This window comes from Micromonospora sp. MH33 (genome assembly GCF_003013775.1).
Taxonomy (GTDB): domain Bacteria; phylum Actinomycetota; class Actinomycetes; order Mycobacteriales; family Micromonosporaceae; genus Micromonospora; species Micromonospora fulviviridis.
On the sequence record NZ_MUYZ01000024.1, the window covers coordinates 1 to 43,296 of the forward strand.

Here is a 43,296-nt window from a genome sequence, read left to right on the forward strand (position 1 = left end):
ACTCGATTCCTTGGACATGGAGCGTCGCCGGGAGGGTACGCCTCCCGACGCTCATCCACAGGTTTCGAGCATTGCTCGTTCCAGACGGAATGCGGTGCTGTCAACGCCATGTGCGCGGTCACTGACGAGGAGGTGTCGTTCGTCCTCACCACTGGCGAGACGAACCTGATCGAGGCATGGGACACTCGCGACGGTTCGCAGGTCCGTGAGATGGCCGGACACTACGCCCCTGTCGCGGCGGTCTGCCCGCTCACCATCGACGGTGAGGTGCTGGTCGCCTCAGCCGGCGACGACCAGGTCGTCAGGATCTGGGACCCCCACACCGGCACCGTCCGGAGGGTGCTGCTCGGGCATGTCACTCGCGCCTGGGTGACCGCGCTGGCCACCGTCGACTGGCCAGGCTTCGAGGCACTCGCCTCGGCCGACAAGAGCGGCACGGTGATGCTGTGGACCGGTGGAGATACCCCCCTCTGGACCCAGCAAGGCCATCAGGACTCGGTCAACGCGCTGTGCGGCGTGACGGTCGCGGGTCGACCAGCGCTGGTGTCGGCCAGCGCGGACCATGCGATCCGGATGTGGGACGCCGAGCGGGGTCAGCCGTTGCGGTGGTTCACTGGACACTGCGGCCCGGTCACCGGGCTCAGCCTGGTCAAGGTCGGCGGCCGAGCCATGCTCGCCTCGACGAGCCGGGATCGAACGGTGCGGATCTGGGAGCTAACGACGGGCCGCCTGGTACGGACGATTCCCGTCTACCATCCGGCGCTCGCCTGCTGCACCGTCGGCGACACCCTACTGGTGGGCCTGGACCAGGGGATGCTGGCTCTCACCATCACCGGCTGACGCAGGCGGCCGCCACGGCGACGTCCGCCACTGGGATGCCGGCCGGGGCCGCCGCAGACGGCATCGCGGGATTCGGGGCTGAGCTGCCGACGCAACGGGGCGTACCCGGACGGCGAAAGCGCCGAACTCGATGATCTACCAGACGCTCAACGAGGAAGGCTTTGGTGGGCCGCCTGGGACTCGAACCCAGAACCTATGGATTGCCGGCGAGCCGGCCGGATCGAGTGCGGTACGAGGTCATCCGGGCTGCTGGCGTGGTTCTCGGCCCGGTTCGGCTGGCACCGTTGCTGTACTTCGCTGCTGTACTGCTGGCGTCAAGCGAGGCGCTGGATGCGGACCTTCGGGCGCTCGTTCTTGAGGTGTCCGTGCTTGTGCTGGCGGACCTGCTCGTTCCAGACCTCCTGGTCGTAATCCGGGTTCGGCGGGATCCACTTGTGGGAGCCGTCGCTGTAATGGAACTTCTCGTCGCCGGGTCGCAGGATGCTCATCGAGTCCAGCCGAGGAACCGGTGGTGCAGGTGGCCGGCGGGGACGTGAGCCAGGTCCTGCGCGGCGTCAACGAGCTGGGCGGCCAGGTAGAGGGCGAGCGACACCGGGGCACAGTCGTACTCCGCTCGCAGCTCCCGCCGCCGGGTCTGGCAGGGCCAGTCAGCACCACAACCGCCGCAGGTCCAAATCGGTGTGACTGGGAGGTGACTCGTCATCTCGGCGTCTCCCGCGCGGCCGGCTGGTCCACTGACTGGGCACCTTGCTGGTCGACCTCTGAAGGCCAGTGGCCTCGGTTGATCGGGATCCGATGCGTAGTGCTACAAGGCAGCTCGCTTCCGCATCGGCAGACCTGCCGCCATCGCTCCCACGACCAGACCGGCCGGTGCCGTCTCGCCAGAGTGAGCGCGACTGCCACCAAGTACTCCTCGTACGAGACACGAGACACCGGGTCTCCCCTCGGGTGTGGATCAACGTCCGGGACATACCAGCCGCGAGCTGGCTTTCGCCGCAACGCCAGAGTCCATGTCACCGTAACGACGTAGGACTGTAGATACAATAAGATGTAGAACTGTTGGACACGTAGCGTCACGTCCGTGATCGACCCGAGTGCGGATCGTGCCGTGTTCCGGCAGCTCGCAGACCTCCTGCGAGACCGGATCACGTCTGGAGACCTCGCGCCTGGGGCTTCACTTCCAAGCGAGCTGCGGTTGGCTCAGGAGTACGGACTGAGCCGCACGAGCGTCCGACAAGCGGTAGCACTTCTCCGGTCGGAAGGGCTCGTGATCGTGGAACCGCCGCGCGGCACGTTCGTCCGCGCCGTCGAACCGACCGAAACGGTGACTCTCCTCAAGGGCGACACCGCCACCGCTCGGATGCCTACCCCTGTGGAGCGGCGCGAGCTGGAGATGGGCGAGGGTATCCCGGTCATCGTGATCTTTCGCGCCGATGGCTCCCGCGAGCTGTATGCCGCCGACCGCATCCGCGTCGGCCGCTGACGCAACCTCGGCGAACCCCTGTCTGACCTCTCAGCTACGCGGTGTCGACTACCTGACACTTGTACGGCTCTGGGCTGACGAGGGCTCGGTCGGGAGCGGTAACCTCCGCCAATGATCCGACCATTCGACCTGTGGGGACAGCGAGGCTGGTGCAGCCAGGAGGTCGTAGGCGAGTCCAACTACGCCAAGGAGATCCGAGCGGCACTCGGCGCGGACTTCAAGTCGTACGGGTCCGAGGTAGAGAAGGACGTGTACCTCATCCCGGAGCCCACCAACCGCTTCGACCCGAACGCCGTCAAGGTCGTCTATGGTGGGCAAACTCTCGGGTACCTGCCCAAAGACCAAGCCAAGGCTTACTCGCCGGTCCTCACGGCGCTCGTCAACGAAGGTTGGACTCCCCAAGTCCGAGCCCGCATCTGGGGACGGGAAGAAGAAGAGTGGGACGGGCGCCGCCGACCCCAGTTCGTGGGATCGGTGACTCTCGACCTCACTGAACCGCACATGATCGTTCCAGCGAACATGCCGCCGGCCGACCTGCATGTGATGCTTCCCCACGGACGCGTCGTCCAAGTGACGGGCGAAGAGAAGTACATGACTCACTTGGCTCAGTTGCTGAGCCCGCAGGGCGAGTGCTGGATCTATGCAACATTGCACCAGGTTGAGCAGCAACGGGCTCGATCGACGCGAACGCTGGTAGAGGTTCGAGTCAACGGCGAACCTGCTGGCACCCTGAGCCCCGCGACATCAGCCGAGATGTTGCCGGTGCTCGCCCACCTCTCGGAACTTGGCATGTTGACGGCCGCCCGTGCAGTCCTGAAGGGCAACCGCGTTAAGGCCGACGTCACGCTGAACGTGTGCAAGGCCAGCTCGCTGACTGATGCGTGGTTGGATGCGCCGCCGGCGACTGAAGGAGCCTGGCCGGCACAACAGGCGGCCGCGGAGAGCCCCGGGCACGATGTTGCCCCAGTGCAGCAATGGCGGTTCGTGGTTCCACCGGGATGGCCGCCCCCGCCCGCAGGTTGGGTCCCGCCCCAGGGCTGGCGGCCCGATCCGTCGTGGCCTCCTGCGCCTGATGACTGGCAGTTCTGGGTACGAGCCTGAGAGGCCTCCCTCCGCCTACCCCTCAGTTCACCAACTACAGGTAAGCAGGGGCCTCCGCGTCTGCTTGTCGCTTCCACTACGCCCTGTTAGCTGGGGAAACGCGGGCACCAATGGTCGTCGCTGGTTGGCAGTAGTCAGGCTGCGACGGCCTGGCGACGGCCTGGAGCTCATGCGACCAGGCCCATGGCCATAGAGCGGTATCATGTGCTGTGGGTGCTGCCCTGTACTCGATTCCCGACGCCCCGCAAGGGGTGGCTGGTGTCTACCGGCCGTCCACGTCTCATGAAGATCGCGAAGTTCACAGCAGTCTCATTGCTTGTGCTGGCGCTGCTAGTGGTCGCAGCTATCTCCGGAGGGGTGGGAGCGATGGTCTGTAACCTGATGGTTGATCTTGCCGCAGCTGTGATGGCCGGGAGTCGGGTAGAGGGCAGCACCTCGTCGTCACCTACGTGCCGCTCTCCCTGCCGGTGACCCACGTTTGTAAGTTCGGGGCGCGTCGTCTGGCGGCGTCCCGGACCGTCTCCCGCCCTCGGCCGACCGTCCGTGCGACCCCGGTCGTCTATATCCGGGCCGGTTGCTGTCATCGCTGCTGTCGACGCCGTAGCGTGGCCAGTTGGCCGCCGAGCGTTCAGACCTATTGCATGCCATGCTGCTCGACAACAACGCGCGTGAGAGCCGAGGACGAATGGCGGAGCTTCTCCTCAGCCGACCGCATAATTCAGGTGCCCTGCTTAGGCGAATCTGGGTGAGGGTTGACGGGCTACGAGTCGCTGGGCTGCGGCCGGGTCAGTCGGCCAGGGTCAGCCTCGACGGGGGCGATCATGTCGTCCAGGCAACCCTGGACTGGATCCGCAGCGAACCCCTCGCCCTTCAACTTGACGCTGATGAGACCACATCCCTGGAAGTATCTTGCCCGACGCGTGCCTACTTGCAGACCTGGTCCAGGCCCTCACGAGCCCTGGACCTGCGGCGCATGTGACCTCGTCTGTGTGAAGGAATGATCAAGGACTCCCGCGCAGGAATTTCAGAGCGGCTGAGCTGCCAGAACAGTCCACCGGCGTCCATGGGAGTCCGACCACGGACGCGCCGGTCGTCACCCAGTTAGTCACCCATCCCTGGTGGTGGCTGTCCTCTAACCTGCCAAGCATGACGGCGACAACCGTGGCGGCGTGGCTGGGACTTGTGGTCAGCATCCTCAGCCTCTGGCTTGGCGTGGTTCGTACTTGGTTGAAGGATCGAGCGGCTACTCCCCGGGTACAGCTCGATCTGATTCTCGCTCAGCTGAAGTCAGGTCCGACCAACGAAGTTCGACTCCTGGTCACGAACCAGGGGCCGGCCACTATGAAGCAGGTCGACGTTCAGGTATTCGACGAAGACGGAAACTCTCTGGAGCTGGCTGAGCCCGATATCTCCGCCTTATGGCCCAAGATGCCGGTAGGGGAGCTGCAGCCCAACCAGTCGCTGTATCTGACGTTCAATCGGTCGCTCTCGACCCGGGACGCTCGACAGGCGCTCGTGCGATGGCATGATCGACGCCGCAGCCAGCAGTCATCCATGATCCCGCTCTCCTACAACCGGATCTGACGCTGGGTCGAACACTGTCAGCTTGGGAAACGGGTTGATAGCCGGCGGGTGCACACAGCGTGTTCGGGTGGGGGCTGCAAAGGTGCCGCTACAGACCTATGTTGACCGACACGTCGGGCACCCATCGGGCACGAACGCTGAGCGTGTCCCACATAGGACAGCCGGCTTCAGGCGACCGCGCAGATAGGCTAGCCGAGCGCAGCATCGCGTCGCCGGAGGCAGAGGGAACGTGACGAACTACCTGAAGCGGTTTTGGACCGTAGCTGTGTCACTCGCCGGCATCGTGGGCCTCTACCTCGGGGCCGCACAGGTGAAGCTTCTGCTGGCATTTTGGCTGGTTATCGGGCTGTCTGCCGTAATTGCCCTTTTCTGGACAGGCGGCAAGACGCTACTGGAAGTGCTTACCCGCGTGCGCAACTATCCCCGCCTGCTGGAACGTGCAGCCCAACTACAAACAGAGGTAGAGGCGCTTACCGGCGCAATCGAAGCCACCAAGGAGGAGAGTAGGACGGCGGCGGAGGCTGCAATTGCAGAAGGCCGCGCTCAAATGCTTGGAGCAATACTATCGTCCACATCTGAGCCGCCCGCAATCTCGATCCTCGGCAATCATAAAGGCACTTTTGTGCTAATTGCTAAATATGAACATTCGCGACCCGAACCACAAGCACGCTTCCACGTGATCAGCAGCGAAACAGGGGAGGTTAAGGGATCGGTGGAGGTGGTACATGTAGACGATTCAAGGAGGAGCGTTTATCTGCGATGTGTCGATCCTCAATCACCTGAATTTTGGCAGCATTTGAGAAGCAGGGTAGATTACGACGCTTCGCCGCCCATCGGCGTCGAACTAGCTCGCTACGAACTGTCGGACGCCTCAACATCCGACAGGTCGTTTAACTCGCTGGTGCGGGCCAGTAGCTTGGGGGTTCAGGGATGAGCGAGATTGTGGGCAAGGTGGCCCGGATCATTAATGAGCATGAGCTAGCCATCAACGTCGGCGGAGATAAGGGCATCGCCGTAGGTGACAAGGTCGCCCTATATCGAACGATCGATGTGAAGGACCCCGACAGCGGCGAGATCCTCGGATCGGTGGATGTAAGAAAGCTCCGACTCGAAGTTGTCATCGTGGAACCGAAGTTTTGCGTGGCGGCGATAACCGAACGACAAACAGGGTCCGGAAGCAACATCTTTCTGCAGTCCTTGCTCCCGTTGAAGAGGATTTCGTCAACGCCAGTCAAGGTCGGGTCACCGTCAGAGGTTCATGTCGCTGTAGGTGACGTCGCAATCTTCGAAAAGTAGTGCCCCATTCGGGTTTTGCCATCCCGTCTGCCGCCGACCCGCCCGTTTGGGGAGCGGGCCGCCGCCCGGTCCGCCACGTCAAGCGGACCTTGACGGCTCGTACGGACGCTGGCGGGCCGGGCGGCGGTCTGCTCGGCTCGCCCGGGTCGTCGGCTGGCGGGATGGCCCTGCGCAACCACCCAAGGACCGCAACGTGCGGACGGAGCCCCGGCCATCCTGGAGTCGTTGCGCCCCCGCCGGAGGCGCAGTGACCGCGACCGGTTCGTCGCCGCGACACGCCGCGCGGACCCGGCGTGCCCTTCCCTGCGCCGCGTCGCTCCGGCGCGGCGCGGCCGGCTGCCGGCCCGCGAACCTCAACCACTCTCGGCGCTACCGTCTGCGGCGGCCCTCCGGGCTTCCCGCTCTCCGCGCCTGCCGCCGGGGCGTGTTGCGTGGCCGACGTGGAGCGACAGCGGAGCGTCGGACGCGCGCCCAGGCGGCGGCGCGTGCGGCCCGTTGCGGGCCGCCTTGATAGACGTACAGAAAGTCCTCCCACACCGGCCGGCAGCCGGGCTGTTCCGTCAGGGCATGCTGGTCGCGTGCACATCCCTTGGCGGACCAGCGCTCACGTGTTCGCGCAGATTCTGCGACGGCACGGCGTCGAGCAGGACGCTGTGATCGATGTCGAGGCGGCATGGGGTGGGTTCGTTGAGTTCCTGCAACTGGACATCGACGGCCTCGATTCGGCTCCGGACTCCGATGCTGATGGCTTCATCGTCCAGTGGGGCCGACGGTCCTGGAGTGACAACCGCGTGATTCTGACCTTCACCCGGCAGCTGGCCATCGCTGATGTCGTTGACCATGACGATCCCAACTGGCAGCCCGAACTATGGCAGCTCGACTTGGAGATGGCCTTCGACGATGAGGTCGATCTGATCGGCCTTGAAAGCCTCGACGTCCATGACACGGGGTTCAGGTTCCCTCCCATCGGGCCGCGGCGCGCCGCAGCGCTGACGGATACCTGGGCGGAGACGCAGCGGCATGCCCCTGTCCGGGCAGCTTGGATCGCGACACCAGCTAGTAGCGGCTTGTCTTTCGAGTGCGTCTGCTGACGCTCAGAACCTTAGGGCCGAGCGGGCTCGTCAAACAGCGAAGCGGAGTCACGGCAGGTTGACGTGTCGGCACTCGGTGCTACTCTGGCGCTCGTCGAGGACGCCAGCGCGGCCTTCCTGCTGGATCGCTGGACTTGACGTCGGAGATGCTGAGCGGCCTTTCTGCCGCTGATGCGGGTCACGTCCCGCCGGCTCTCGATCGCACCGGCCGCTGCGCCGGTCCTCTGAATCCGTAAGCGGCCCAGCACGGCCTTCCCTGCCGTCCACGGTGGCCCGGATTCGCCCATCTCCACGGGTGGGGCAGCCTGCGGCAACCCGCCGGATGCCGATATCCCAGGCTCCCTACCCGTGCCGGCCCTTGATCACCGAGTCCACGAGCGCGAAGGGACATGACCCATCGGCGGGAAGTGGCGCGACCACGATTCCGCCCTCCGGCGTCAGCCGCCCTCTCGGCGGTGCCAGGAGACACGACGAACACCACCAGCGGACATCCGTCCACGGCTGGTGGTGCTTCGTCTCCCGTCCCTGCCACCCCCTGATGAGGAGACAGTCGTGTCCACCGCCCCGCTCACCCTGTACCGGCCCGGTCTCGCCGTCGGCCGGGACGCTCAGGTCCTGCACCGCGCCGCCTCGCCGGAGTTCTCCGGCTGGCTGGAGCACACCCGCCCCGCCGGCGGCTGCTCCCGCCCGATCCGTCTTACCGGCACGATCGCCACCGTCGACCGGAACACCGGCCGCATCACCGGCCGGCTCCACACCGACGAGCTGCCCGACCGCACGCTCTACAAGGCGTGCGGCAACCGCCGCGAATCAGTGTGCCCGGACTGCGCCTGGGCCTACCGGGGCGACGCCTACCAACTCGTCTGTCGCGGTCTGACCGGCGGCAAGGGAGTCCCCACCTCGGTCGGCCGCCACCCGGTCGTCTTCGCCACCTTCACCGCCCCCTCCTTCGGCCCCGTCCACCACCGCCACGTCCCACGCCACACCTGCCGCAACCGGCAACGCTGCGACTGCCGCCCCGCACCCTGCCGCGCCCGCAGCAACGCCAGCACATGCCCCCACGGGCAGCCCGCGGCATGCTTCGCCCGCCACGACGCCGACGACCCGCGGCTCGGGCAGCCGTTGTGCCTCGACTGCTACGACCACGACCACCAGGTCGTCTGGAACTACTTCTCCGGCGAGCTGTGGCGGCGCACCAAGCAGGCCGCCGACCGCCACCTGGCCGCGCGCTGCCGCCGACGCGGCATCCCGAAGGTCGGCATCGTCACCGCCTCCGGCAAGGCCCGCTGGGTGCCGCCCGTGCGCGTGTCGCACGGAAAGGTCGCCGAGATGCAACGCCGGGGGGCCGTGCACTTCCACGTCCTGCTGCGCCTCGACGGCGTCGACCCCGACGACCCGGACGCTCTCGTGCCGCCACCGTCCGGCATCACCATTGACGACCTGGAGGCCGCCGTCCACGCCGCCGCCCGGCAGATCACCGTCACCACACCCCCGCACCCCGACCAGCCCGACGGCTGGCTGATCGCCTGGGGCGAGCAGGTCGACGTGCGGCGTATCAACACCGCTGGCGGTGAGCTGACCGACGGCAAGGTGGCGGCCTACTTGGCGAAGTACGCCACCAAGGCCACCGAAGCCACCGGCCACTCCTTCACCCGGTTCACCCCGGCCACGATCGACGACTACGCCGATCCCGAAGGCGACCACCTCGCCCGCCTCATCGACGCCTGCTGGCACCTCGGCCGCCCCACCCACACCGACACCAGCAGCGGCGCCGCAACCGCCGACGACCGTCAAGACAGCCTTGACACCAAACCCAACATCTACGGCGGCTTGCGCCGCTGGGCCCACATGCTCGGCTTCGGCGGCCACTTCCTCACCAAAGCCCGCCGCTACTCCGTCACCTTCGCCCTGCTCCGCGACACCCGCGCCACCTACCGGCGGGAGGAGGACGACGTACCGGCCGACACGATCACCGTCGGCACCCTCACCTACATCGGGTCCGGCTGGCTCACCGAAGGCGACGCCCTGCTCGCCAACACCGCCGCCCGACAGCGACGCGAGAGCAGACGCATCGGCCGGGAGGAACTCGCCCACGAAGCCTGGCTCACCGGAGCCGCCGCATGACCCACGACCTCCGCCCCCGCTGGTACTCACCCGCCGAGGTCGCCGTGCTGCTCGGCTTCGGCATCTCCAAGGTCAAGATGAAGATCGCCACCGGCGAACTGCGCTCCATCAAGGACGGCAAGTACCGCCGCATCCTCCCCGAATGGGTCGACGACTACATCCGCGAACAGGTCGAACGCCAGGAGGCCGCCTGATGCCCGCACGCGCACGCGCCAACGGCGAAGGATCGATCTTTCCGTACCGCAACGGCTTCGCCGCGTACGTCTGGGTCGAGAAGCCGGACGGCAAGCGGGGTCGGAAGTGGGTTTACGGCAAGACTCGCGAGGAGGTCCACGACAAGTGGATCAAGCTGCACGGTCAGGCGAAGGCCGGTCCTGTGGCGACCCGCTCCCCGACAGTAGGGGAGTACGCCGGCTACTGGCTGCGCGAGATCGTCAAGCCGAACCTGGCCCCCGGCAGCTACGTCACCTACGAGGTGGTGGTCCGGCTTTACCTCGTGCCTGGGCTGGGCCGGAAGCGCCTCGACAAGCTCCGGGTCAGCGACGTGCAGACCTGGATCAACGAGGTGGGCCGGACCTGCCAGTGCTGCGCACAGAGCAAGGACGAGCGGCGCAAGCCCGCCCAGCGTCGCTGCTGTGCCCTTGGCCGCTGCTGCCGGGATCTGCCCTCCGCAACCAGCGTCACCCACCTGCGAACCGTGCTCCGAACGCTGCTGTCCCAGGCGATCACCGAAGGGCTGATCACCCGCAACGTCGCGTCGCTGGTGAAGCTGCCCCCCGGTGCGGAAGCGCAAGCGGAAGGCGTGGACGAGCGACGAGGCCCGGCGCTTCCTGGAGTCGGCCCGCGCCGACGACGACCCGCTCTATGCCGCGTACGTCCTGGTGCTGGTGCTCGGGCTCCGCAAGGGCGAGATGCTGGGGCTCACCTGGGCGGACGTTGACCTCGACGCGGGAGAGTTGACCATCGATCGGCAGCTCCAGCGGGTCGGTGCCGAGCCGCACCGGGAGACGAAGACCGCCGCCTCGGACGCCACCCTGCCGCTGCCGGACATCTGCACCGTGGCCCTCAGCCGTCGCCGTGTCGCGCAGGCCGCTGCCCGGGATGCGGCCGGCCCCGCCTGGCAGCCGTCGGACCTCATCTTCACCACCCGCTACGGCCGGCCGGTCGAGCCACGCAACTTCAACCGCTTCTGGGACCGTCGCTGCGACACGGCCGGCGTCCGGCGGATCACCGTCAGGGACGCCCGGCGGACCTGTGCCTCGCTCCTGGCCGACCTGGACGTGCATCCGCGGGTGGCAATGCAGATCCTTCGGCACGCACAGTTCGCCATCACCATGGAGATCTACACGGTGGTCTCCTCGGCGGCCACCCGCGACGCCCTCAAGCGGCTCGGCAGCGCACTGGACCGGTGAGCGCTACTGCTGTACTTCGCTGCTGTACCGGCCGAATAACGGCAACAGCGGCCCCGCTAAGGGCCGCTGAGCTGCGGAGGAGTGGGCCGCCAGGGACTCGAACCCTGAACCTAAGGATTAAAAGTCCTCAGCTCTGCCATTGAGCTAACGGCCCGTCGGGCCATCAGGCTACCCGATCCTCCGCCGTGAAGTTGAGGTCCGCCTTGGCCACGAGGACGTCTGAGCCCCGGCCGCGCACCCGACCGCCGCCCGCTGTCGGGGTGGCTGAGTCGAAGGCTCGGTGTGCCGCTCCTGCCACCTGCGTCATTCGCGCCCTTCCTGACGCAAGAAGGTCAGTTGTCGTGTTGGTGGCCGTTGGCGGCGCACTTGTTGCGGATGCGGGTCAGGTGCTGGGTCATGCGGGTGGCGGCAGGGTGGCCGGGGTGCTGCCGGCGGTGCGTGGCGATGGTGTCGGTGAGCAGGGCTCGGGCGGCGTGGCAGTGGCCGAGGTCGTGCAGGACGAGGGCGGTCGTGGCGCGGATGGCGAGGGTTCGCGGACTCTGCGGGCCGCTGGTGTGGGTGAGGTGTTCGCCGAGTTGCCGGTAGAGGTGGTAGGCGCGTTGGTGGTGCCCGGCGCGCCGTTGGGCGGCGGCGTGCAGGTGCAGGGCCCGCAGGCTGTCGGGGTGGGTGGGTCCGTGCGGGTGGAGCGCGCTTCGGTGGGCGTAGGCGGCCCAGGTGGCGGCCTCGGCGACGCGCCCGTGGCGTAGGTGCAGTTCGGCGAGGAGGGCCGCGGCATCGGCGTGCAGGGGGTGGGCTGGTGCGCTGGTCGGGTCGACGCCGGTGAGGATCTGGTGCAGGAGTTGCCGGGCGCGCAGCGGTTCGCGTCGAGCGATGTCGCGGGCGGTGGTGAGGCGTCGGGCCCGGTTGTTGCCGGCGTGGTCGGGTGGGATGGCGGGTCGCCAGGTGAGGGTGAGGTCGCTGGCGGTGGCGCCGACGGTCACGCGGGCGAGGACTCGGTGGGCGTGGACGGCGGCTAGGCACGGCGGTAGGGGCGCGCCGGTGGTGGGCAGGATTCGGGTGGCGTGGCGGAGGATGACCCGGCCGACGGCGTCGGCGATGGCTACGGCGTCGAGGGGCTGTCTGCGGCATCCGGGTTGGCAGTGGTAGGTCGCCGGGGTGTCGAGCAGGGCGGTGTGGTCCATCGGGCGGCGGCACGTGCCGCAGTGCAGCAGCCCTGGCGCCAGGGGGATCTCCGGGCCGCCGCTGAGGTCTCGGTTCTGTGGCGGGGGTGGGTGGTGGCTCGGGTGACCCATTTCTGCACGAGGCGGGGGTCGAGGTTCAGCTGGCGGGCGACGGTGGTGACGGCGCCGTACGCCTTGAGGGTGCGGGTGTCGGCGACGCGTTGCACGGCGGCGTCGATGAGTTCGCGCGGGTAGGTGCGGGGGAAGGCCATCAGAGGGGATTCCGTCGGGGAGCGCTGAGGGCGGGGGCTAGGAGTTCAGGTTCTGCCACCGGTGGCCGGCGGGGTGGGCCGCGTTGGTGGGGATGGCGCCGTGGTGCGCGGCGTTGCGGCGCATGGGTTGCAGGGTGGGTCCGTCGGGCAGAGTGACCGCCGGTAGGGGCGTGTAGCCGTGGCGGGTGTACAGGGTCTGGGCGGTGGTGGTGATGTCGGTCCAGGCGGTCAGGTCGATGCGGTCGAGTCGGGTGCGGTGGTGGGTGAGCATCGCCGTGCCGAGGCCGCGCCGCTGGGCGGTGGGCGCGACGGCGAGGAACGCCAGGTGGTAGTGCGGTTCGGTGGGTCGGTGGGCGGTGAGGAGCTGGTCGAGGGTCTCGAAGCGTTCGGTGTGTTCGCCTGCGGCGTCGGTGAGCCGGCGGTGGTAGTTGGTCGGTGGGGGGATGGCCGGTAGCGGTGGAAGCCGACGGTGGCGGCGTTGAGGTCGTCGGTGAGGTGGATGTCGCCGTAGAACATGGCGTGCTCGACCCAGATCGCGGCCACCTGGGTGAGCACGTGGCGTCGCCGGCGGGGTGGCTCGGGGACCAGCCAGGCGGCGAGGGGGTCGGGGTGCAGGGCGTCGGCGATGAGCGCGGCGACGTGGTCCTTGTCGGCCCAGCGGGCGGCGCGGACACGGGCGGCGGCCTCCATGAGGGTCCCTTTCGGTTTTGCACGAGCGGGTGACGGGTGGGGTGGTCTCAGGGTGTGTGGCTGGTGCTGGTGCGGGTGTGGGCGGTGAACAGCAGGTAGTCCTCGACCTGGCCGGTGGGGCTGCGCTCGTCCTGCGGTGGGGGGAAGTGGGCGCGTTCGTAGGCGAGGATCTCGCCGGTGGTGGGGTTCAGGATGAGCAGGCTGCGTACGGTGCCGTGGTCGCTGGTGGCGCTGATGCCGACGCCGACGCGTCCGGCCCGGTCACGGACGGCGCCGTGGTAGGTGAGCCGATCGGTGTGGCGCAGGAGGGTGAGGATCGCGGTGCGGGCGTCGCGGTTGGGGGTACGCCAGCGGGTGAGGCCGGCGACGGCGTCCAGGACCGCCGGCGCGCCGAGGAACGGCGGGGCGATGCTGGTGATCTGCGCGGTGAGGGCGGCCGGGGTGGCGGCGATCGGGCCGATCGGGCCGTCGAGGTTGCCGGGCAGGTAGGTGTCGTCGGTGGTGGGCTGCGGGCCGGGCGGGTAGCGCAGGCTGGTCTCGCGGCCGGAGCCGTCGTCGGCGCGCCAGTGCCGCTGCTCGAACAGCACGACGTGGGAGGTCGCATGCCCGCCCTGGACGCTCGTGTCGGCGGCCCACTGCCGTAGCCGCACGAACGCGAACCGGCCCGGTACGTCGCAGCCCGCCTCGGCGGCGACCGCAGGGAGCACCTGCGCGGCGGGCTGCGGCGCGGGCAGCACGGTCGGCGGCGTCGCGGCGGTCCGGGCGGCGAGGACCCGCAACTGCGCTGCGGTCAGCGGGGCGGGGATCTCGCACGGGGCGGTGCGCGGGTGTGTCGGTGGGGTGACGGGTGGGCTGCTGGTGTCGGGTGTTGCGGTGCGGGTGGTCGCCCACCCGGGGGCGAGGGCGGCAGTGGCGAGTAGGCCGAGCACGGCCAGCGCCGCGGCGGTCCTGACAGCAGGGCGTGGGCGGCGGCTGGGCGCGGCCGGAGGCGTCGTGGGCAGGTGGGGTGGGTGGGTCACGGTCGGTTGGCTCCGGGAGTGTGCTCGGGTCAGCGGTAGGTGGCGGTGGCGAGGTCACCGACGGCTGCGTCGACGGCGGCGGTGATGTCGCGTACCGGTCGGTGGTGCTGGGCGGCGATGGCGCGCAGGTGCGCGGTCAGCGTGCTGGTGTCCTCGCCGAGGTAGAGGTGCTCGGTGAGGCCGAGGACGGCGACGAGGCCGGCGAGGGCGGCGGTGTGGTTGTCGGGCTGGTCCCGGCCGGCGGCGAGGTAGCGCAGGCGGGCGCGGGCAACGACCGCCCACTTGGTGTCGGTGGCGAGGTAGGTCTCGCTGCGGGCGAGGCCGGCGAGGCGGCGGCGGGTGGCGCGGTGCAGGATCCCGCCGGCGTGCAGGCCGGCGCGGGTGCGTTCGTACAGGTCGTCGGCGAACCAGCCCAGCCATCCCCGCACCGTCGGGACCGAGTCGGCGTAGCGCAGCGAGGTGAGGGCGGTGTCGGCGATCACGTCACCGACCGGCCGGTCGACGTGCGGCAGGATCCGCTGACTGTCCGCCGGCCCGGCGTCGCCGGTGGTGTCGGTGAGGGCGATCCGCCCGGCCAGGAACAAGTCGATCAGGACCGCGCCGGCCAACCCGAGCGCGAGAGCCCGCCGGTGGATGTGGGGTTGGCCGGTGTCGTCGTTGTGGCCGAGCAGGAACAGCTCGTCGCGCAACGGCAGCAGCGGAATCGTGCTCATCGCGGCGGCTCCGGCGGCAGTCCGGCCATCTGCTGCCGCAGCCGGGCGTGCACCCCCGCGTAGGCGGCGGCCGGGGCCGGCAGCAGCGCCTTGTCCACGGCGGCCAGCACCGTGTAGTTGGGGTCGCACACGTTGCCGATCGGCGCCCGGCCAGCCTGCGACACGAGTTGGTAGGCATCGAGCTCGTCCAGCCCGGTCATGGCGCTGGCCCAGGCGACCAGGTCACGGTGGGCGATGCGGTAGGCGTCCTCCAGCGGCCGGGCGCAGCCGACCGACATCACCTCACCGTCGGTCTCCAGGCGCGGCCACACCGTGGGGACGCCCTTGATGACCTCGATCGCCAGGGTGGTGGTCGTGGCGATCTCCACCCCGACCCCGCAGGCCTCGCCCTCGCCCTGGCGGGCGTGTCCGTCACCGAGAGCGAGCATCGCCCCGTGCACGTTCACCCCCAGGTACAGGGTCGATCCGGCGCGCAGCCGCGGGGTGTCCAGATTCCCGCCGTGGCTGTCGGGGACGATCGTGGAGCGGGCCTCGAACCCGCCGGGAGCGACCCCCATCGTGCCGATCATCGGCTCCAGCGGCAGGTCGACGGTGTGGTCGCTGCCGGTGGCGTGGAAGCGGACCGTGCCGGCCTGCCGGTCGATGTCGTACACCCACACCCGCTCCGGCAGCGGCGGCTGCAGCGTCGCGGTGTGCGACGTGCCGGTCAGCGCCCCGAAGTGCGGGAACGTCGACGACACACCCCAGTCCCGGGCCGGGACGATCGACGCGAGATGCACCGCGAGGGTGTCGCCGGGCTCGGCGTCCTCGACGAAGAACGGCCCCGACACCGGATTCAGGTGCCGCATCGCGCACACCCGCGACGGCAAGTCCGCCGGCCCCCGCACCCGCCCGCCGAAGCAGTCCTCCGTGTCCACCCGCAGCACGTCACCGGAACGGACGTGAGCCACCGGCATCCGCCCACCGAAGGTGTACGCCAGTTCGTCGCGCGCCGGCCGGTAGGTGATCACGTTCATGCCGGTCACACCCGCTCCACGTGGCGGGCCTGCGGCTGCGCCGGCGCCAGTCCCGACAGGGCGGGCCGGCGGCCGGACAGATACCGGCCGGCGAGCACGACCATGCCCAGGGCCAGCCAGGCCAGGCCCAGGCGCTGCGCGGCGATGTTCGCGTTCATCACCACACAGGCGAGGATCGCGAACCCGATCCCCGGCATAACCAGGTGCGCCCACCAGTTCCCGCTCCGCCGCCGGATCAGGTGGTGCACGACCACGGAGACGTGCAGGACCAGGAAGGCCACCATCGCCCCGAAGTTGATCAGCGACGACAGCAGCGTGATCCCGTCCGCCCGCGTCGCCATGTACAGGCCCAGCGCGAGGGACACCGCCCCGGTGAGCAGGGTCGCGTTGATCGGCACGTTGCGGCGTACCGACACCTTCGCCAGAAAGCCCGGGAGCTGCCGGTCGCGGGCCATCGCGTACAGCAGCCGCGACGTCGCCACCTGCGCGACCATCGAGTTCGGCAGACCCCACGCGACCGCCGTCGCCACCGCGCACAGCGTCGCCAGCCAGCCGCCACCGGCCACCGCGGCGGCGTCATAGAAGGCCGTGCCGTTCGGATCACCCTGCGCCAGGAGCGCGCCCGGGTCAGGCAGGAGCATCGCGGCCAGCCACGTCTGGGCGATGAACAACACCCCCGCCAGGACGAGAACGGCGGCCATCGCCCGGCCGATCTGCCGAGAACCGCCCCTGGTCTCCTCGGCCAGCATGCTGATCCCGTCGAAGCCCAGAAAGCTGAGCACGGCGATCGACACCGCCCCCGCGACCACCGACCAGGTGAAGGTGTCGGCGTTGTAGAACGCGTCCCAGCTGAACCGGCCCCTGCCCGACGCGAGAGCCCAGCCAGCGACGGCCAAGAAGATCGCCAGGACGATCAGCTCACCGACGAGCATCACCCGGGTCACCATCGCCGTCATGCGGATGCCCACCGAGTTGACGACCGTGTTCACCGCGACGAACCCCAGCAGCCACAGCCACACCGGCACCGCCGGCACGGTCGCGTGCATCGCCACCGACGCCACCAGGTACAGCAGGCCCGGCACCAGCACGTAGTCCAGCAGGATCACCCAGCCGGCCAGGAAACCGACCGGCGCGCTGATCCCCCGACCCGCGTAGTTGTAGACGCTGCCGCTCATCGGGAACGCCTGCACCATCTGCGTGTACGAGAACGCGGTGAAGACCAGGGCCACCACACCGACCGCGTACGCCAGGGCCACCATGCCGCCCGAGCCGGCGTACACGCTGCCGAAGATCGCCATCGGCGCGATCGGCACCATGTACACCAGCCCGTACGCGACCAGGTCCCGGAACCGCAGCCTCCGGGCCAACTCCTGGCGATAGCCGTAACGGGCGAGTTGATCCTGCTCGTACATTCGACGCCTCCTCCTGCGACTGCACTGGGATGCGGGCGCATGTGGATGACTACCTCCCGGAGCTCACACGCCCGCAGGTCCTTGCGCCCAGGTGGTCCGTCTTGCACCTCGGGCAGCACGGGACCGAATGAACGATTACGTGATCACGGCGGGCGGGACAGCCCACGGTGAGGGGCCACCGTGAGACCCCACCGTGAGGTGTCCCGGTCAGCACCTCCACCGCCAGGGTTGACATTGGTATCCGTCGAAATGGCTTCGGCGGCCAAAGCGTGGGGAGGTGAACCCGTGCGCGTGTCAGCGATGACGTCGGAACCGGCACCGTGGGAGTGGGAGTTCGACTGGCACCTGACGAACCGCTGCAACTTCTTCTGCGAGTACTGCCATCCGCAGATCCGTTACGTGTTGAACAAGAAGCACTTGAACGAGCCCGACGCCGACCTAGTGGTTCGGCGCTTCGAGGACCTCGGCCGCACGAGTCTCGTGCACATGTCGGGCGGAGAGCCGCTCCTGTTTCCCGGCTTCGTGGAGCTATGCGCCGGGCTGACCCGCCGCAACTGGATCAGCATCAACACCAACCTGGCGTCGCCCGAGCTGGTCACCCGTTTCGCCAACGAGGTGGACCCGACCCGGGTGGCGAAGATCGTGGCAGCCCTGCACGTGCCGGAACGCGACCGCCTCGGTCTGCCGATTACGCAGTACGCCGAGTCGTTCCGGATCCTGCGTGGGGCCGGCTTCGACGTGGTGGCGCTGTACGTGCTCTTTCCGCCGCTGCTCTCCCGGCTCCGCGACGACTTGACGTCGCTGGCGGCTCTCGGAGTGGATCCGTTGCGGGCGAAGGTGTTCAAGGGCGTCTACGAAGGTCGTCGGTACCCGGAGGCGTACACCGACGCGGAGCGTGCGCTGATCCTGGAGAACTCTGGCGAGTACACCTTCAACCGGCCGTACCTCGACGGCATGCTCGCCTTCCGCGGCCAGCCCTGCACCGCAGGGATGACCTCGTTCAAGGTGACGGTCACCGGCGAAGTCCGGCGGTGCGCTTCCGTGCCTACCAGCTACGGCAACCTCTACGACGGCACCTTCCGGCCCGCCTCCGTACCGGAGCCCTGCCCGGCGAAGCGGGTCCTGGTCCTGTCGCAGTGCATGGCGTACCTCGTCGATCCGCCGCTGCCCGTGCCCGCCGTCCCAGCCCCGCCGCGCCGGTGAGAAGAGGAGAAAGCGCCATGCAGGTCATCACCAGCCTCGGGGCGGAACACCCCGACCGGGCACCGTTCGACGTCGCGGAGCGCAAGGGCATCGGCCACCCCGACAGCCTAGCGGACCTGGTCGCCGACAGTTTCTCCCGCCGTTACTCCGCAAGCTGCCAGGAGCGCTTCGGTGCGGTGCCGAACCACTGGGTCGACAAGGTCACGCTGGTGGGCGCGGCCGCCGACGTCCGCTTCGGTGGGTACGACATCCGCAAGCCGGTCGACTGCTATCTCTTCGGCAAGGTGACGGAGCGGATCGACGGCACGGACGTGGGTGCCGCCCAACTGTTCGACGACACGGTTCGGGCTGTCCTCACGAGCGCCCTGGACGACCCAGCGGTCCTCGGGCACCTCCGCATCCACGTCAACAACACCGCCGGCACCGGGACGGACCACCACAGGGACTTCTACGAACCCCGGATGGCCGCCGCGATCAATCAGGTGCTCGCCAGTGAGTCCGTCGCCAACGACACCGTCATGTGCGCAGGCACGAGCCTTCGTGGCCTCGCGGCGCAGACGGCGGTGCGGCTGGAGACGCTGTTGACCAGCTCCGCCTTCCGTACCCGCTATCAGACCGGCACCGACGTCAAGGTCATGGTGGTCCGCGACCGTGGCCAACTGGACGTGACCGCCGCGGTGCCTTTCCATCCCGCGAACGTTCAGGCCTGGTCGGAGTATCGGACGGCGCTGGACGCCATCCGCGACGAGATCGAGGGTGAGCTCAAGCGAGTGCTCGACGAGACGCCGATCGCGGCCGGCGCGCGGCTGTCGCTGAACACCAAGGACGTGCCCGGCCGTGGCTATCTCGCCCCCTTCGGCACCTCACTGGGCAAGGGAGACTGCGGCGCGGTCGGGCGCGGGAACCGTTACAACGGGGCGATCGAGCCCCTGCGCCCGGCGAGCGGTGAGGCACCCGCAGGTAAGAACCCGCTTCACCACGTGGGCAAGATCTACACGGCCGTGGCCGACGAACTGGCGCGACGCATCATGACGGAGCTCGGGACGTACGCCGAGGTCGTCATCGCGGCACGTAACGGTGACCAGCTCGACGATCCGGCGTACGTGCTCATCCGATCCGAGGCACCCATCGGGGTCGCCGGCGAGGCGCTGGCCCGGGCAACGATGCGGACGGCGCCGGGATACATCCAGCGGTTCCTGAAGACCGACCCGGTGAGCCGCTTCCGCGCGCAGGAGCAGGTCTGATGCCGGCGACGTTGGACGAGGTCCATCTCCGTCATCTCCGCGAGCTGTGTGCACGCCCGGCCATGATCGACGACGAGGGTCTCCGCCTCGGAGACACGTACGTGATGTTCTTCGCCGAGTCCGCCCTGATGGCCGAGCACGCCGCCGCCCTGCTCGGAGGTCAACACAAAGCCCAAGTGCTGGAGATCGGTCTCGGCTTGGGCGTCTTCGCCCAGCAGATCGCGCCGCTGCGGCCCGCCCGTTACACCGCCGTCGAACCGCATCCAAAGGTCGTGGACCTGGTCGCGCCGAGAGTCCGCGAGCAGCTGTCCTGCCCCGTCGTGGTTGTCGTCGAACCATGGCAGGTGCTCGATCTTGAGCCGGAGAGCATCGACGCGGTCATGTACGACACCTGGCCGCCCGACGGGCACGCCGACGCCGATTTCGCCAGCTTCGTGGAACGGGTAGCGATCCCCGTCCTGCGGCCCGGAGGTCGCTTCAGCTTCTTCCACAGCGGCACACAGTTGCCCAAGTCGCGCGCCGAAGTGCTGGACCACTTCTTCGCGGACTGGAGCGCAACGAACGTAACCATCCCTGCGAATCAACTGCCGAGCGGCTGGACGAAGCCGACGGGTGACTTCCTCGTGCCGTGCGCCCGGAAGGGGGTCCAATGATGCGAGTGACCGGCGAAGACGTCCCGGACCGCTTCCGCCAGGACGGCTACCTCGCCATCGAGGGATTCCTGGAGCGCGAGACGTTGTCCCAGCTGCGCGCCGCCGCCGACCTGGCATTCGAGCAGGTCATCGGCCAGACCCTGTCCCTGCGGACGACGCATCCTCGCCTCACCTGGTGGCGCCTGCCGCATGGCCGACCATACGTCTTCAAGATCAAGCCTGTCGTCGATCTCGCACCGGCCTTCGCGGGCATAGCGGCAAGCGAAGATCTTGGATTCCTCGCCTCGTCTATGCTCGCCGCCAAGGCGACATTGATGGAGGACAAGGTCACCTACAAGGCGGCACTCGCCGATCCCGCCGCTTGGGCCGACCTGCCGGTTCTCGGCGAGGACGTCCGCAAACACTCGGATGCCTCGTACTTCGCGGCGCGAGGCTACAGCCGGGTGATCACGGTGGCGCTGTGTCTCGACGACTGCCCCGCAGCCGCAGGAGCGCTGCAGGTCTGGCCCGGTAGTCACCGACGTCCTGTGCGACACGAACCGACACCAAACCAGGGGCCGGTCGTCCCGGACGATGACGCGCCTGACGATCAGGCGGTGACGCTGGAGGCGTCAGCCGGATCGCTGCTCGCCTGGGATGCCGCGCTCGTGCACGCCAGCGGGCCGAACAACACCGACAGACCGCGGCGACTGCTGGTTCTCGGCTACTCGGCGAGCGGCTCATGACCCCCGCGCCGGACCCGCCGGACCGAGCGACCGGCGGCACCTCGCAGCCTCCGAACAGCGCCTTTGACCCCCCGTACACCCAACCGCATCCGTACTTCAGTCAGTGGGGTGAGGACCGTTGGCTCGTCGAACACCTGGCCGTTCCGGCGCAGGGAGTCTTCGTCGATATCGGGGCAGGCGACGGAGTACGGGGTAGCAACACCCTCTACTTCGAGAGGCGGGGATGGACGGGGTTGTGCGTCGATCCTGATCCACGGAACCGCGCGCCCCTGAACAGACGCCACTGCGTGGTACGCCACTGCGCCATCTCGAACACCGCTGGCAAGCAGACCTTCAGCCAGTACGACGCCAAGCCCTCCTGGTCCGGCCTTGGTGACCGGGGCCACGGCTACACCGTGGGCACCGTCTCCTGTCTCCGGCTCGGAGACCTGCTCCACGACCTCGGAATCGAGCGGGTAGACCTCCTTAACATCGATGTCGAAGGCACAGAGCTGGACGTCTGGTCGTCCTTCGACCCGGCCGAGCATCGCCCTGGGATCGTCATCATCGAGTACGACTCCCGACACCCGGGCCGCAGTGAGGAGCGGATCATCCGAGCTCTCGGGACTGATCGCTTCGAGCTCATACATCGAACTCCAGCCAACCTCGTCCTCCGTGGGCTGGATCCGGTGAGCCAGCGACGGTGGCGCCATGCGAGTTGACGATCTCCTCAAAGCGCTCGCCACTGCGATCCGGCCAAAGGTGGCCGGTGAGAGGGCGGTGGTGTTCTGCTCCCACAGCGCCGACAAGCTGCACTGGCGACATCTGCTGGCGGCTGCGGGCACAGCCGACGTCCTGGTCCTGGCCTTCGATGGCAATCTCCTCGCCGCCTTGCCCAGCCCGCCCGGCCCCCGCAGCGCCGCCCAACTGCTCGCGGACCGGCATGCTCTCCTCGCTACCCTCGCGACAGACTCGCCGCTGAGCGCACTCGTGAATCGCTTCGATCCCGACAGGCGAGCAGCGCTTCTCGTCACCGATCCTCTCGACCCGCCGGTGACAGGCAGCCGGCCGCGCATCGGCGCCAAGCACCCGAGTTGGAGCCTTTTCGAACACAAAAGCGTGGGGGATGTGCTGTGGGACTCGATCGGCCTGCCGCGCGCCGAATCAGTGGTGTACGACGAGCCAGCATCGCTGTGGCAGCCTGTCCTTGCGCCGGGGGCCGGAATCGTCTCCGCCAGGCAGACGTGCGGGGCCGAGCCCTCGGCCGGCGGTGGGGACATCCGATGGTCGAGCGCGGGCATACCCAGTCCGCAGGCGGAGTCGCCAGGGCGACGGCGGATCCGAGTAATGCCGATGATCCCTGGTGTGCCCTGCCGCCTGCACGGTCTGGTTCTCGTCGAGTCGACCGTCGCGTTCACCCCACTGGAGCTTCTGGTGCCGCGTAGGCCCGCCGACGGGACCTTTCTCTGCGCGGGCACCGCACCCATGCCCGTGGCCCAACAGCGTGGATTGATCGAGCTGACCCGGTGGACGGGCGAGGCTCTGCGCGGCCGGCTGGGCTACCGCGGAGGGTTCTCCGTTGACGGGATTCTCACCCAGAGCGGGTTCCGCCCCACCGACCTCAACACCAGGGTGACCTCGGCCTTCGAGACAGCACCTCCACCTCTGCGGGTCGCCGTCCACGCGAGCGCGCTCCTCGCCAGAGAGGGCCTGCGCGGCGTCGACGCGGCCGGACCCGGGCTGGCGGAGAACGTGCATCGCGCCCTGAACGACGCCGCCGACCTCAACCTGCTCACAGTGATAAGACAACCCACCCCGGTGGCGAGGCGCCATGTTCGCTGGCGCGATCGAGGGCTCGAACCGTGCCGGCCCGACGAGGCGCACGGCTCGGTCGAGGTCATCAACGGACCGCGGGGGACCGCCCTTCGGGCCCAACTAGCGCGGAAGCACCTGCCCATAGGCGTGTCGCCGCAGGAAAGCGTCGTGGTAGCTCTCCGCGCGGCTGACGAACTCCTCGGCACCGGGATCGGCGACCTGCAACCGCCACCCGCCGGACGCAGCGCCGCCCCCACACGGAGAAGCGGCGCCACGTAGCCGTTACGAGAGCCGGTCGATCGCGCTCCTGATCCTCGTGGCAGTACGGCTCCGGCCGAGCACCTCCAACGACTCGAACAGGGGCAGCCCGACGGTGCGGCCGGTCACGGCAACCCGGACCGGCGCCTGCGCCTTACCCAGCTTCAGCCCGCGAGCTGCCCCCAACTCCTCGACCGTGCGCTTGAGCGACTCGGTATCCCATTCCACCTTCTCGAAGGCGGTAGCCACCTCGGTGAGTAGCGCCAGGGCCTCCCCGCTCATGGCCTTCGTCCAGGCCGCCTCGTCGATCGACGGGAACGGCAGGAACAGGAAGTCGACCATTGCGACGATCTCGCTGAGCACCGCGACTCGGGTCTGCGCCAGCGGCGCGACAGCGGCGAAGGCCACCTCGTCGTAGTCCTCAGCCCGCCACGGGGCATACTCACCGCGCAGCCACGGCTGACACGCCGAGATGAACTGCTCCGTGCTCAACGAGCGGAGGTAATCGCCGTTGAAGGCCCGCAGCTTCTTGACGTCAAAGAACGCCGGCGAGGGATTGACGTCGGCCATCCGGAACTCCGTCACGATGTCGTCCCAGGGGAGGATCTCCCGGTCACCGGAGGGGGCCCAGCCGAGCAGCATCAGGTAGTTGCGCATCGCATCGGGTAGGTATCCCTCGGCGCGGAAGTCCTCCAGCGCGACCCGATCTCGGCGCTTGGACAGTTTCTGCCGCTTCTCGTTGACGAGGATCGGCGCGTGGGCCCACACCGGCGGCTCGTGCCCGAGCGCCACCCACAGCAGCTGCTGCTTAGGGGTGTTCGGCAAGTGCTCCTCAGCGCGGATGACATGGGTGATGCCCATGACCATGTCATCGACGACATTCGCGAGCAGAAACACCGGAGATCCGTCACCCCGTGCGATGACGAAGTCCTCAATCGTAGCGTTGTCGAACGTGGGCTCGCCGCGCACCAGATCCCGCACGACTGTCTGGCCCACGTCCGGCGTCCGGAAGCGCACCGCGCTGCCGGGAGCCGCAGCCAGCCCGCGGTCCCGGCAGTAACCGTCATACCCCTTGTGTTCGCTGCCGGTTCGCTCCACGACCTGCGTACGCACGCAGTCGCAGTAATAGGCCTGCCCTGCCGTGAGCAGCTTCGCGATGGCGTCACGGTGGTGCTGGACATAGGCGGACTGAAACAGAGGTCCCTCGTACTCATCAGGGCCGGCGCCGAGCCACGCCATGGCATCGATGATGCCCTGCACCCACTCTGGCCTACTGCGTTCGGCGTCCGTGTCCTCGATCCGCAGCACCATCGTGCCGCCGGACTGCTTGGCCAGCACCCAGTTGTAGAGCAGCGAGCGGGCGTTACCCACGTGGAACATGCCCGTCGGCGATGGGGCAAATCGAACGCGCACGGAGGAGTTTGCCGATGCCATGCACGCAGCGTACCGATTGGAGGCGGTCGCTTAACCGCATATCCCGGTCAGAAGTTACGCGTTCACGCGCACTAGGTTGGAGCGCCGGTCGGCCTTTCGGTCAGAGGATCTGCCAGCGACGCAGCTCGGCGCCCTTCTCGTTGCGAAGGCCGTCAAGCCGGCGATGCACCTCGGCGGCTGCCGATGTCCCGGGTCGGGACTTGCGCGCGTTAGTGGCGATCATCTGGAGTTCCCGCAATCTGCAGAGCTCTTCAAAACCCGACCAGGTGGTGGCCTCCCACCCGTAGCTGGCGGTGAAGTCCGCGAACGCCTCCCGGCCGCCGCCGAATCGGCGGCAGTGAACCGCGACGGTGGCGATGTCCCACTCTCGCGGGCCGATCGCTATACCGTCCCAGTCAGCCAGGACCGGGGTGCCGTCCAACCGTCGGAGAGCGTTGCGGGTTTGGGGATCGGATTGGATCAGGCTGTCTCCCAGCGGGAACGCCATCGATGACCAGGCCGCCCCGAGATCCTCGAGCCGGCTCAGCAACAGGTCGCGGTCCCGATCGTCGATGAGGTGGGCACTGTCCACCGATCGGCGGACGCTCTCGGCTGGTTGGAGCCTCGGCAGCTCCACTGGCGGCATCGGGAAGCCGTGCAGTTCCCGCAGGAGCTGCCCGAGTTCAGCGGTAGTGACGGGGTTGTCGTCCGCCGGGTTCAAACGCTGCCAAACCGTGACAGCGTGCCCGTCGACCACGAGTGGTTGAGCCGGCACGTGGGAGCACAGACCCACGGTCGGGAAGCCCTTTGCCGACAGCCAGTCGACTACTGCCACCACCGTCCGGGAGCGGTCGAACCCGAACTCCAACGGCGCGATTTTGACGACCACGTCACCCACGGCGTACACAGCATTCGTGTGATGCCGGAGCAACTGCGCGTCGGCAGCAGAGCAACCCAATCCCTGACACACCTTGGCGAGCAGCGGACGCGTTCGTGCCTCGACGAACATGTGGCCCCTAGGGTTCGCGCACAGCAGTTCCGGCTGCCAGGGTACGGCTCCGCTCGCGGCACACCCGCACGTACTCCGCCAACTCCATCACCTCCCTGCCCTGTGCGGGTTGCGGAATCGCCGCTACGACCTGAGCCGCCTTGGACAGGATGATCTCTGTACGCTGCAGCTCGGGCAGCCCGGAGACGGCGGCGCGTGCGGCCACTGCCGCCTCCGCGAATCGCAGGTCGCGCACGAGGCAGAGGGCACGGTCCAGGGAGATAAGAGCAGGATCAATCGGCACCCTCGGCCGGGAACCGTACAGGCCCAGGGCCTCGTCCTGGGTCCGGTACGCCTCTTTCGTATCGCCCAGCCATGTCCTTGCTCCGGACAGGTAGAACAGCAATCGCTTGGCGGGAAAGCGGAACGCCGCATCGCTGTCGTCGTCACCCGCCTCGTCGAACATGCGGTGGGCCTGCTCGATCGCCGCTCTCGCCTGGTCAACAGCCCCGAGGCGGGCCAACGCCCTCGCACGTCCTGCGGCTGCCAGCGCGCCGGACGGTGACGCCGAAGCGGTGATGGCGAGCGCCTGGTCCGCCATCACCACCGTCTGGTGCGGGTCACCGAAGTAGTAGGGCAGCATCGCCGCCTGGGCGCGTGCCAACACCTGGAGCCGCAGGTCCGCGCTGTCGTCCGCGGCGTGGATTGCAGTCCGGTACCACAAGCGCGCCTCACCGGCGTTGCCCAGTCGCATGAGCGCGTCGGCGCACATCGTCGCCAGCAGAGCCGCAGCGCCCGACAGACGGGCCTGAACCATTGCGGGTTGCCGCCGACGCGACAGGACCTGCACCTCGGCACACTCGGCCGCAAGGCTCGACAGCATGACCGTCGGCGGCGTCGAGGGGTAGACCCGCATGTGCTCGCTCGTCGACTCTTCGACCAACTCGAGGTGCCGAGGCGAGACGGTGGACGATGACAGCGCCTCGTCCAGCTCCTCGCGCAGGCGAGCGAGACCGCCCATGTCGGTAGGTGGACGCTCACTCATCACCTGGAGTGAGCGCTGAGCGCTCGTGGGTACGTGCCTGCGTACTGACTGAACCTCTCCAACGGCTGGCACATCCTGCTCACGGCCGAGACCCATGGTGGCTCGCGGAATGTTCAGGCCGAGGGCGACCCGCTCCAGCACCTCGTAGGCCGTGACTTGCCGCGCCCCCTTGGCGATTTCGGCGGCGCGGTTGGCGGAGACATCGACCAGAGCGGCGATCGCCCCGTAGGACACACCGCGAGCGTGCAGGAACCTGAAGATCACCGCAACGTCGCGCCGTTGCAGGAACTCCCTGATTGGTAGCCCTTCCCAGGTGCCCGACGTCCACCAAGCCGGGTCGATCCGGGCAACCATGATCACCTCCAGCGTGTGACCCGGCCAGCAGTAACTGGCCCCGGGGCGGGTGGGCGGCTTGTGGCTCAACCAAGCTACCCGTTGTCTCGCAAAGACTCCATAGCGTTAGGGCTAACCCGATTTGCGTGGAACAGCTCCAGGCCGAGGCATCAGCCCACTGGCTTCGGCGGTGGCCCTGGGCGCGGACATCCAGTCCATTGCGAATGGATTCCGTCCTGATACACGGACGTGGCCACAGACGAACCCACACGTCTGGCCCGCCAGCGATGGCCTGGATGGTGAGCATGACCGAAGGCCTGCGTGCCGAGTTCGACGTCATACGGAGGGACGGCCGCCAACGGCGTCACCTGGACCCGCAGCCCGCAAGGCCGCACCAGCCCAGCCGATCTGCTTCGCGAACTGGCCCAGCTCACGATGGGCCAGGTGGAGCGTGAGTGGAACTGGTGGCAGGACGGCCGCGCCCAGCAGGAACACGAGCGGCGATGGGCAGTACACGATGATCGACACGAGAAAGCCAAAGGAGTGCGACACAGCCGTTGCCCTCATCGCCGACCTGAAGGCCCTCGCTGATCGCGACGGAGACCCCGAGACGTTCCGGCAGCGGATACGGCTGTTGCGCGAGCCGCACGCGCGCAAACCGAGCTTGCTGGACCGGCTCGACCGGGCCGACCTCGGCTGAATTCGGGGACAGACGACTCAACTGCGGGCCCCACAGCGCATGGAGTGAGCGGTAGCATCGCGCGTCGGAGCGTACCCGTGCGGTGACAGAGGGAGCGACGATCGGTCATGTCCTTCGTGCCTCCCCCGCCGACGAGCCGGCACTGGACCGTCACCGCCGTCGCCACCGCGGTCGCAACACCGGCGTTGGTATGGGGCGTCGACCGGTCGTACCGGTCCACGGAGCGGTGCCTGTCGGCCCACGGATCATCGATCGGCGATTCGGACGCCGATATTCCCGACGCGTGCTCGGACATCAGCGCGCTCCTAGCCCTGTTGGTACTGCTCGCCGGTGCCTACGTCGTGGCGACGGCGATCACCGGGTTGTGTGTGGGGGTGGCCGAGGGACGCCGCCAGCTCGGCTTCGGCCACCGACGCTGGCTCGCAGTGAGCGTCGTCGCTGTCGCGGCCCCGTGGGCGCTGGCCGCCTACGCCGCCGGCTACGGCATCGGCCGGCTGCTATGGCCTCCTGCCGTCGACACCTCGTGGGCGGACGGTCGTGACGCCGCGCGTCGTACCCTCGAATTCCTCGCCCTGGGCGGACAGCCCGGCTCCGTGCCCACGCCGGGATTCCTCACCGAGGAACCGGTTCACCTGGACGCCCGGCTGCACTACGCGCGGCACTACGGCACGACGGTGACCTACCAGCAGACCTCCGCGCTGGCGTTCGGGTCGGCGGCCTTCGTCACCGGCGCCCTGCTCGCCAACGCCGTCGGCAACAGCAGTGCCCGCTCCCGAGCCGAACGCCTGGCCCGCCCGCAGTGGCGCGAGCACCAACCGACCCGGATGGTGCTCACTCCCACCAGAACCTGGTGCCACTCCTTCGGGCGATGGCTGTCGTTCGACCACGCCGCCGTCAGGGAATACCACCTGGACGCGCACGGCGTGGTGCTCCTCTTCGCCGACAGCGAGCCGCTGCGCCTGACCGGGCCGGCCGCCTGGCTGCACGCGGTCCTCTTCGCGTACTTCCGCTTCGGCGCCCAAGCACTGACCACAGCGACCTTCCTCCTACCGATCCGCGCCACGCAGTCACCGGCCCCATCTGCCGTGACCTCACCCTCGACCCGCAGGTGAAACATGGACAATAACGAACAGAGGACCACCCGCTTGGCGGTTCTCATCGATGCCGACAACGCTCAGCCCGCAGTCGTCGCCCCGCTGCTGGCCGAGATCGCGAAGTACGGAACGGCCCATGCCAAACGCGCCTACGGGGACTGGACCGGCACCAGCCTCCGTGGCTGGAAGGAACACCTTCTCGCGCAATCCATCCAACCGATCCAGCAGTTCGCCTACACCACTGGCAAGAACGCCACCGACGCCGCCCTCATCATCGACGCGATGGACCTGCTCTACACCGGGCGATTCGACGGATTCTGCATCGTCTCTAGCGACAGCGACTTCACGCGCCTGGCCTCACGGATCCGCGAATCCGGGCTGACCGTCTACGGCTTCGGCGAGCGCAAGACGCCCCAATCGTTCGTCGCCGCCTGCGACAAGTTCATCTACACCGAGAACCTCAAGCTCGACCCTCCGGCATCGCAACAAGCGGTTGCCGTCAAGCCGCGTACATCCATAGTCGACCCCAGCAACGACACGACCCTCGTGAGGCTGCTCCGGGACACGATCGAAGCCGCCTCCGGCGACGACGGCTGGGCACACCTGGCCAGCGTCGGGCACATCCTCACCAAACGCCGTCCCGACTTCGACTCCCGCACCTACGGGTTCACCAAACTCACGGACCTCGTCGCAGCCACCGCTCTCTTCGAGGTAGACCGCCGACTCCCCGCCGACGGTAAACCCGCCGTGGTCTACGTTCGCGACCCCCACGCCTCGACGCGGCACCGCCTGGACTCACCGCCGCTGGCCTGAGGGCTGGGCGCCTTCGGCGTGCCCCCTACCGCAAAACCTCACCGCGAGCGATGTCGCGGTAGTGCGCAGTAGCGGATGCCCAAGCGTTTCCCGTGTTCTGGTAGCACCGCCCGACCAGCAGAGCGCTCAAGGTCGTCGGGCGCCGACCTTGAGCGCTCGCCGGGCTCACGCAGCGTCGTCGCCGCCGCGTTCAGCGTTGCGATTACGAATTCGGCTCCGGCCACGCCAGCGAGCAACCATCGTGGCCGCTGCTGCAAGGCCGGCCATGATCAGTGCCGTCGGCAGGTTCTCGAGAATGCCATCCAGTGCGGCGCTGGAAAGCTCGTTGATCATGCTCCACTCCTCCGTCTACCCTTCCGGACCTGACGGAAATTCTCGGCACCGGGCCAGGCCCACAGACACGCTGCGTTACAGGCGGCGGCAAGATAGATCACCCCGGACAAGACCAGCACGCTCAGCCACCGGCGAGGTGCGAGCCGGCACATCCCGGTACGTTCCAGTACACGGCAAGACTGAAGGAGCGTTAAATTCGACCGCCGCATCGAAGGTCACTACGCTTGATCGCGCCTGCCGCCCGGCGGGCGGGCCTCGACCTTCAGGGGTGGCATGGCGGCGCTGAGTCGCGCTCCTGGCGTGACCGGAAGATTGAAGCGGCTCAACGATGAGCTGCACATCCTCCATGCCCGGGCCGGATGGCCGTCGGTCCGCGACATGGCACGTGCGTGCGACTGCGGCCCGAACATCATCAAGAACGTCTTCTCGGTCGCCCGGACCCCCAGCCTGCCGCGGCTGCTCGGGATCGTCGCGTTTCTCGCCAAGCTCGATCGCAAGGCCGATCCGGACGAGTTGTGCGACCGCTTCGACGCACTGTGGCAGGCCGCCATGGCGGACCAAGTACCGGACCTCTTCCCACCGAAGATCACTGACAGTGATGACGAGGACGGCTTCGAGCCTCCTGCGGCTGGAGCTCGGCCTGACCCTCCCGGTCCTGTCGGGCCGAGGGGCGGAGGAGTGAGCACACCTCCCACCGCCAGTGAGCCGACAGCACCCTCGCCGACCGGTGGCGTCGCGCGCGAATCCGGGCCGGAGAGCCATGGCGACGAGTGGCGCGCGCTCTTCGTTGGCGTCGACACGTACCTGACGGCCGGCGCGGCGCCAGTCGTCCATCGTGACCTGAGACCAGCCAGGCAGCTCGCCGGCATATTCCGAGAGTCCGCCGACGACGGACAATCGCCGGACACCAACGAACTCCTGTTGAATCCGACGCGGGAGCGCCTCTGGTCATCGTTCGTCGAGGCGGCGTCCCAGGCTCGGGAAACGCTGATCATTTACTACATTGGCCACGGAATACGGGATGCTCGGACATCCGAGGTTTACTTGTCCGCAGCTGACACCGTCACCACCGCCGACGGCTTCACGATAAATGCAATCAGCGTCCGGGACATCCGATACCTACTGGCACTGAGCCCAGTGAAGCAGCTCGTCTTGATCGTTGACGCGCACTTCGACAACCGTCCGGAGCGCCAGACGACCGTGCTGCCGGTCCGTCCAGTCCCGGACGAGCCGTACCACGTTGCGTCGGATTCGTTGCGACGGAGGGTCTTTGTCATGTCGCACAGCGCCGAAGAGGACACGGACCTATCCGCGTTTTCGTCTGGGCTCGTACAGGTCTTCCACGCAACTGGCAGCGGCAAGAGCATGGCAGCCGTTCACGCTCAGATGGCCGCGCTCGCCGAGGCGCAAAATTGGCGAGGACCGCGAAGGGCTTACCTCAACGACGGAGACCAGATTCCACTGGACGGCTTGCTGCGCGATCGAGAGTCGAACCTGATCTCTGTCTGGCGTGTCAACAACCGTTTCCAGCTAACTCGAACGGCCACTCCGCCATTCGCCATCCCCGGTGATGCCCTCGTGGCAGTTAACCGAAATGGCCATGGGCTATCCGTTGCCCGCGCAGGCGCGCACCTCAGCGTCCAGCTACGGAGCATGCGGCACGACGGCACAAAACCCGACATTCAACCAGTCACAGAGCGACCACATCACCGCGTCGAGTCTTTGGCTCTGGCTGCTGTCACTGGCGGTCGAACCGTGCTGCTTGCTAGCAGCAGTTATGGCCTGCTGGAGTACTGGACCTGGGCTCAGGGCAGCGAAATAGCCGCGACGACGGCAGCCCATATGTGGTCAGTCAATGCGGTTGCCGCAGTTGTTCCTCCGGACGGAAATGCTGTCCTTTGCGCGATTAGCGACAGCAAGACCATCATCAGCTGGACTACACAAGAGGGCACAAATAGTCCAAGCCTGCTGCAGGTAGACGACGACGTCAGTGCGGCAGCGCTGGCATTTACTTCAGATGAGCGAGTGTTGGTAATCGCCGGTCATTCAACGGGCAGGGTTATCGCCCGAGACCTTGAGAGTGGTCAGGTGCTCGCGGACTTGAACACCTGGCACGCAGGAGGAGTCACGGCGATCGCCGCTGGCTCGACACTTGACGGTCACATCATCGTGGCGACGGCTGACGAAAGCGGAACCGTGCAGGTTTGGGATCTAGCGAACCAGACAGAAATTGGTCAGCCCATCCGGGGGGTCAGCAACAGGGTAGTGCTCGCAGCCGTATCGGACGCGGAAGGCGTCAGGTTCGTCATCGAGAACGAGTAGGCAATCACTTGAGCACAAGCGGGCCAGCCCTGGCCGCGACTTGGGCGTCGAAGGCGGGATGTGAAGCACAGGGAGCGGCGTGACTACCGTCATGCCGCTCCCGCTTGATCGACCGCTACGTCAGGCCGAGGGCTGCGGGTGCTCCAAGGGTGCTCGGACGCCCGCAACCCAGGACGGACCCATCGGCAAACCGCGAGCATTACCCGGGGCTGGCTGCCTGCGGCCAATGGGCGCTGCGTTATCCCAGGCGCCGGACCAGCGCGGACGCGACGGGACGGCACCCCCCGCTGCCCGGACCGAACCTAAAGGTGACAATCCTACGGAATCTGTGATTACCTGGGCACTTTTAATCCATAGGTTCAGGGTTCGAGTCCCTGGCGGCCCACTCCTCCACAGGTCAGCGGCCCCGACCGGGGTCGCTGTTGCCATGTTCGGGGCCGCTCATCCATCCCGAGGCTGCCCGTGCGGTCAGGAAAGTCCCCCGTCGCTGTTCAGCAGTTGGCCGTTGATCCAGCCTCCCTCGGGCGAGCACAGGAACGCGACGAGGTTCGCGCAGTCCTGCGGGCGCCCGAGCCGTCCGAGCGGCGTGGAGCGTAGGACTGCGGCTTTGATCTCCGCCGTCATCCAGCCGGTGTCGGTGGGGCCTGGGTCGATGGCGTTGGCGGTCACGCCGAGGTGGGCCAGTTCCTGGGCAGCCGCCAGGGTGATCCGGTCGAGGGCGCCTTTGCTGGCCCCGTATGGCAGGTTGCCGACGGTGGCGTCACTGGTCAGGCTGACGATGCGGCCGGTGCCGTGCGCCCCTCGGAACCGTTGGGCGTACTCGCGGATCAGGAGCCAGCTCGCCCGGGCGTTCACCGCGAAGTGACGGTCGAAGCTCTCGATGCTGGTGTCGAGCAGGCCCGAGTTGACGCTCTCGCAGTGAGCGAGGATCAACGCTGTGACGTGGCCCAGCTCGCGCTCCACAGATTCGAAGACGGCGGCCGTGGCGTGGGGATCACTGAGGTCCGCCTCGATCGCGACGGTTCTTGCCCCGTGCTCGCCGGCTTGGACGCTGAGTTGCGTCACGGCCTCGGGATCGGCTCCCCAGGGCATCCGCTCGTCGTACGGGGTCCAGTAGGTGAACGCGACATCCCAGCCGGTCGCAGCCAGCTTCAGCACCACTGATGCGGCAATGCCGGCGCTGCGGCCGGCGCCCGTCACCAGGGCGACGGGGCGACGCTGTTGGTCCGTGTCATCCATGAGTGCCATCCGCGGCCGCACCCCCTCGACACGTCATCCTTGCCGGCCGGTTGGAGACCGTCACCGCAATTACCGGACCGGCGCCACCCATCAGGTCGGGGCGTGTCAGCTGTCGTGTCAGGGGCGTGTCAGGGGGGTGGCAGGCCGGGCGCCGATGGTGGTCCGCATGACGAGTTCAGCGATCGCGGCTTCAGGGCTGCGGAAGGCGTACAAGGACAAGGTCGTTCTCGACGGCATCGACCTCGATGTCGCCGCGGGCACGGTCTTCTCCCTGCTCGGCCCGAACGGTGCGGGCAAGACGACGACGGTCAACGTGCTGACCACGTTGATGAGGGCCGACGGCGGCACGGTCCGCGTCGCCGGCCATGACGTGGCGACCGAGACCAAGGCCGTACGCGCGGCCATCGGGGTCACCGGCCAGTTCGCCGCGGTGGACGACCTGCTGACCGGCCGCGAGAACCTGCAACTGATGGCGGCGCTCAAGGGTCTGCGCCCGGGCGAGAGCAAGCTGGTGGTCGACGACCTGCTGGAGCGGTTCGACCTGGCGGAGTCGGCGCAGAAGATGGCGGCGACCTATTCCGGGGGTATGCGCCGGAAGCTGGATCTGGCGATGACCCTGGTCGGCAAGCCGAGGATCATCTTCCTGGACGAGCCGACGACGGGCCTGGACCCGCGCAGCCGCCGGACGATGTGGGACATCATCCGCCATCTGGTGGCCGAGGGCGTGACTATCTTCCTGACCACCCAGTACCTGGAGGAAGCCGACCGGCTCGCGGACCGGATCGCGGTGCTCGACCAGGGCAAGCTGGTCGCCCAGGGCACCCCCGCCGAGCTCAAGCGGCAGATCCCCGGCAGTCACGTCCGGCTCCGGTTCGCGGGCGACCTCGAACTCGACTCCGCGATGCGGGTCCTCACCGACGCCACGCGCGACGACGAGGAGGACCTGATCCTGCGGGTTCCCAGCGACGGTGGGGCGAGATCGCTGCGCGCCCTGCTGGCACAACTCGACACCCATTCCATCGAGGTCGAGGAGTTCTCGGTGCACACGCCGGACCTCGACGACGTCTTCCTTGCCCTGACCGGCCGTACCAGCACGAAGGTGAGCGCGTGATGAGCCACTCGACGACCATGCTCGGTCGCAACTTCAAGCACACCCTCCGCAACCCCGTCGCGGTGTTCAACGCGGTCCTGTTCCCGATCGTCATCATGCTGATGTTCGTCTACGTCATCGGCGGCGCCTTCGACATCGACGGCAAGTACATCGACTACATCGCCCCCGGCATGATCGTGTTGACGATCTGCTACGGGCTGAGCGCCACCGCGCTGGCCGTGAACTCCGACATGACGAAGGGAATCATCAACCGCTTCAAGGTCATGGACATCTCCCGCAGTGCCGTACTGAGCGCCCATGTCGCCGCCAGCATGCTCCGCAGCCTGATCGCCATCGCGGCCATCATCGGGGTGGCGTTCGCGCTGGGATTCCGGCCGGCGGCGAGTTTCCTCGAATGGCTGGGCGTGATCGGTCTCATCGTGCTGGTCTCCTTCGCGACCAGCTGGATCACCGTCGCCCTGGGGCTGGCTGCCAAGACGCCGGAATCGGCGGGGCTGACCTCCGTGCCGCTGGTCATGCTGCCGTTCCTGAGCAGTGCGATCGTCCCGGCCGAGACGATGGGAGCGGGGGTGCGGCAGTTCGCCGAGTACCAGCCCTTCACCCCGATCATCGAGACCCTGCGCGACCTGCTGACCGGCGCGCCTTCCACGGGCAGCGCGGTCGCCGCCCTGGCCTGGTGCGTCGGGATCGCCCTCGTCGGATACGTCTGGGCGCTCTCCACCTTCAAGAAGCGAGCCTGACCAACCAACCGGGGCGGTCGCCCAACCGTCACGAAGTACGAGGAGGAGTTGTCATGCCCACATTCGCCACGCCAGCCCCCGTCACCGCCACCGTGGAGGTCGCCGGCGCTCAGGTGCGGGTCACCGCGAGCGACCGGACCGACATCGTGGTGCTGGTCGAGCCCATCGACGCGGCGAGCCGCAAGGACGTCAAGGTGGCCGAGAAGACCACCGTCGACTTCGCCGGCGGTCGGCTGTCGGTCAAGACGACCGTCTCCGGGGACAAGGACGGATCGGTCGCCATCACGATCGACCTGCCCACCGGCTCCAGCCTCATCGCGTACGGGGCGCACTCGGACGTTCAGGCCGACGGCGTGTTCGGCGAGTGCGAGCTGCACATGGCCTCGGGCCGGGTCCAGGTCGACCGCGTCAACGCGCTGCGGGCGAACATCGCGTCCGGTGAGGTCGGGATCGGCCACATCGCCGGGCGCGCCGACATCGACGGCGGGGCGTTCGCGATGCGGATCGGCGAGGTCGAGGGCGCGGTCGCGCTGTCCAACTCGGGCGGGCGGACCTGGATCGGTCACGCCTTCACCGACGTCGAGCTCAGCAGCGCCAGCTGCGACTTCGACATCGACCGCGCCGACGGCAACGTCACCGCCACGACGGCCAGCGGCGCCATCCGGATCGGCCGGATGACCCACGGGCACGCGAAGCTGATGAACGGCTCGGGAAACATCGAAGTGGGCATCAGCGAGAGCGCCGCCGCCGACATCGACGCCGACAGCGAGCGCGCGTCGGTACGGGACTCCGTTTCGCCAGACGGAAACCCTGACCCGTCGGACAGCAAGGTCTCCGTCCACGCCCGCACCCGGCACGGCGACATCATCATCCGCCGCGCCGCGGGCTGACCCTCACGAGGCGAGCGCGACCTCGACCAGCTCAGCCGCGCTCGACCGCGCACCTTCCCGCGTCACCTCGGCGAACCGTGCTTCGCCGAGGTGACGCCGCGCGTCCCGCTCGATTCTGGCCGCGTCGGGGTGGGAGCGGTCCGGCAGTCCGCGTACGCCGACGCTGGCCGCGAGCAGCCGCGCCGCCTGCTCGTACTGGTCGCGGCGTAGTGCGAGGTCGGCGACCCCGACGAGGATCTGGGCGATCTGGAACGGGTGTCCCGCCTCGGACGCCGCCAGCCAGGCCGCCACGCGGTGGGTACGGGACTCGCGGAGATCGTCGGCCAGGTAGCCGAGCACGTCGTGGATGCCCGCGCGGATGTGCGCCTGCTCCGCGTCGTCGCCCAGAACGGCGGTCGCGATGCCGAGCTGGTGGCGTGCCTCCGCGGCGTCACCGCCCCGGCGCGCGAGCTCCGCCCTGGCGAGCGCCAGCTCGACCAGCGCATGTGGCCAGGTGACCCCTTCGGCGCACCGCTCGGCCTCGGCGATGGCGGCCGCGCTGGAGTCCCGATCGCCGGACAACGAGAACAGCAGGGCCTGCTGGGTCCGTAGCCGGATGACGTCCTCGATGGCGCCGACCTCGGTGACGACCGCGACCGCCTGCTCGTAGTGCTCGCACGCACCGGCGAACTCACCGCGCATCGCGAGTTGGCCCGCCAGCTCGGCCAGGGCCAGGGAGATCCCGAATCGTTCGCCGAGCGCCCGGAACTCGGCGAGCGCCAGCTCCAGGTTGGCCTCCGCATCGGGCCCGGCCCGGCCGAGCATGATCCGCATCTTGCCGGCCTGCCAACGGGCCAGGGCGCGTACCCACGGGTCTTCGCTGTCCAGCAACGACTCGAACGCGGACACCGCGGTTTCCGGCGCCTGCAGGATGCGTTCCAGCGGGGCGACCAGGCCCAGCAGCGGGTTGCGGTGCCGACTCTGCTGACTGAACCGGTACGCCTTGTGGATCCATTCGGCGCCCTGGTGCTCGTCGCCCCGCCCGGAGGTCACGAAGAGCACCACCAGCCCGTACGTCATGGCCCGGACGTCATCGGTCACCTCGCCGGGGACGCCGGTGGCCGCGATCATCAGCTCGATGCCTTCGGCCCGGCGCCCGCCCAGCCACCAGTACCAACCGGCGGCCGCCGCCAGCCGCATCGCCGCCTGCGCCTCACCGGCAGCGATCGCCCCCCGCATCGCGGCACCGATGTTGTCGTGCTCCGCCTCGAGCGTGGCGAGCCATTCCAGTTGCTCGGCACGGCGCAGATGCGGCTCCGCGGTCTCGGCCAGCTCGGTGAAGTACGCGAGATGCGCCTGACGAGCCAGGTCCGACTCGCCCGCCTCGGCGAGCCGGTCCGCGGCGTACTCCTTGATCGTGCTGATCATCCGGTAGCGCGGCGCGCCGTCGCCCTCGCTGAGCAGCAGCGACTTCTCGGCCAGCGAGGTGAGCAATTCGAGTACGTCGTCCTGCTCCACCGCGTCGCCGGCGCAGACCCGCTCGGCCGCCTCCAGGCTCGCCCCGCCGGAGAACACCGAGAGCCTGCGCAGGACCGTCCGTTCGGCGTCGGTGAGCAGCTCCCAGCTCCAGTCGACCACGGCGCGCAGCGTCTTGTGTCGCGGCAACGCGGTACGGCTCCCGCTGGTCAGCAGGCGGAACCGGTCGTCGAGCCGGTTGGCGAGCTGGTTGATGGACATGGTGCGCAGCCTGGCGGCGGCCAGTTCGATCGCCAGCGGCATGCCGTCCAGCGCCCGGCACACGCGCACCATCGTCGACAGGGTGTGGTCGTCGATTCCGAGGTCCTTGCGCACCGCACCCGCCCGGTCGCGCAGCAGGCGGACGGCCGGCGAGGAGGCGACCTCGCCCGGGCTGGCGCCGGTCGGCACGGCCAGCGGCTCGACCGACCACAGCGCCTCCCCGGTGATGCCGAGCGGCTCCCTGCTGGTCGCCAGGATCCGCAGCCGTCGGCACTCCCCGAGCACCCGATCGGCGAACCGCGCCGCCGACTCGATGACGTGCTCGCAGTTGTCCAGGATCAGCAGCGCCTCCCGCTCGCGGATCGCGGCGATCAGCCCGTCCGCCGGGTCGGCGCTCGGTCCTGCGCCGAGCAGCGCGTCCCGGAGCCCGAGCCCGGTGAGCGTCGCCTGCGCCACGTCACCGTCGGCGCCGATGGCGGCAAGTTCGACCAACCAGACTCCGTCGGGCAGGTCACCGACCATCGTGCGCGCGGTCTCGGTGGCCAGCCTGGTCTTGCCCGAACCGCCGGGCCCGATCAAGGTGGTCAGCCGGTGCTCCGCGACGAGCCCGCGGACGGCGGCGACATCGGCGTCCCGGCCGACGAAGCTGGTGAGCTCGGCGCGCACGTTGGTCTTCCGGTTCTCCTCCCGCCGGCCCAACTCGCCCCGCAGCAACGCTGTGTGCAGGGCCGACAGCTCCGGCGAGGGATCGACGCCCAGCGCGTCGGCCAGGGCCTCCCTCGTGCGTTCGTAGGTGAGCAGGGCCTCGGCGTCGCGGCCGGCCGCCACCAGGGCCCGCATCAGCGCGGCGACCAGCGGTTCCCGCAGCGGATGCGCGGTCACCGCGTCGGTCAGTTCCGCGACCACCTCCGCGCCGTGGCCGAGACCGACCTCCGCCTCGAAGCGATCCTCCATCGCGGTCAGGCGCAGCCCTTCGAGTCGCGTCACCGCCGCGTCGAACGCCTTGCTGTTCTCCAACCCGACGTCCTGCATGGCGGCGCCGCGCCACAGGGCGAGGGCCTCGCGCAACAGCCGGACCCGCGGTAGGCCCTCCTCCTGGCGAGCCCGGGCCACGAGGCGTTCGAACCGCAGGGCGTCGACGGCGTCGGGGTCCACCAGCAGCCGGTAGCCGCCCGGCTGCCCCTCGACCACGCCTCCCGGCAGCGCCTTCCGCAGCCGGGAAGCCAGGCGTTGCAGGGCGTTCGCGGCGTCCGCGGGTGGGTTCTCCCCCCAGATCCAGTCGATGAGCGTCGCCTTCGGGACGACACGGCGCGGTTCGACCGCCAGGGCGATCAACAGCGCGCGCAACCGGGCGCCCGGCACGTCGGCCAGGATGCCGTCGTTCGTGCGGACCTCGAAGGGTCCGAGCATCCTGACCTGCACCCGCTGATCCTCCCACGGCGGCTCGCCGGCGCCAGCTCGCACTACCAGCCGCCCCGGCTGGGCGACACACCGCTGACCCGTCGTGTCCGTGATCCGGCTGTCGAAGCCGTTCACCTGGTACGACGGTGGGACCAGCCGAGCCGAGGAGGTACCGATGACCGGTGGACGGGAGACCGTGGAGGTCGACCCGGTGGTGTTCCGCGCCGTCTACGACTCGCCCGCCTCGCTGCCGGGCCGGCACCGCTGGACCACCCCGGAGTCGGACGTGCGCCGGCTGGAGAAGCTGCTGAACATGCCGGCGCGCAGCATCGGCGCCCCGCTCTGGGTCAGCGGCGACGAGCCGGACTGCCCGAAGTGCGGTCGCCGGGTGAACTGGTACGACATCGTCTCCTCGGCGCTGCACGGGGTGCACGACCGGGGCATGATCGCGCGGGTCATCCTCGGCGAGCGCAAGTACGTCAACACCGAGGTGCCGGACGCCGTCCCCGGCGTGCACTGCGCCGACTGCCGCACCCCGATCGAGGGGCTGCGCAGCTTCAAGTGCCACAACTGGGCGTACGCCTTCGAGGAGCTGGAGGAGATCGTCGAGCGGATGTCGGGCGTGCCGAGTCAGCCGGCGCCGCCCACGTCCTCCTGACTCCGGCGGGGCGGCCGGCGGCCGGGCGGTGAGGGCGGCTCGGGGCCCGGATCGGGCACCGGCGGCATGGGCCGGGTGACCGGGGCGTCGCCGGTCACCCGCAGCCGCTCGCCGTGGTGCCACAGCTCGACGGCGTCGGCCGGGCCGGCGTCGGGCAGCTCGTAGCGGGCCACCTCCGGGGTCAGCGTGACCCGCAGCCGGTGCCCGTGCCAGCGCAGGTGGAAGGCGAGCCGGGTGATCCGGCGGGGCAGCCGCGGGTCGAAGGAGAGCACACCCCGGTCGTCGCGCAGCCCGCCGAAGCCCTGCGCCACCACCAGCCAGGCCCCGGCCAGCGAGGCCAGGTGCAGCCCGTCAGCGGTCTTGTCGCCGAGGTCCTCCAGGTCCTGCAACGCCGTCTCGGCGAACAGGTCGTACGCCAGGTCGAGGTGGCCGACCTCGGCGGCGAGGATCGCCTGCGCGGAGGCCGACAGCGAGGAGTCCCGGACGGTCCGGGCCTCGTAGTAGGCGAAGTTGCGCGCCTTCTCGTCGGCGGTGAACTCGCCGGGGCAGCGCAGCATCGCCAGCACCAGGTCGGCCTGCTTGACCACCTGCTTGCGGTACAGCTCCAGGTAGGGGAAGTGCAGCAGCAGGGGATAGTCGTCCGCGCGGGTGTTCGCGAAGTCCCACTCGGGCTGCTCGGTGAAGCCCGCGGACTGCTGGTGCACCCCGCGCTTGCCGTCGTACGGGACGTGCACCGCGTCGGCGGCGGCCCGCCAGCCGGCGATCTCGGCCGGGTCGACGCCGAGCCGGGCGCCGGCCTCCGGGAGGCGCTCGGCGGCGTCGGCGGCGCCGCGCAGGTTGCGCCGGGCCATCAGGTTGGTGAAGAGGTTGTCGTCGGCCAGCGCGGAGTACTCGTCGGGGCCGGTGAGCCCGGTCAGGTGGAAGGTGCCGGTGTCCGACCAGTGGCCGTACCGGTGCCAGAGCCGGGCCGTCTCCACCAGCAGCTCCACGCCGCACTCGGCGAGGAACTCGGCGTCGCCGGTGGCCGCGACGTGGCGCAGCACCGCGTCGGCGATGTCGGCGTTGACGTGCAGCCCGGCGCTGCCCGCCGGCCAGTAGCCGGAGCACTCCCGGCCGCCGAGGGTGCGCCACGGGAAGGTGGCCCCGGCCAGCCGCAGCTCGGCGGCACGCTCCCGGGCCTCGGGCAGGTGCGCGCGCCGCCAGCGCAGCGCCGAGCGGGCCAGCCCCGGCGTCAGGTACGTGAGCACCGGCAGCACATAGCCCTCGGTGTCCCAGAGGACGTGGCCGTCGTAGCCGTTGCCGGTCAGCCCCTTGGCCGGGATGGTCCGGTCGCCGTCGGCCCGGCCGGACTGGAGCAGGTGGAACACCGCGAACCGGAGCGCCTGCTGGAGTTCCGGGTCGCCGTCCAGCTCGACGTCGGCGGTGGCCCAGGCGGCGTCGAGGGCGGCCCGCTGCGCGTCGAGCAGGGCGGCGAAGCCCTCGGCCCGGGCCGCGTCCGCCTCCGCGACGACCAGGTCGGCCAGCTCGTCGGCCGGGGTGCCGCCGACGTGCGCGCACTCGTACGCGGCGAACCGGGTGACCCGGATCCGCTCGCCGGGGCGCAGCGGGCCGGTGACCGCCAGCCGGAACCGGTCGGGGGTCAGCTCGGTGTCGGTCGCGGCGGTGCCCGGCGCGTCGACCCGGTGGGCGACCGCGACGGCGACCCGCTGGGCGCTGCGTTCGGTCCGGTGCACGAGCACCCCGTCGGTGCCGTCGTGCCGGCCCGTCTCGGCGGTGAGCGGGTCGTGGATCACCGACGCGGCGCGCGGGTCGTCGGCCCGCTCCGGTACCCGCTCGTTGGCGAGCAGGTCGGCGCAGACCCGCACCTCGACCGGGCCGTCCAGCGGTTCGACCTGGTAGTCGACCGCGGCGACCGGCCGGCGGGGCAGCGAGACCAGCCGGGTGCTGCGGACCCGGACACCCCGGCCGCCCGGCGAGATCCACTCGGTATCCCGGTGGATCACCCCGGCGCGCAGGTCGAGGACCCGCTCGTGCCGCCGGACCGTCCCGGTCCGCAGGTCCAGCGGCTCACCGCCGACCCAGAGCCGGACCAGCGCGGCGTTCGGGGCGCTGATCACGGTGTCACTGTGCTCGGGGAAGCCGTACCCGTCCTCCGGGTAGCTCAGCTCGCGCCGCTCGTGGAACCCGTTGAGGTAGGTGCCGGGCATCTCGTACGGCTCGCCCTCGTCGAGGGTGCCGCGCCAGCCCACCCAGCCGTTGCCCAGCGCGAAGATCGACTCGGTCTCGCCGAGCCGGTCCAGGTCCGCCGCGGTACGGCGGATCCGCCAGCTCTCGTCGCCCTGGGCGCTGTGCGGCACGGGTCCTCCCGAGGTCGGTACGTCGCGGCCACCGACTCAGCCCCGGCTGAGAGGCGCCTGAGACTTCGGTGCCCCGACAGTCATTCCCCCGCCACCCTCCAGGTGAACGGGGTATGAACAGTTGGTGAGGTGATTCATGACTGACGCTGTGATGACCGACGTGCCGGATGTCAGTGTCGACTGGTACCACGACATCGTCGAGTTCGCCGACCGCACGCCGGAACCGGTCCACTGGTTCGCCGTGCACTTCACCGAGGGGGCCATCGTCCTGCTCGGGGTGCTGCTGGTGCTGGCCGCGCTGTCCCGGCTGGTCGGCGGCGACCTCCGGAGCCGGGCGCTCGCCCTGGCCGCGCCGGTCGCGGTGGTCTGCGCGTACGCGTCCAGCGAGGGGCTGAAGACTCTCGTCGCCGAGGACCGGCCCTGCCGCAGCCCCGCCGACCTGGTGATCGTGGCCGCGCACTGCCCGCCGCCCGGCGACTGGTCGTTCCCGAGCAACCACGCCACCATCGCGGGTGCGCTGGCCGCCGCCGCGCTGCTGCTGCACCGCCGGATCGGCCTCGTGGCCGTCCCGCTGGCCGCGCTGGCCGCGTTCTCCCGCACCTTCGTCGGCGTGCACTACCCGCACGACGTGGCCGCTGGCCTGCTGCTCGGCGTGCTGGTGGGCACCCTGCTCACCCCGGTGCTGGCCCGCCCGGTGGCCGACGTGCTGCGCTGGCGGGTCCGCCGCGCCGCCACCCGGCCGGCCGTCCGGACCGTCCGGCGCTGACCCGTTCACCGCCGCCGGCGCTCACGTCGTCAGGACGAGGGTGAGGGCGGTGCCGACGATCAGCGACGGACCGAACGGCAGGTGGCTGGACCAGCGGACCCGGCGGGCCGCCAGCAGCGCCAGGCCGGCCACCGCGGAGAGGGTGACCGCGAGCAGCAGGCCCGCCACCAGCACCGGCCAGCCGTACCAGCCGAGCAGCGCCCCGGCGCCGAGCGCCAGCTTGGCGTCGCCGAGGCCGAACCCGCGCCGGCCGAGCAGCAGGGTGGTCGCCGCGAAGCCCGCGCCGA

The 43,296-nt window shown here is 69.0% G+C and carries 39 protein-coding genes, 1 tRNA gene and 3 pseudogenes; 25 read left to right on the top strand and 18 right to left on the bottom strand.

From position 1 onward, the window contains the following. A pseudogene (locus B0E53_RS06605) lies at nucleotides 1-840 on the top strand (hypothetical protein); the annotation flags it as partial. 314 nt (nucleotides 841-1,154) lie between these two features. Here B0E53_RS06605 and B0E53_RS37375 read toward each other — a convergent pair. Next, nucleotides 1,155-1,328, bottom strand: coding sequence for a hypothetical protein (locus B0E53_RS37375; RefSeq protein ID WP_168215242.1), 174 nt, complete (start codon nucleotides 1,326-1,328; stop codon nucleotides 1,155-1,157). Then, nucleotides 1,325-1,543: a flavin reductase gene (locus B0E53_RS40360; protein ID WP_107075180.1), complete on the bottom strand. Its 219-nt coding sequence runs from the start codon at nucleotides 1,541-1,543 to the stop codon at nucleotides 1,325-1,327. The genes B0E53_RS37375 and B0E53_RS40360 overlap by 4 nt, the downstream gene beginning before the upstream one ends. A 378-nt stretch (nucleotides 1,544-1,921) precedes the next feature. Here B0E53_RS40360 and B0E53_RS06620 point away from each other — a divergent pair, with 378 nt between their 5' ends. From B0E53_RS06620 to B0E53_RS06655, 9 genes and pseudogenes are all read left to right on the top strand, one after another. After that, nucleotides 1,922-2,323 carry a winged helix-turn-helix domain-containing protein gene (locus B0E53_RS06620; RefSeq protein WP_069088172.1) on the top strand — a complete coding sequence of 134 codons (402 nt, stop codon included), beginning with the start codon at nucleotides 1,922-1,924 and terminating at the stop codon, nucleotides 2,321-2,323. Between the two features lie 111 nt (nucleotides 2,324-2,434). Beyond that, the gene (locus B0E53_RS06625) at nucleotides 2,435-3,424 is read left to right on the top strand and encodes an HIRAN domain-containing protein (RefSeq protein WP_107075182.1); all 990 of its coding nucleotides are present in this window, start codon (nucleotides 2,435-2,437) and stop codon (nucleotides 3,422-3,424) included. Between the two features lie 1,146 nt (nucleotides 3,425-4,570). Next, complete coding sequence (locus tag B0E53_RS06630) at nucleotides 4,571-5,008, top strand: hypothetical protein (protein ID WP_146167601.1); 438 nt, start codon at nucleotides 4,571-4,573, stop codon at nucleotides 5,006-5,008. A gap of 229 nt (nucleotides 5,009-5,237) precedes the next feature. Next, nucleotides 5,238-5,942: a hypothetical protein gene (locus B0E53_RS36925; protein ID WP_146167602.1), complete on the top strand. Its 705-nt coding sequence runs from the start codon at nucleotides 5,238-5,240 to the stop codon at nucleotides 5,940-5,942. Then, nucleotides 5,939-6,304 carry a FlgT C-terminal domain-containing protein gene (locus B0E53_RS06635; RefSeq protein ID WP_107075184.1) on the top strand — a complete coding sequence of 122 codons (366 nt, stop codon included), beginning with the start codon at nucleotides 5,939-5,941 and terminating at the stop codon, nucleotides 6,302-6,304. Before B0E53_RS36925 ends, B0E53_RS06635 begins: the two co-directional genes overlap by 4 nt. A 608-nt stretch (nucleotides 6,305-6,912) precedes the next feature. Next, nucleotides 6,913-7,395, top strand: coding sequence for a hypothetical protein (locus B0E53_RS06640; RefSeq protein WP_107075185.1), 483 nt, complete (start codon nucleotides 6,913-6,915; stop codon nucleotides 7,393-7,395). Nucleotides 7,396-7,947: 552 nt separating this feature from the next. Next, nucleotides 7,948-9,519, top strand: coding sequence for a replication initiator (locus B0E53_RS06645; protein WP_107075186.1), 1,572 nt, complete (start codon nucleotides 7,948-7,950; stop codon nucleotides 9,517-9,519). Then, nucleotides 9,516-9,713 (top strand): excisionase family DNA-binding protein, encoded by a 198-nt coding sequence (locus B0E53_RS06650; RefSeq protein ID WP_107075187.1) that lies wholly within the window; start codon nucleotides 9,516-9,518, stop codon nucleotides 9,711-9,713. Before B0E53_RS06645 ends, B0E53_RS06650 begins: the two co-directional genes overlap by 4 nt. Beyond that, nucleotides 9,713-10,931: pseudogene (locus B0E53_RS06655) on the top strand (tyrosine-type recombinase/integrase). The gene B0E53_RS06650 and the pseudogene B0E53_RS06655 overlap by 1 nt, the downstream one beginning before the upstream one ends. An 82-nt stretch (nucleotides 10,932-11,013) precedes the next feature. On the opposite strand, the gene B0E53_RS06660 reads toward B0E53_RS06655, so the two are convergent. The 8 genes from B0E53_RS06660 to B0E53_RS06695 form a co-directional block, all read right to left on the bottom strand. Further along, nucleotides 11,014-11,085 (bottom strand) — tRNA-Lys (locus tag B0E53_RS06660). Between the two features lie 178 nt (nucleotides 11,086-11,263). Then, nucleotides 11,264-12,112 (bottom strand): hypothetical protein, encoded by an 849-nt coding sequence (locus B0E53_RS06665; protein ID WP_107075188.1) that lies wholly within the window; start codon nucleotides 12,110-12,112, stop codon nucleotides 11,264-11,266. Between the two features lie 288 nt (nucleotides 12,113-12,400). Then, on the bottom strand, nucleotides 12,401-12,688 hold the full coding sequence (locus tag B0E53_RS39110; RefSeq protein WP_246835276.1) for a GNAT family N-acetyltransferase: 288 nt from the start codon (nucleotides 12,686-12,688) through the stop codon (nucleotides 12,401-12,403). Next, nucleotides 12,592-13,053, bottom strand: a complete 462-nt coding sequence (locus tag B0E53_RS06675) for a hypothetical protein (RefSeq protein ID WP_246835271.1) — start codon at nucleotides 13,051-13,053, stop codon at nucleotides 12,592-12,594. Before B0E53_RS06675 ends, B0E53_RS39110 begins: the two co-directional genes overlap by 97 nt. A 47-nt stretch (nucleotides 13,054-13,100) precedes the next feature. Continuing rightward, nucleotides 13,101-14,072 carry a hypothetical protein gene (locus B0E53_RS06680; RefSeq protein ID WP_146167603.1) on the bottom strand — a complete coding sequence of 324 codons (972 nt, stop codon included), beginning with the start codon at nucleotides 14,070-14,072 and terminating at the stop codon, nucleotides 13,101-13,103. Nucleotides 14,073-14,101: 29 nt separating this feature from the next. Beyond that, a complete protein-coding gene (locus tag B0E53_RS06685) occupies nucleotides 14,102-14,785 on the bottom strand; it encodes a GPP34 family phosphoprotein (protein WP_107075191.1) in 684 nt (227 codons plus the stop codon). After that, a complete protein-coding gene (locus B0E53_RS06690; protein ID WP_107075192.1) occupies nucleotides 14,782-15,810 on the bottom strand; it encodes an acetamidase/formamidase family protein in 1,029 nt (342 codons plus the stop codon). The genes B0E53_RS06685 and B0E53_RS06690 overlap by 4 nt, the downstream gene beginning before the upstream one ends. Continuing rightward, a complete protein-coding gene (locus B0E53_RS06695) occupies nucleotides 15,807-17,213 on the bottom strand; it encodes an APC family permease (RefSeq protein ID WP_107075193.1) in 1,407 nt (468 codons plus the stop codon). Before B0E53_RS06695 ends, B0E53_RS06690 begins: the two co-directional genes overlap by 4 nt. A 300-nt stretch (nucleotides 17,214-17,513) precedes the next feature. Between B0E53_RS06695 and B0E53_RS06700 the strand changes: the two genes are divergently transcribed. The 6 genes from B0E53_RS06700 to B0E53_RS06725 all read left to right on the top strand — a co-directional run bounded on the left by B0E53_RS06700 (nucleotide 17,514) and on the right by B0E53_RS06725 (nucleotide 23,111). Continuing rightward, entirely contained in the window at nucleotides 17,514-18,416 is a 903-nt protein-coding gene (locus B0E53_RS06700) for a radical SAM protein (RefSeq protein ID WP_246835272.1), read from the top strand. Nucleotides 18,417-18,433: 17 nt separating this feature from the next. Then, a complete protein-coding gene (locus B0E53_RS06705; RefSeq protein WP_107075195.1) occupies nucleotides 18,434-19,660 on the top strand; it encodes a methionine adenosyltransferase in 1,227 nt (408 codons plus the stop codon). Between the two features lie 62 nt (nucleotides 19,661-19,722). Beyond that, entirely contained in the window at nucleotides 19,723-20,313 is a 591-nt protein-coding gene (locus B0E53_RS06710) for a methyltransferase domain-containing protein (RefSeq protein ID WP_246835273.1), read from the top strand. A gap of 5 nt (nucleotides 20,314-20,318) precedes the next feature. Continuing rightward, on the top strand, nucleotides 20,319-21,038 hold the full coding sequence (locus tag B0E53_RS06715) for a phytanoyl-CoA dioxygenase family protein (protein ID WP_246835274.1): 720 nt from the start codon (nucleotides 20,319-20,321) through the stop codon (nucleotides 21,036-21,038). After that, nucleotides 21,035-21,739, top strand: a complete 705-nt coding sequence (locus B0E53_RS06720; RefSeq protein ID WP_107075198.1) for an FkbM family methyltransferase — start codon at nucleotides 21,035-21,037, stop codon at nucleotides 21,737-21,739. The genes B0E53_RS06715 and B0E53_RS06720 overlap by 4 nt, the downstream gene beginning before the upstream one ends. Further along, nucleotides 21,729-23,111: a hypothetical protein gene (locus B0E53_RS06725; RefSeq protein WP_107075199.1), complete on the top strand. Its 1,383-nt coding sequence runs from the start codon at nucleotides 21,729-21,731 to the stop codon at nucleotides 23,109-23,111. The genes B0E53_RS06720 and B0E53_RS06725 overlap by 11 nt, the downstream gene beginning before the upstream one ends. A 3-nt stretch (nucleotides 23,112-23,114) precedes the next feature. Here B0E53_RS06725 and gltX read toward each other — a convergent pair whose 3' ends face one another. The 3 genes from gltX to B0E53_RS06740 form a co-directional block, all read right to left on the bottom strand. After that, a complete protein-coding gene (gene gltX / locus B0E53_RS06730) occupies nucleotides 23,115-24,524 on the bottom strand; it encodes a glutamate--tRNA ligase (RefSeq protein ID WP_107075200.1) in 1,410 nt (469 codons plus the stop codon). 100 nt (nucleotides 24,525-24,624) lie between these two features. Beyond that, nucleotides 24,625-25,512, bottom strand: a complete 888-nt coding sequence (locus B0E53_RS06735) for a phosphotransferase (protein ID WP_107075201.1) — start codon at nucleotides 25,510-25,512, stop codon at nucleotides 24,625-24,627. A gap of 7 nt (nucleotides 25,513-25,519) precedes the next feature. Beyond that, nucleotides 25,520-26,890, bottom strand: coding sequence for a hypothetical protein (locus tag B0E53_RS06740; protein ID WP_107075202.1), 1,371 nt, complete (start codon nucleotides 26,888-26,890; stop codon nucleotides 25,520-25,522). A gap of 496 nt (nucleotides 26,891-27,386) precedes the next feature. On the opposite strand from B0E53_RS06740, the gene B0E53_RS06745 reads away from it, so the two are divergent. The 3 genes from B0E53_RS06745 (at nucleotide 27,387) to B0E53_RS06755 (ending at nucleotide 29,476) form a co-directional block, all read left to right on the top strand. Beyond that, nucleotides 27,387-27,569, top strand: a complete 183-nt coding sequence (locus B0E53_RS06745; RefSeq protein ID WP_210405961.1) for a hypothetical protein — start codon at nucleotides 27,387-27,389, stop codon at nucleotides 27,567-27,569. A gap of 107 nt (nucleotides 27,570-27,676) precedes the next feature. Beyond that, nucleotides 27,677-28,681: a hypothetical protein gene (locus B0E53_RS06750; protein ID WP_107075203.1), complete on the top strand. Its 1,005-nt coding sequence runs from the start codon at nucleotides 27,677-27,679 to the stop codon at nucleotides 28,679-28,681. Between the two features lie 3 nt (nucleotides 28,682-28,684). Continuing rightward, a complete protein-coding gene (locus tag B0E53_RS06755) occupies nucleotides 28,685-29,476 on the top strand; it encodes an NYN domain-containing protein (RefSeq protein ID WP_107075204.1) in 792 nt (263 codons plus the stop codon). Between the two features lie 165 nt (nucleotides 29,477-29,641). On the opposite strand, the gene B0E53_RS37380 is transcribed toward B0E53_RS06755, so the two are convergent. Continuing rightward, a complete protein-coding gene (locus B0E53_RS37380) occupies nucleotides 29,642-29,809 on the bottom strand; it encodes a hypothetical protein (RefSeq protein WP_168215243.1) in 168 nt (55 codons plus the stop codon). 300 nt (nucleotides 29,810-30,109) lie between these two features. Between B0E53_RS37380 and B0E53_RS36930 the strand changes: the two genes are divergently transcribed. Continuing rightward, nucleotides 30,110-32,131: a WD40 repeat domain-containing protein gene (locus B0E53_RS36930; RefSeq protein ID WP_146167604.1), complete on the top strand. Its 2,022-nt coding sequence runs from the start codon at nucleotides 30,110-30,112 to the stop codon at nucleotides 32,129-32,131. A gap of 468 nt (nucleotides 32,132-32,599) precedes the next feature. On the opposite strand, the gene B0E53_RS06765 is transcribed toward B0E53_RS36930, so the two are convergent. Next, nucleotides 32,600-33,370, bottom strand: a complete 771-nt coding sequence (locus B0E53_RS06765) for an SDR family oxidoreductase (RefSeq protein WP_246835275.1) — start codon at nucleotides 33,368-33,370, stop codon at nucleotides 32,600-32,602. A gap of 166 nt (nucleotides 33,371-33,536) precedes the next feature. Here B0E53_RS06765 and B0E53_RS06770 point away from each other — a divergent pair, with 166 nt between their 5' ends. The 3 genes from B0E53_RS06770 to B0E53_RS06780 are packed head-to-tail and all read left to right on the top strand — an operon-like array spanning nucleotide 33,537 to nucleotide 36,111. Continuing rightward, the gene (locus B0E53_RS06770) at nucleotides 33,537-34,481 is read left to right on the top strand and encodes an ATP-binding cassette domain-containing protein (protein ID WP_107075207.1); all 945 of its coding nucleotides are present in this window, start codon (nucleotides 33,537-33,539) and stop codon (nucleotides 34,479-34,481) included. Continuing rightward, nucleotides 34,481-35,221, top strand: coding sequence for an ABC transporter permease (locus tag B0E53_RS06775; protein ID WP_107075208.1), 741 nt, complete (start codon nucleotides 34,481-34,483; stop codon nucleotides 35,219-35,221). Before B0E53_RS06770 ends, B0E53_RS06775 begins: the two co-directional genes overlap by 1 nt. Before the next feature lie 53 nt (nucleotides 35,222-35,274). After that, nucleotides 35,275-36,111, top strand: a complete 837-nt coding sequence (locus B0E53_RS06780) for a DUF4097 family beta strand repeat-containing protein (protein ID WP_107075209.1) — start codon at nucleotides 35,275-35,277, stop codon at nucleotides 36,109-36,111. A gap of 3 nt (nucleotides 36,112-36,114) precedes the next feature. Here the strand turns inward: B0E53_RS06780 and B0E53_RS06785 are convergent, their stop codons facing one another. Beyond that, the gene (locus B0E53_RS06785) at nucleotides 36,115-39,249 is read right to left on the bottom strand and encodes a BTAD domain-containing putative transcriptional regulator (protein WP_107075210.1); all 3,135 of its coding nucleotides are present in this window, start codon (nucleotides 39,247-39,249) and stop codon (nucleotides 36,115-36,117) included. A 154-nt stretch (nucleotides 39,250-39,403) separates the two neighbouring features. On the opposite strand from B0E53_RS06785, the gene B0E53_RS06790 reads away from it, so the two are divergent. Next, the gene (locus B0E53_RS06790; RefSeq protein WP_107075213.1) at nucleotides 39,404-39,886 is read left to right on the top strand and encodes a hypothetical protein; all 483 of its coding nucleotides are present in this window, start codon (nucleotides 39,404-39,406) and stop codon (nucleotides 39,884-39,886) included. On the opposite strand, the gene B0E53_RS06795 is transcribed toward B0E53_RS06790, so the two are convergent. After that, nucleotides 39,859-42,243 (bottom strand): glycosyl hydrolase family 65 protein, encoded by a 2,385-nt coding sequence (locus B0E53_RS06795; RefSeq protein WP_107075211.1) that lies wholly within the window; start codon nucleotides 42,241-42,243, stop codon nucleotides 39,859-39,861. The genes B0E53_RS06790 and B0E53_RS06795 overlap by 28 nt on opposite strands. 136 nt (nucleotides 42,244-42,379) lie before the next feature. Between B0E53_RS06795 and B0E53_RS06800 the strand changes: the two genes are divergently transcribed. Further along, the gene (locus tag B0E53_RS06800) at nucleotides 42,380-43,009 is read left to right on the top strand and encodes a phosphatase PAP2 family protein (protein WP_107075212.1); all 630 of its coding nucleotides are present in this window, start codon (nucleotides 42,380-42,382) and stop codon (nucleotides 43,007-43,009) included. Between the two features lie 21 nt (nucleotides 43,010-43,030). On the opposite strand, the pseudogene B0E53_RS06805 reads toward B0E53_RS06800, so the two are convergent. Then, nucleotides 43,031-43,296: pseudogene (locus tag B0E53_RS06805) on the bottom strand (prepilin peptidase); the annotation flags it as partial.

Bases quoted from the DNA above. Each gene is read 5' to 3' on its own strand.
- B0E53_RS37375 (WP_168215242.1), bottom strand. From the start codon at position 1,328: ATGAGCATCCTGCGACCCGGCGACGAGAAGTTCCATTACAGCGACGGC.
- B0E53_RS40360 (WP_107075180.1), bottom strand. From the start codon at position 1,543: ATGACGAGTCACCTCCCAGTCACACCGATTTGGACCTGCGGCGGTTGT.
- B0E53_RS06625 (WP_107075182.1), top strand. From the start codon at position 2,435: ATGATCCGACCATTCGACCTGTGGGGACAGCGAGGCTGGTGCAGCCAG.
- B0E53_RS06630 (WP_146167601.1), top strand. From the start codon at position 4,571: ATGACGGCGACAACCGTGGCGGCGTGGCTGGGACTTGTGGTCAGCATC.
- B0E53_RS06635 (WP_107075184.1), top strand. From the start codon at position 5,939: ATGAGCGAGATTGTGGGCAAGGTGGCCCGGATCATTAATGAGCATGAG.
- B0E53_RS06650 (WP_107075187.1), top strand. From the start codon at position 9,516: ATGACCCACGACCTCCGCCCCCGCTGGTACTCACCCGCCGAGGTCGCC.
- B0E53_RS06665 (WP_107075188.1), bottom strand. From the start codon at position 12,112: ATGGACCACACCGCCCTGCTCGACACCCCGGCGACCTACCACTGCCAA.
- B0E53_RS06675 (WP_246835271.1), bottom strand. From the start codon at position 13,053: ATGGAGGCCGCCGCCCGTGTCCGCGCCGCCCGCTGGGCCGACAAGGAC.
- B0E53_RS06685 (WP_107075191.1), bottom strand. From the start codon at position 14,785: ATGAGCACGATTCCGCTGCTGCCGTTGCGCGACGAGCTGTTCCTGCTC.
- B0E53_RS06695 (WP_107075193.1), bottom strand. From the start codon at position 17,213: ATGTACGAGCAGGATCAACTCGCCCGTTACGGCTATCGCCAGGAGTTG.
- B0E53_RS06700 (WP_246835272.1), top strand. From the start codon at position 17,514: ATGACGTCGGAACCGGCACCGTGGGAGTGGGAGTTCGACTGGCACCTG.
- B0E53_RS06705 (WP_107075195.1), top strand. From the start codon at position 18,434: ATGCAGGTCATCACCAGCCTCGGGGCGGAACACCCCGACCGGGCACCG.
- B0E53_RS06710 (WP_246835273.1), top strand. From the start codon at position 19,723: ATGATCGACGACGAGGGTCTCCGCCTCGGAGACACGTACGTGATGTTC.
- B0E53_RS06720 (WP_107075198.1), top strand. From the start codon at position 21,035: ATGACCCCCGCGCCGGACCCGCCGGACCGAGCGACCGGCGGCACCTCG.
- B0E53_RS06725 (WP_107075199.1), top strand. From the start codon at position 21,729: ATGCGAGTTGACGATCTCCTCAAAGCGCTCGCCACTGCGATCCGGCCA.
- gltX (WP_107075200.1), bottom strand. From the start codon at position 24,524: ATGGCATCGGCAAACTCCTCCGTGCGCGTTCGATTTGCCCCATCGCCG.
- B0E53_RS06735 (WP_107075201.1), bottom strand. From the start codon at position 25,512: ATGTTCGTCGAGGCACGAACGCGTCCGCTGCTCGCCAAGGTGTGTCAG.
- B0E53_RS06740 (WP_107075202.1), bottom strand. From the start codon at position 26,890: ATGGTTGCCCGGATCGACCCGGCTTGGTGGACGTCGGGCACCTGGGAA.
- B0E53_RS06745 (WP_210405961.1), top strand. From the start codon at position 27,387: ATGATCGACACGAGAAAGCCAAAGGAGTGCGACACAGCCGTTGCCCTC.
- B0E53_RS06750 (WP_107075203.1), top strand. From the start codon at position 27,677: ATGTCCTTCGTGCCTCCCCCGCCGACGAGCCGGCACTGGACCGTCACC.
- B0E53_RS06755 (WP_107075204.1), top strand. From the start codon at position 28,685: ATGGACAATAACGAACAGAGGACCACCCGCTTGGCGGTTCTCATCGAT.
- B0E53_RS37380 (WP_168215243.1), bottom strand. From the start codon at position 29,809: ATGATCAACGAGCTTTCCAGCGCCGCACTGGATGGCATTCTCGAGAAC.
- B0E53_RS06765 (WP_246835275.1), bottom strand. From the start codon at position 33,370: ATGGATGACACGGACCAACAGCGTCGCCCCGTCGCCCTGGTGACGGGC.
- B0E53_RS06770 (WP_107075207.1), top strand. From the start codon at position 33,537: ATGACGAGTTCAGCGATCGCGGCTTCAGGGCTGCGGAAGGCGTACAAG.
- B0E53_RS06775 (WP_107075208.1), top strand. From the start codon at position 34,481: ATGAGCCACTCGACGACCATGCTCGGTCGCAACTTCAAGCACACCCTC.
- B0E53_RS06780 (WP_107075209.1), top strand. From the start codon at position 35,275: ATGCCCACATTCGCCACGCCAGCCCCCGTCACCGCCACCGTGGAGGTC.
- B0E53_RS06790 (WP_107075213.1), top strand. From the start codon at position 39,404: ATGACCGGTGGACGGGAGACCGTGGAGGTCGACCCGGTGGTGTTCCGC.
- B0E53_RS06800 (WP_107075212.1), top strand. From the start codon at position 42,380: ATGACTGACGCTGTGATGACCGACGTGCCGGATGTCAGTGTCGACTGG.